The organism is Sutcliffiella horikoshii (assembly GCF_044809035.1).
Taxonomy (GTDB): domain Bacteria; phylum Bacillota; class Bacilli; order Bacillales; family Bacillaceae_I; genus Sutcliffiella_A; species Sutcliffiella_A horikoshii_G.
Map to the genome: position 1 here is coordinate 160,873 of NZ_CP085237.1, position 57,671 is coordinate 218,543.

General features: G+C 41.5%; 48 protein-coding genes, 8 tRNA genes, 3 rRNA genes and 1 riboswitch (1 of these 60 running past the window's edge). Of the genes, 43 read left to right on the forward strand and 16 right to left on the reverse strand.

The annotated features are described in order from the left end of the window. The first annotated feature begins 93 nt into the window (after positions 1-93). From LG307_RS00915 to LG307_RS00925, 3 genes are all read left to right on the forward strand, one after another. Positions 94-534 carry a YbaK family protein gene (locus tag LG307_RS00915; protein WP_010191559.1) on the forward strand — a complete coding sequence of 147 codons (441 nt, stop codon included), beginning with the start codon at positions 94-96 and terminating at the stop codon, positions 532-534. Positions 535-596: 62 nt separating this feature from the next. Beyond that, the gene (cwlD, locus tag LG307_RS00920; protein WP_404446997.1) at positions 597-1,319 is read left to right on the forward strand and encodes an N-acetylmuramoyl-L-alanine amidase CwlD; all 723 of its coding nucleotides are present in this window, start codon (positions 597-599) and stop codon (positions 1,317-1,319) included. 122 nt (positions 1,320-1,441) lie between these two features. Further along, positions 1,442-2,488: a P-loop NTPase gene (locus tag LG307_RS00925; protein ID WP_404446999.1), complete on the forward strand. Its 1,047-nt coding sequence runs from the start codon at positions 1,442-1,444 to the stop codon at positions 2,486-2,488. 44 nt (positions 2,489-2,532) lie between these two features. Here the strand turns inward: LG307_RS00925 and gerD are convergent, their stop codons facing one another. Further along, positions 2,533-3,168 (reverse strand): spore germination lipoprotein GerD, encoded by a 636-nt coding sequence (gene gerD / locus LG307_RS00930; protein ID WP_404447000.1) that lies wholly within the window; start codon positions 3,166-3,168, stop codon positions 2,533-2,535. 157 nt (positions 3,169-3,325) lie between these two features. On the opposite strand from gerD, the gene LG307_RS00935 reads away from it, so the two are divergent. Beyond that, positions 3,326-3,928: a KinB-signaling pathway activation protein gene (locus tag LG307_RS00935; RefSeq protein ID WP_404447003.1), complete on the forward strand. Its 603-nt coding sequence runs from the start codon at positions 3,326-3,328 to the stop codon at positions 3,926-3,928. A gap of 42 nt (positions 3,929-3,970) precedes the next feature. Here LG307_RS00935 and pdaB read toward each other — a convergent pair whose 3' ends face one another. Then, entirely contained in the window at positions 3,971-4,735 is a 765-nt protein-coding gene (pdaB, locus tag LG307_RS00940; protein ID WP_404447006.1) for a polysaccharide deacetylase family sporulation protein PdaB, read from the reverse strand. A gap of 141 nt (positions 4,736-4,876) precedes the next feature. Between pdaB and LG307_RS00945 the strand changes: the two genes are divergently transcribed. The 13 genes from LG307_RS00945 (at position 4,877) to rocF (ending at position 12,636) form a co-directional block, all read left to right on the forward strand. After that, on the forward strand, positions 4,877-5,113 hold the full coding sequence (locus LG307_RS00945) for a hypothetical protein (RefSeq protein ID WP_226683696.1): 237 nt from the start codon (positions 4,877-4,879) through the stop codon (positions 5,111-5,113). A gap of 373 nt (positions 5,114-5,486) precedes the next feature. Next, positions 5,487-7,038: ribosomal RNA gene (locus LG307_RS00950) — 16S ribosomal RNA — on the forward strand. Positions 7,039-7,240: 202 nt separating this feature from the next. Next, a 23S ribosomal RNA gene (locus LG307_RS00955) occupies positions 7,241-10,172 on the forward strand. A 125-nt stretch (positions 10,173-10,297) separates the two neighbouring features. Continuing rightward, positions 10,298-10,414 (forward strand): 5S ribosomal RNA (rrf, locus tag LG307_RS00960). Together the 16S, 23S and 5S rRNA genes with 8 tRNA genes alongside form the textbook arrangement of a ribosomal RNA operon. 9 nt (positions 10,415-10,423) lie before the next feature. Next, positions 10,424-10,498 (forward strand) — tRNA-Asn (locus tag LG307_RS00965). A gap of 1 nt (position 10,499) precedes the next feature. After that, positions 10,500-10,573 (forward strand) — tRNA-Thr (locus tag LG307_RS00970). 18 nt (positions 10,574-10,591) lie between these two features. Continuing rightward, a tRNA-Glu gene (locus LG307_RS00975) sits at positions 10,592-10,666 on the forward strand. Between the two features lie 51 nt (positions 10,667-10,717). After that, positions 10,718-10,793 (forward strand) — tRNA-Val (locus LG307_RS00980). A gap of 8 nt (positions 10,794-10,801) precedes the next feature. Further along, positions 10,802-10,885: transfer RNA gene (locus tag LG307_RS00985), tRNA-Tyr, on the forward strand. 157 nt (positions 10,886-11,042) lie between these two features. Beyond that, positions 11,043-11,117 (forward strand) — tRNA-Gln (locus LG307_RS00990). A gap of 2 nt (positions 11,118-11,119) precedes the next feature. Beyond that, positions 11,120-11,192 (forward strand) — tRNA-Lys (locus LG307_RS00995). Positions 11,193-11,226: 34 nt separating this feature from the next. Beyond that, positions 11,227-11,299: transfer RNA gene (locus LG307_RS01000), tRNA-Ala, on the forward strand. Positions 11,300-11,733: 434 nt separating this feature from the next. Further along, positions 11,734-12,636, forward strand: a complete 903-nt coding sequence (gene rocF / locus LG307_RS01005; protein WP_404447009.1) for an arginase — start codon at positions 11,734-11,736, stop codon at positions 12,634-12,636. A gap of 191 nt (positions 12,637-12,827) precedes the next feature. Here rocF and LG307_RS01010 read toward each other — a convergent pair whose 3' ends face one another. Next, the gene (locus LG307_RS01010; RefSeq protein WP_010194972.1) at positions 12,828-13,010 is read right to left on the reverse strand and encodes an aspartyl-phosphate phosphatase Spo0E family protein; all 183 of its coding nucleotides are present in this window, start codon (positions 13,008-13,010) and stop codon (positions 12,828-12,830) included. A gap of 182 nt (positions 13,011-13,192) precedes the next feature. Between LG307_RS01010 and sigW the strand changes: the two genes are divergently transcribed. From sigW to glmS, 6 genes are all read left to right on the forward strand, one after another. Beyond that, positions 13,193-13,756: an RNA polymerase sigma factor SigW gene (sigW, locus tag LG307_RS01015; protein ID WP_060666092.1), complete on the forward strand. Its 564-nt coding sequence runs from the start codon at positions 13,193-13,195 to the stop codon at positions 13,754-13,756. Between the two features lie 20 nt (positions 13,757-13,776). Continuing rightward, positions 13,777-14,406: a zf-HC2 domain-containing protein gene (locus LG307_RS01020; RefSeq protein ID WP_404447011.1), complete on the forward strand. Its 630-nt coding sequence runs from the start codon at positions 13,777-13,779 to the stop codon at positions 14,404-14,406. 346 nt (positions 14,407-14,752) lie between these two features. After that, entirely contained in the window at positions 14,753-15,574 is an 822-nt protein-coding gene (gene cdaA, locus LG307_RS01025; RefSeq protein ID WP_404450344.1) for a diadenylate cyclase CdaA, read from the forward strand. After that, positions 15,567-16,817, forward strand: a complete 1,251-nt coding sequence (locus tag LG307_RS01030) for a YbbR-like domain-containing protein (protein WP_404447013.1) — start codon at positions 15,567-15,569, stop codon at positions 16,815-16,817. The genes cdaA and LG307_RS01030 overlap by 8 nt, the downstream gene beginning before the upstream one ends. A 20-nt stretch (positions 16,818-16,837) precedes the next feature. Then, the gene (gene glmM / locus LG307_RS01035) at positions 16,838-18,184 is read left to right on the forward strand and encodes a phosphoglucosamine mutase (RefSeq protein ID WP_404447016.1); all 1,347 of its coding nucleotides are present in this window, start codon (positions 16,838-16,840) and stop codon (positions 18,182-18,184) included. A gap of 521 nt (positions 18,185-18,705) precedes the next feature. Then, a complete protein-coding gene (gene glmS, locus LG307_RS01040) occupies positions 18,706-20,511 on the forward strand; it encodes a glutamine--fructose-6-phosphate transaminase (isomerizing) (RefSeq protein WP_404447019.1) in 1,806 nt (601 codons plus the stop codon). Positions 20,512-20,596: 85 nt separating this feature from the next. Here glmS and LG307_RS01045 read toward each other — a convergent pair whose 3' ends face one another. Genes LG307_RS01045 through LG307_RS01055 form a run of 3 tightly spaced genes read right to left on the reverse strand, consistent with a single transcriptional unit; the run spans position 20,597 to position 24,692 of the window. Further along, positions 20,597-21,952, reverse strand: a complete 1,356-nt coding sequence (locus LG307_RS01045) for a Ger(x)C family spore germination protein (protein ID WP_404450345.1) — start codon at positions 21,950-21,952, stop codon at positions 20,597-20,599. A 5-nt stretch (positions 21,953-21,957) separates the two neighbouring features. Beyond that, positions 21,958-23,049: a GerAB/ArcD/ProY family transporter gene (locus tag LG307_RS01050; RefSeq protein WP_404447022.1), complete on the reverse strand. Its 1,092-nt coding sequence runs from the start codon at positions 23,047-23,049 to the stop codon at positions 21,958-21,960. Between the two features lie 29 nt (positions 23,050-23,078). Beyond that, complete coding sequence (locus tag LG307_RS01055) at positions 23,079-24,692, reverse strand: spore germination protein (RefSeq protein WP_404447024.1); 1,614 nt, start codon at positions 24,690-24,692, stop codon at positions 23,079-23,081. Between the two features lie 194 nt (positions 24,693-24,886). Beyond that, positions 24,887-24,986: riboswitch (purine riboswitch) on the forward strand. Positions 24,987-25,044: 58 nt separating this feature from the next. Here LG307_RS01055 and add point away from each other — a divergent pair. Continuing rightward, entirely contained in the window at positions 25,045-26,046 is a 1,002-nt protein-coding gene (gene add / locus LG307_RS01060; RefSeq protein WP_404447026.1) for an adenosine deaminase, read from the forward strand. An 818-nt stretch (positions 26,047-26,864) separates the two neighbouring features. Here add and LG307_RS01065 read toward each other — a convergent pair. Beyond that, the gene (locus tag LG307_RS01065) at positions 26,865-28,235 is read right to left on the reverse strand and encodes a sigma-54 interaction domain-containing protein (protein WP_404450346.1); all 1,371 of its coding nucleotides are present in this window, start codon (positions 28,233-28,235) and stop codon (positions 26,865-26,867) included. A 253-nt stretch (positions 28,236-28,488) separates the two neighbouring features. Here LG307_RS01065 and pruA point away from each other — a divergent pair, with 253 nt between their 5' ends. The 4 genes from pruA to LG307_RS01085 all read left to right on the forward strand — a co-directional run bounded on the left by pruA (position 28,489) and on the right by LG307_RS01085 (position 32,884). Continuing rightward, entirely contained in the window at positions 28,489-30,036 is a 1,548-nt protein-coding gene (gene pruA / locus LG307_RS01070; protein WP_404447029.1) for an L-glutamate gamma-semialdehyde dehydrogenase, read from the forward strand. Positions 30,037-30,106: 70 nt separating this feature from the next. Next, on the forward strand, positions 30,107-31,303 hold the full coding sequence (locus LG307_RS01075; RefSeq protein ID WP_404447034.1) for an ornithine--oxo-acid transaminase: 1,197 nt from the start codon (positions 30,107-30,109) through the stop codon (positions 31,301-31,303). Positions 31,304-31,321: 18 nt separating this feature from the next. Beyond that, entirely contained in the window at positions 31,322-32,590 is a 1,269-nt protein-coding gene (locus LG307_RS01080; protein ID WP_404447036.1) for a Glu/Leu/Phe/Val dehydrogenase, read from the forward strand. Positions 32,591-32,629: 39 nt separating this feature from the next. Further along, complete coding sequence (locus tag LG307_RS01085; protein WP_404447038.1) at positions 32,630-32,884, forward strand: hypothetical protein; 255 nt, start codon at positions 32,630-32,632, stop codon at positions 32,882-32,884. A 200-nt stretch (positions 32,885-33,084) separates the two neighbouring features. Here LG307_RS01085 and LG307_RS01090 read toward each other — a convergent pair whose 3' ends face one another. Together LG307_RS01090 and brnQ are read right to left on the reverse strand one after the other, a co-directional pair. Beyond that, the gene (locus LG307_RS01090; RefSeq protein WP_404450347.1) at positions 33,085-34,413 is read right to left on the reverse strand and encodes a YjiH family protein; all 1,329 of its coding nucleotides are present in this window, start codon (positions 34,411-34,413) and stop codon (positions 33,085-33,087) included. 409 nt (positions 34,414-34,822) lie between these two features. Continuing rightward, positions 34,823-36,175, reverse strand: coding sequence for a branched-chain amino acid transport system II carrier protein (gene brnQ, locus LG307_RS01095; RefSeq protein ID WP_404447041.1), 1,353 nt, complete (start codon positions 36,173-36,175; stop codon positions 34,823-34,825). A 238-nt stretch (positions 36,176-36,413) separates the two neighbouring features. On the opposite strand from brnQ, the gene LG307_RS01100 reads away from it, so the two are divergent. Next, a complete protein-coding gene (locus LG307_RS01100) occupies positions 36,414-37,085 on the forward strand; it encodes a GntR family transcriptional regulator (protein WP_404447043.1) in 672 nt (223 codons plus the stop codon). 77 nt (positions 37,086-37,162) lie between these two features. On the opposite strand, the gene LG307_RS01105 is transcribed toward LG307_RS01100, so the two are convergent. Continuing rightward, the gene (locus tag LG307_RS01105) at positions 37,163-37,768 is read right to left on the reverse strand and encodes a class I SAM-dependent methyltransferase (RefSeq protein WP_404447046.1); all 606 of its coding nucleotides are present in this window, start codon (positions 37,766-37,768) and stop codon (positions 37,163-37,165) included. Between the two features lie 150 nt (positions 37,769-37,918). Between LG307_RS01105 and LG307_RS01110 the strand changes: the two genes are divergently transcribed. The 6 genes from LG307_RS01110 to LG307_RS01135 all read left to right on the forward strand — a co-directional run bounded on the left by LG307_RS01110 (position 37,919) and on the right by LG307_RS01135 (position 42,662). Then, positions 37,919-38,863 carry an ABC transporter ATP-binding protein gene (locus LG307_RS01110; RefSeq protein WP_404447049.1) on the forward strand — a complete coding sequence of 315 codons (945 nt, stop codon included), beginning with the start codon at positions 37,919-37,921 and terminating at the stop codon, positions 38,861-38,863. 2 nt (positions 38,864-38,865) lie between these two features. Further along, positions 38,866-39,600 (forward strand): ABC transporter permease, encoded by a 735-nt coding sequence (locus tag LG307_RS01115; RefSeq protein ID WP_404447052.1) that lies wholly within the window; start codon positions 38,866-38,868, stop codon positions 39,598-39,600. Next, positions 39,597-40,283, forward strand: coding sequence for an ABC transporter permease (locus LG307_RS01120; protein ID WP_404447055.1), 687 nt, complete (start codon positions 39,597-39,599; stop codon positions 40,281-40,283). Before LG307_RS01115 ends, LG307_RS01120 begins: the two co-directional genes overlap by 4 nt. Before the next feature lie 75 nt (positions 40,284-40,358). After that, positions 40,359-41,480, forward strand: a complete 1,122-nt coding sequence (locus tag LG307_RS01125) for a histidine kinase (protein WP_404447058.1) — start codon at positions 40,359-40,361, stop codon at positions 41,478-41,480. Further along, positions 41,477-42,085, forward strand: a complete 609-nt coding sequence (locus LG307_RS01130; protein WP_404447059.1) for a response regulator — start codon at positions 41,477-41,479, stop codon at positions 42,083-42,085. Before LG307_RS01125 ends, LG307_RS01130 begins: the two co-directional genes overlap by 4 nt. A gap of 118 nt (positions 42,086-42,203) precedes the next feature. Further along, entirely contained in the window at positions 42,204-42,662 is a 459-nt protein-coding gene (locus tag LG307_RS01135; RefSeq protein ID WP_404447062.1) for a GNAT family N-acetyltransferase, read from the forward strand. Between the two features lie 47 nt (positions 42,663-42,709). Here LG307_RS01135 and katG read toward each other — a convergent pair whose 3' ends face one another. Then, positions 42,710-44,896: a catalase/peroxidase HPI gene (gene katG, locus LG307_RS01140; protein WP_404447064.1), complete on the reverse strand. Its 2,187-nt coding sequence runs from the start codon at positions 44,894-44,896 to the stop codon at positions 42,710-42,712. 284 nt (positions 44,897-45,180) lie between these two features. Next, positions 45,181-45,453, reverse strand: coding sequence for a hypothetical protein (locus LG307_RS01145; protein ID WP_404447066.1), 273 nt, complete (start codon positions 45,451-45,453; stop codon positions 45,181-45,183). Between the two features lie 670 nt (positions 45,454-46,123). Between LG307_RS01145 and LG307_RS01150 the strand changes: the two genes are divergently transcribed. Next, entirely contained in the window at positions 46,124-46,321 is a 198-nt protein-coding gene (locus LG307_RS01150; RefSeq protein WP_404447068.1) for a hypothetical protein, read from the forward strand. Positions 46,322-46,377: 56 nt separating this feature from the next. On the opposite strand, the gene LG307_RS01155 is transcribed toward LG307_RS01150, so the two are convergent. Together LG307_RS01155 and LG307_RS01160 are read right to left on the reverse strand one after the other, a co-directional pair. Then, entirely contained in the window at positions 46,378-47,337 is a 960-nt protein-coding gene (locus tag LG307_RS01155) for a nuclease-related domain-containing protein (protein ID WP_404447071.1), read from the reverse strand. Positions 47,338-47,619: 282 nt separating this feature from the next. After that, complete coding sequence (locus LG307_RS01160; protein WP_404447074.1) at positions 47,620-49,329, reverse strand: glutamine--tRNA ligase/YqeY domain fusion protein; 1,710 nt, start codon at positions 49,327-49,329, stop codon at positions 47,620-47,622. Positions 49,330-49,613: 284 nt separating this feature from the next. Between LG307_RS01160 and LG307_RS01165 the strand changes: the two genes are divergently transcribed. The 5 genes from LG307_RS01165 to LG307_RS01185 all read left to right on the forward strand — a co-directional run bounded on the left by LG307_RS01165 (position 49,614) and on the right by LG307_RS01185 (position 55,034). Continuing rightward, a complete protein-coding gene (locus LG307_RS01165) occupies positions 49,614-50,288 on the forward strand; it encodes a YdeI/OmpD-associated family protein (protein ID WP_404447076.1) in 675 nt (224 codons plus the stop codon). 114 nt (positions 50,289-50,402) lie between these two features. Next, the gene (locus LG307_RS01170; protein WP_404447079.1) at positions 50,403-51,485 is read left to right on the forward strand and encodes an endospore germination permease; all 1,083 of its coding nucleotides are present in this window, start codon (positions 50,403-50,405) and stop codon (positions 51,483-51,485) included. Then, positions 51,482-52,939 carry a spore germination protein gene (locus LG307_RS01175; protein WP_404447081.1) on the forward strand — a complete coding sequence of 486 codons (1,458 nt, stop codon included), beginning with the start codon at positions 51,482-51,484 and terminating at the stop codon, positions 52,937-52,939. The genes LG307_RS01170 and LG307_RS01175 overlap by 4 nt, the downstream gene beginning before the upstream one ends. After that, positions 52,936-54,111, forward strand: a complete 1,176-nt coding sequence (locus LG307_RS01180) for a Ger(x)C family spore germination protein (RefSeq protein WP_404447084.1) — start codon at positions 52,936-52,938, stop codon at positions 54,109-54,111. The genes LG307_RS01175 and LG307_RS01180 overlap by 4 nt, the downstream gene beginning before the upstream one ends. A gap of 98 nt (positions 54,112-54,209) precedes the next feature. Beyond that, the gene (locus LG307_RS01185) at positions 54,210-55,034 is read left to right on the forward strand and encodes a DUF2935 domain-containing protein (protein WP_404447087.1); all 825 of its coding nucleotides are present in this window, start codon (positions 54,210-54,212) and stop codon (positions 55,032-55,034) included. Positions 55,035-55,158: 124 nt separating this feature from the next. On the opposite strand, the gene LG307_RS01190 is transcribed toward LG307_RS01185, so the two are convergent. Then, positions 55,159-56,016, reverse strand: coding sequence for a manganese catalase family protein (locus LG307_RS01190; protein ID WP_404447089.1), 858 nt, complete (start codon positions 56,014-56,016; stop codon positions 55,159-55,161). Between the two features lie 276 nt (positions 56,017-56,292). Between LG307_RS01190 and LG307_RS01195 the strand changes: the two genes are divergently transcribed. Together LG307_RS01195 and LG307_RS01200 are read left to right on the forward strand one after the other, a co-directional pair. Continuing rightward, positions 56,293-56,775, forward strand: coding sequence for a DUF2243 domain-containing protein (locus LG307_RS01195; protein ID WP_404447092.1), 483 nt, complete (start codon positions 56,293-56,295; stop codon positions 56,773-56,775). After that, a complete protein-coding gene (locus tag LG307_RS01200; RefSeq protein ID WP_404447095.1) occupies positions 56,772-57,575 on the forward strand; it encodes a cytochrome c oxidase assembly protein in 804 nt (267 codons plus the stop codon). The genes LG307_RS01195 and LG307_RS01200 overlap by 4 nt, the downstream gene beginning before the upstream one ends. A 57-nt stretch (positions 57,576-57,632) precedes the next feature. Here LG307_RS01200 and LG307_RS01205 read toward each other — a convergent pair whose 3' ends face one another. After that, positions 57,633-57,671, reverse strand: partial view of a spore coat protein gene (locus LG307_RS01205; RefSeq protein WP_404447098.1) — the 3' portion only. It continues 621 nt past the right edge of the window; the window shows 39 of its 660 coding nt (coding positions 622-660); its start codon lies off the right edge, out of view; its stop codon occupies positions 57,633-57,635.

Here is a 57,671-nt window from a genome sequence, read left to right on the forward strand (position 1 = left end):
TTTCAATTCCAACTTTGGAAAAACGTACTCATTCTTTGTACGCATGAAAGCCTTCGCCCATTAGGAAACTAATCGGGAAAGGGTGTGAAAGAGATGACTGTAGTAACAACCTTCAAGGAAAAGCGCAGAGAAAAACAAATGAAATATGAGCGAAAAATGCTGCGTGAAATATCACTCGAGGTATTACGGACAAAGGTGAAGGATTTTTTCTCGCCATACTTAAAAAACAAAAAGCAGGTAACTGCCATAGAAGAGGGCTGCCTTGATGTAGCCATTGAAGCGTATCTTCTTGGTGCTTCATATAGCAAGTTTGGGTATTATGGTGAAAACGCGGAGCAAGTCAAGACGCGCTGCCATGTAGAAGAGAAATATTTGATTGATACCTTATACGATTATTTTTTGTACTGGGGTTCCATTGGTGACAATGATATGGTTCATGAATCTTTTTATATGACGTGTGATGCTTTCGTTGATTATTGGTGGCGTGAAGGTTTCCATAAAGGTGAAAAAAGGTACCGCATGAGGTTGCACTAATTATCATAAACTTCCCTCTTGTCCCATATAGTGTAAAGAGTGGACATGCGGGAGGGATACATATGCAAAGGTGGAAATTTTGGGCTTTTCTTACGGTAATCTTAACGGTGACCGCCGTTTTTCAATATCAGTTATTTTCAAAAGATACGTGGGAACAGTGGAGTCTACCGTTGAGCGGCAAAATTATCATCCTCGACCCAGGTCACGGTGGACCTGATGGAGGGGCTGTGGGCGGGGATGTTTTAGAAAAAGACGTAGCCCTTGAAGTGTCCCGTTATGTGAAGGATTACCTCCAGGAGCAAGGGGCATTGGTGCTGATGACAAGGGAAACGGACGTGGACCTTGCAGATCCTGCGACAAAAGGCTATAGCCGCCGAAAGGTAGAGGACTTGAGGAAGCGGATTAAAATGATCAATGAATCCGACGGAGACCTTTTTCTCAGCATTCACTTAAACGCCATCCCGTCACCAAGATGGAGAGGGGCGCAGACGTTCTATCATGGGACGAAACATAAAGACAATGAACGCTTGGCAAAGTTCATCCAAGAAGAGTTCAGGATCAACCTTGAAAATACAGACCGGTATGCAAAATCGATGAATACTCTTTTTATCTTGAAAAACGCTGAAATACCAGGGGCTTTAGTGGAGGTAGGTTTTTTGTCCAACCCTTCGGAACGAGCCTTGCTGAATACAGAAGAATATCAGAAATCTTTAGCTGCTTCCATCTATAATGGAGTGATGCGTCATTATACAAATGAACAAGAACTTCCAGATCCCCCTCAGTAAGAAAAAGGGGGATTTTTTTATAGGCACATAACGATAAATTAATGCGGTGTATATGTTATACTGAAATTGTAAACGAATTCAATTCTGAAAATAGACTATTATCACATAAGGGTGGGGTCACATTGCTAACAGAAGTTAAAGTTGTGCAGTTACTAAAAGATCTACATGATCCGTTTTTACATAGAACATTTGAAGAAACAAACGCGATTCAAGAAATCTCCATTAAAGAAGAGAAGAATCATGTCAGTGTGAAAGTGGCGCTTGCCAAGACTGGTACAGCAGAGCAAATGCAATTGCAAAGTACCATCGTTAATCTTTTAAAAGAAGCGGGAGCAGCAACGGTAGGCCTGCGTTTCATGGAACTGCCACAAGAAGTGGTTGCACGTTTTGGTGTCGAGGCTCCTAAAGAGGAAGAAACCCTTCTATCAAGCAACAAAACAACCTTCCTTGCCATTGCTTCTGGTAAAGGCGGCGTTGGAAAATCAACCGTATCCGTCAACTTGGCTGTTTCCCTAGCGCGTCTTGGGAAAAAAGTCGGTTTGATTGATGCAGACATTTATGGCTTTAGCGTGCCTGATATGATGGGAATCACGAAACGTCCGGTCGTGCGCGGAGAAAAAATCATTCCGGTCGAGCGTTTTGGTGTACAAGTAATTTCTATGGGCTTTTTCGTAGAGGATAATTCTCCGGTAATCTGGAGAGGACCGATGCTTGGAAAAATGTTAAACAGTTTCTTTAATGAAGTAGAGTGGGGAGACCTGGACTACTTGCTGCTTGATTTGCCTCCAGGTACAGGGGATGTGGCGCTTGATGTACACTCGATGCTGCCATCCTGTAAAGAGCTAATCGTAACGACCCCGCACCCGACAGCGGCATTCGTTGCAGCTAGAGCGGGAGCAATGGCAATCAAAACAGACCATGAAGTAATCGGTGTCATTGAAAACATGGCCTACTTTGAGAGCAAGAAGACAGGTGAAAAGGAATATGTATTTGGAAAAGGCGGGGGAGACAAGCTTGCAGAAGAGTTGCAGGCACCACTGCTTGGACAACTACCATTACAACAGCCTGACTGGAATGATGACGACTTTGCGCCATCCATTTACCAAGAAGACCATGATCTTGGAAAAATATATTTAAGCATCGCATCAAAAGTGGTGGAATTAACGTAAATCAAAACAAGCAGACCCGTTATAGAATTGGGTCTGCTTGTTTTTTATCCACCTTCTGAACCGCCACCGGATTCCTGTCCACCCTCCGAGCCGCCACTTTCTCCGCCTTGCTCTCCACCGCCTTGACCCTGCTGTTGACCGCCTTGCATTTCAGAAGCGGCTTTTAACAAAAGGTCTTGTAACTTGGCTTTAAATAATGGACTTTCGAAAGTCTCGGTGATCACTTGTTGTAGATGCTTTTTATATTCCTGTCCGCTCATCACGGTAATCATTTGCTTTTCCATTTCAGGATCTTGGAGGATCTGAACCATCATAGCCTGGTACTCAGGATCCTTCATTAGATCCTTAATAAGTTTTTCGTGTTCTTTTTGCATGCTCTTTGCAAAGGTCTCAGCAAATTTAGGATCTTCAAACGCCTTTTTCCAAAATTCCGCGCCTTTTTCACTGTCCAATGTCTGTTCAATCGATTTTGTTACCACTTCCTGATCCAAGACAAAATTAGCTTTCATCTTATCATCAGCCATGATTTCTTCAATCGCTTTTTTTCCATCGTCTGTCTTTAATATATCTACAACCATTTTTTTGGTTTCATCATAATCCATTTGTCCGCCTTTTTCACTCTCTGCACAACCCGTAAGAAGGAGGGAAAGAAGGAGAGGCGCCAAAAGGTAGCTTTTCATCGAGAAAACTCCTTCCAACATATATTTCATACATTTAATATGTGACAAAGTTAATCAAATATACAAATTTGCATAGAAGGGATGATGGATTTTTACTGGTTACATTGGTAAAATGGGAACTAGTGTCTTTAATTTGTGTTAAATGGAGGAAAAGAAAGTGAACAGTCGTAATTGGGTTCGATTATTTCTTTCCACGCTACTAGTTGGAGCGGTAACTACGGTTATTGTTGCCTTCATAGTCCGTTGGGATCAACATACAGCACAATTTGCAAATGGAGAATACCTTCAATTTCTATCCATCATTGCATGGTATATCGGAGTGGGCTTGATATTCAGCATCATAAGCCAAATGGGTTTCTTCGCTTACTTAACGATTCACCGTTTTGGATTGGGTATTTTCAAATCCCTATGGAGTGCCGTGCAAGTGGTGCTAATCATCTTCGTTTTGTTTGATCTTGTGTATTTCCGTTATATATCTTTTGCAAATGAAGGAGATTCCTTACTTCCTTATTTTGGCTTTCCGATATTTCTATTAGTGTACGGGCTGCTTGTAGCCTATGTGAAAAGTTCCCAGACCAATAAGCACGCATTTATTCCAGCGTTGTTCTTTATGGTTGTGGTAACAACTATAGAATGGTTTCCTGCACTTAGGGAAAATGAACCGGGATGGCTGTTATTTATGCTGTTTCCTTTGTTGGCATGTAACTCCTATCAAGTATTAATGTTGCACAGGCTGAATAAAGCTTCTGCCAAAAAATAAAAAACGGCGCTTCTCCGATCTAATCTGGAGAGGCGCCGTTTTTTATTGTACTTCCTTGCTTTTCGCTTTGGTGTTGTTAATTAATTCGGTGACACTGCTTATTTCGTATCCTTTATTTTTGATAAACTGGATAATTTCCGGCAAGGCGTCTTCGGTTTGTTTGGCAGAATCAGATGCGTGCAGAAGAACGATATCCCCATTGCTCAGATTCTTCGTTACATTATCCACGATAATTTCTTTGCCTGGATTGATTAGGTCATGAGAATCGACGCTCCAATGCACCACCGTAAAACCAAGGGAGTTGGCGATCTCAAGCACTCGTTTATCAAAAGCACCTTTAGGCGGGCGAAGTAAATGGACCTTCTTTACCTCCAGCTTCTCAAATACATCTAAAGATTTTAAGATGTCCCTCTTCACTTTCAGGTCTTCCAAATCGCGATAATTTTCATATGCATATCCCATGCTGCCGATTTCATGTCCATCTTCCATAATCCGTTTCACGATATCCGGATGTCTCTCCGCCCATGAAGCCGATAAGAAGAACGTCACCCCGGTTACCCCGTTTTGTTTTAACAAATCCAGAATAGGAAGCGCCTTTTCATCCCCCCAGCTAATATCAAAGGACAATGCAACCTCTTTGGTACTGCCTTCCCCCTTATAGATTGCCCGCGGTCCATCTTTGGTGGAAAACACCGGCTGATTAGAAAAGTTCTCTATATATAAAATCCCTGCTGTGAAGAATGCCGCCAAAATGATGATGGATAATTGCTTAAGCTTTCTTCCGTTAATAACATAGAAATTATTCATGCTTAGCCCCCTTGTCCACAGTATCTACTCTCATAAATATTCACTAGGACAAATCTTATGCAAAAAAAATTAGGAAAATGTTTCATAAAAACTAGTTTGGTGGAAAAAATACACTATAAAGTATTTTTTAGAGGTGAAGAAATGTTAGGGATGCTATTAAACAATAAAGAAGTGAAGGAAATGGAATATCTGCTAAAAAGAGAACTAGAAGAACTCTTACACGATTTTGATGATCATCGCATTGATAGAGTGGTTAAGCATGCCATGGAAGAACGCTATCAAATTCTCTACAAAATGTTCACCCGTATCGCTCCGCCAACAGAGTGTATGAAATATATCCGATCAAAAGCCGTCTTTAGAGAAAGGGAATCTTTATAAAACACCGCCAATCAGCCGCAGACATTGCGGCTTTTTAAGTGCAAAATAACCATTTCCGTAAAGCAAAAAGCTCGTCTGAAAAACAAATTTAAAAAACATCATAAAAACAGTTGACGATAAAAGCGAGACCGTGGTATATTATTATTCGTCGCTGCGAGATACATAAACGCTTGCAAGACGAAATTAAAAAAACATGTTGACATTAACTAGCTCAATATGTTACATTAATAAAGTCGCTTCTGAGCGGCAAGTTGATGAAAATGATCTTTGAAAACTAAACAAAACAACAGCGTCATAACGTCGGTTCTACGGAACACGACAAAATGATTTAAGTAACACAAGCTAGCAAATTTTGAGCAAATGCTCAGACTCTTTATTGGAGAGTTTGATCCTGGCTCAGGACGAACGCTGGCGGCGTGCCTAATACATGCAAGTCGAGCGGACCTTTTAAAAGCTTGCTTTTGAAAGGTCAGCGGCGGACGGGTGAGTAACACGTGGGCAACCTGCCTGTAAGACTGGGATAACTTCGGGAAACCGGAGCTAATACCGGATAATATAAAGAACCTCCTGGTTCTTTGTTGAAAGATGGTTTCGGCTATCACTTACAGATGGGCCCGCGGCGCATTAGCTAGTTGGTGAGGTAACGGCTCACCAAGGCGACGATGCGTAGCCGACCTGAGAGGGTGATCGGCCACACTGGGACTGAGACACGGCCCAGACTCCTACGGGAGGCAGCAGTAGGGAATCTTCCACAATGGACGAAAGTCTGATGGAGCAACGCCGCGTGAGCGATGAAGGCCTTCGGGTCGTAAAGCTCTGTTGTTAGGGAAGAACAAGTGCGAGAGTAACTGCTCGCACCTTGACGGTACCTAACCAGAAAGCCACGGCTAACTACGTGCCAGCAGCCGCGGTAATACGTAGGTGGCAAGCGTTGTCCGGAATTATTGGGCGTAAAGCGCGCGCAGGTGGTCCTTTAAGTCTGATGTGAAAGCCCACGGCTCAACCGTGGAGGGTCATTGGAAACTGGGGGACTTGAGTGCAGAAGAGGAAAGTGGAATTCCAAGTGTAGCGGTGAAATGCGTAGAGATTTGGAGGAACACCAGTGGCGAAGGCGACTTTCTGGTCTGTAACTGACACTGAGGCGCGAAAGCGTGGGGAGCAAACAGGATTAGATACCCTGGTAGTCCACGCCGTAAACGATGAGTGCTAAGTGTTAGAGGGTTTCCGCCCTTTAGTGCTGCAGCTAACGCATTAAGCACTCCGCCTGGGGAGTACGGTCGCAAGACTGAAACTCAAAGGAATTGACGGGGGCCCGCACAAGCGGTGGAGCATGTGGTTTAATTCGAAGCAACGCGAAGAACCTTACCAGGTCTTGACATCCTCTGACACTCCTAGAGATAGGACGTTCCCCTTCGGGGGACAGAGTGACAGGTGGTGCATGGTTGTCGTCAGCTCGTGTCGTGAGATGTTGGGTTAAGTCCCGCAACGAGCGCAACCCTTGATCTTAGTTGCCAGCATTCAGTTGGGCACTCTAAGGTGACTGCCGGTGACAAACCGGAGGAAGGTGGGGATGACGTCAAATCATCATGCCCCTTATGACCTGGGCTACACACGTGCTACAATGGACGGTACAAAGGGCAGCAAAACCGCGAGGTCGAGCCAATCCCATAAAACCGTTCTCAGTTCGGATTGCAGGCTGCAACTCGCCTGCATGAAGCCGGAATCGCTAGTAATCGCGGATCAGCATGCCGCGGTGAATACGTTCCCGGGCCTTGTACACACCGCCCGTCACACCACGAGAGTTTGTAACACCCGAAGTCGGTGGGGTAACCTTTTGGAGCCAGCCGCCTAAGGTGGGACAGATGATTGGGGTGAAGTCGTAACAAGGTAGCCGTATCGGAAGGTGCGGCTGGATCACCTCCTTTCTAAGGAATGTACGCTTGTTGTTTTGTTTAGTTTTGAGAGAGCATTCTCTCATATTTAGATAAATCATCCGATTTATCCTTGTTGTTCCTTGAAAACTAGATAATGTAACTAATATCAAGATATTCACAGAATATCGTTCATCTTAGTAATTTTCTTTATAGATATCATCGCTGATATCGACACATGACCATATTGGTCAACGGTTAAGTTATTAAGGGCGCACGGTGGATGCCTTGGCACTAGGAGCCGATGAAGGACGGGACTAACACCGATATGCTTCGGGGAGCTGTAAGTAAGCTTTGATCCGGAGATTTCCGAATGGGGAAACCCACTGTTCGTAATGGAACAGTATCCTTATCTGAATACATAGGGTATGGAAGGCAGACCCGGGGAACTGAAACATCTTAGTACCCGGAGGAAGAGAAAGCAAATGCGATTTCCTGAGTAGCGGCGAGCGAAACGGAATTAGCCCAAACCAAGAGGCTTGCCTCTTGGGGTTGTAGGACACTCAACATGGAGTTACAAAGGAACGGGGTAAATGAAGCGACCTGGAAAGGTCCGTCATAGAAGGTAAAAACCCTGTAGTTGAAACTTCGTTCCCTCCTGAGTGGATCCTGAGTACGGCGGGACACGAGAAATCCCGTCGGAAGCAGGGAGGACCATCTCCCAAGGCTAAATACTCCCTAGTGACCGATAGTGAACCAGTACCGTGAGGGAAAGGTGAAAAGCACCCCGGAAGGGGAGTGAAATAGATCCTGAAACCGTGTGCCTACAAGTAGTTAGAGCCCGTTAATGGGTGATAGCGTGCCTTTTGTAGAATGAACCGGCGAGTTACGATTACGTGCAAGGTTAAGTCGATGAGACGGAGCCGTAGCGAAAGCGAGTCTGAATAGGGCGAATGAGTACGTGGTCGTAGACCCGAAACCAGGTGATCTACCCATGTCCAGGGTGAAGTTCAGGTAACACTGAATGGAGGCCCGAACCGACTCACGTTGAAAAGTGAGCGGATGAGGTGTGGGTAGGGGTGAAATGCCAATCGAACCTGGAGATAGCTGGTTCTCTCCGAAATAGCTTTAGGGCTAGCCTCATGTGTTAGAGTCTTGGAGGTAGAGCACTGATTGGACTAGGGGTCCTCATCGGATTACCGAATTCAGTCAAACTCCGAATGCCAAAGACTTATCCATGGGAGTCAGACTGCGAGTGATAAGATCCGTAGTCAAGAGGGAAACAGCCCAGACCGCCAGCTAAGGTCCCCAAGTATACGTTAAGTGGAAAAGGATGTGGAGTTGCTTAGACAACCAGGATGTTGGCTTAGAAGCAGCCACCATTTAAAGAGTGCGTAATAGCTCACTGGTCGAGTGACTCTGCGCCGAAAATGTACCGGGGCTAAACGTATCACCGAAGCTGCGGACTGTTCTTACGAACAGTGGTAGGAGAGCGTTCTAAGGGCGTTGAAGCTAGACCGTAAGGACTGGTGGAGCGCTTAGAAGTGAGAATGCCGGTATGAGTAGCGAAAGAAGGGTGAGAATCCCTTCCACCGAATGCCTAAGGTTTCCTGAGGAAGGCTCGTCCGCTCAGGGTTAGTCGGGACCTAAGCCGAGGCCGAAAGGCGTAGGCGATGGATAACAGGTTGATATTCCTGTACCACCTCCACTCCGTTTGAGCAATGGGGGGACGCAGAAGGATAGGGTAAGCGCGCTGTTGGATATGCGCGTCTAAGCAGCAAGGCTGAGAAGTAGGCAAATCCGCTTCTTATTAAGGCTGAGCTGTGATAGCGAGGGAAATATAGTACCGAAGTTCCTGATTTCACACTGCCAAGAAAAGCCTCTAGCGAGGAGTATGGTGCCCGTACCGCAAACCGACACAGGTAGGCGAGGAGAGAATCCTAAGGTGAGCGAGAGAACTCTGGTTAAGGAACTCGGCAAAATGACCCCGTAACTTCGGGAGAAGGGGTGCTCTGTTAGGGTGTTAAAGCCCGAGAGAGCCGCAGTGAATAGGCCCAGGCGACTGTTTAGCAAAAACACAGGTCTCTGCGAAGCCGTAAGGCGAAGTATAGGGGCTGACGCCTGCCCGGTGCTGGAAGGTTAAGGGGAGAGGTTAGCGCAAGCGAAGCTTTGAACCGAAGCCCCAGTAAACGGCGGCCGTAACTATAACGGTCCTAAGGTAGCGAAATTCCTTGTCGGGTAAGTTCCGACCCGCACGAAAGGCGTAACGATCTGGGCACTGTCTCAACCAGAGACTCGGTGAAATTATAGTACCTGTGAAGATGCAGGTTACCCGCGACAGGACGGAAAGACCCCGTGGAGCTTTACTGTAGCCTGATATTGAATTTTGGTACAGCTTGTACAGGATAGGTAGGAGCCTGAGAAGCCGGAGCGCTAGCTTCGGTGGAGGCGTCGGTGGGATACTACCCTGGCTGTATTGAAATTCTAACCCGCAGCCCTTATCGGGCTGGGAGACAGTGTCAGGTGGGCAGTTTGACTGGGGCGGTCGCCTCCTAAAGAGTAACGGAGGCGCCCAAAGGTTCCCTCAGAATGGTTGGAAATCATTCGCAGAGTGTAAAGGCACAAGGGAGCTTGACTGCGAGACCTACAAGTCGAGCAGGGACGAAAGTCGGGCTTAGTGATCCGGTGGTTCCGCATGGAAGGGCCATCGCTCAACGGATAAAAGCTACCCCGGGGATAACAGGCTTATCTCCCCCAAGAGTCCACATCGACGGGGAGGTTTGGCACCTCGATGTCGGCTCATCGCATCCTGGGGCTGTAGTCGGTCCCAAGGGTTGGGCTGTTCGCCCATTAAAGCGGTACGCGAGCTGGGTTCAGAACGTCGTGAGACAGTTCGGTCCCTATCCGTCGTGGGCGCAGGAAATTTGAGAGGAGCTGTCCTTAGTACGAGAGGACCGGGATGGACGCACCGCTGGTGTACCAGTTGTCTTGCCAAAGGCATAGCTGGGTAGCTACGTGCGGACGGGATAAGTGCTGAAAGCATCTAAGCATGAAGCCCCCCTCAAGATGAGATTTCCTTTTGCTTCGGCAAGTAAGATCCCTGAAAGATGATCAGGTAGATAGGTTCGAGGTGGAAGCGTGGCGACACGTGCAGCTGACGAATACTAATCGATCGAGGACTTAACCCAAATAAGTATCGAAATAAGTGAACGATATGAATGTCTTGATATGAACACATTATCTAGTTTTGAAGGAACAAGAAATTTGTAAAAACTTCTTGATTTTCTTTCTCAATTTTGTATAATAAAATTTGTCTGGTAATGATGGCGAAGAGGTCACACCCGTTCCCATCCCGAACACGGAAGTTAAGCTCTTCAGCGCCGATGGTAGTTGGGGGATCTCCCCCTGTGAGAGTAGGACGTTGCCAGGCTAGTATTGTTCCACCATAGCTCAGCGGTAGAGCATTCGGCTGTTAACCGAAGGGTCGTAGGTTCGAATCCTACTGGTGGAGCCATGCTTCCATAGCTCAGTTAGGTAGAGCACTTCCATGGTAAGGAAGAGGTCACCGGTTCGAGCCCGGTTGGAAGCTTATACAATAAGAAAAATTGGCCCGTTGGTCAAGCGGTTAAGACACCGCCCTTTCACGGCGGTAACACGGGTTCGAATCCCGTACGGGTCACCAAAGTTTTTTCACGATAGTGAAAATAACTTTCTTTTTACATCCCAATACATTGGAGGATTAGCTCAGCTGGGAGAGCATCTGCCTTACAAGCAGAGGGTCGGCGGTTCGATCCCGTCATCCTCCACCATATCCCTTGGAGGGGTAGCGAAGTGGCTAAACGCGGCGGACTGTAAATCCGCTCCTTTGGGTTCGGCAGTTCGAATCTGCCCCCCTCCACCATTTTAACTTCGAAATGAAAATTCCGGAGTTTTTGTTTGAAGAAATGTATAAACTTCCCGATTTCAGAGATAATAAGTGAAGTTAGTTATCGACGAGGATAGGGTACAAAGTACAAAGAAATACATAAGTTTCCTATGCATTTTAGGAGCATAATCAATGGGCTATAGCCAAGCGGTAAGGCATCGCACTTTGACTGCGACATGCGTTGGTTCGAATCCAGCTAGCCCAGCCAACGTGCCATTAGCTCAGTCGGTAGAGCATCTGACTTTTAATCAGAGGGTCGAAGGTTCGAGTCCTTCATGGCACATCTTTTTTTACAAAGCTTTATTATAATTTCATAAGGGGCCTTAGCTCAGCTGGGAGAGCGCCTGCTTTGCACGCAGGAGGTCAGCGGTTCGATCCCGCTAGGCTCCACTTTCTAATAAAGTTTAAGTCATAGACCATTGGTTTATGGCTTTTTTGTATGTTTTCTGGCTTAGAGTTCCGGAAAAGTTAACGGTAACTGCCTGCTTAGAAATTATCTCTCGAAACGTAAGGCTAAGAGGGCTCCGTGAGTGAATCGGGCGATAATTATTATTTACGGGCGATAATTTGAATAATCAGGCGATAATTCAACTTTACGGGCGATTTTTAAAAAATACGGGCGAAACGCAAAGATGGCCAGTCAAGTCCTTAATATTATGGCCCCTCAGCTTCAGACTGGATCACCTACTCTGAAAGCCAACCTTGTCCTTCACTAAAAATCCGACAATTCCAAACTGCATATATATTCAAAATTATGTCGAGTTGAGTCATCCGATAGTTTCCCTATACAATAGAAGCAGATTACATAAAGGGGGACACGATTCATGAAGAAGGATATTAGCATTATTGGAGTACCAATGGACTTGGGCCAGACACGTCGAGGAGTGGATATGGGTCCTAGTGCGATAAGATATGCAGGGGTAGTGGAGAGATTAGAAAACTTAACAAACACGATAGAAGATTTAGGCGATATTGAAATCGGGAGTAGGGAAAGAACCTCAACAAGTGAAAGTAATCTCAAAAATTTGAAAGCGGTTGCGGAGGCGAGTGAAAATCTAGCTTCTAAAGTGGATGAGGTACTTTCGAATGGCAGATTCCCTCTTGTATTTGGCGGCGATCATAGTATTGCGATTGGAACGATTGCTGGCCTTGCAAAACATTACTCCAACATGGGGGTCATTTGGTATGACGCGCATGGGGACCTGAATACGGGTGAAACATCTCCGTCAGGTAATATTCATGGCATGCCGCTTGCAGTAAGCCTAGGCCTTGGTGATTCTACTTTGACGTCAATTGGCGGAGATCATGCTAAAATTAAGCCGGAAAATATTGTGATTATTGGTGCAAGGTCATTGGATGAAGGCGAGAAAATTTTAATCAAGGAAAAAGGAATTAAAGTATTCACCATGCATGAAATTGACCGCTTGGGAATGGCTGCAGTGATGGAGGAAGCCATTGCTTACCTAAAGGAGCGAGACACAGATGGTGTTCATTTATCGCTAGATCTTGATGGACTTGATCCACACGATGCACCAGGCGTGGGGACACCGGTACTTGGTGGAATCTCTTATCGGGAAAGCCATTTGGCAATGGAAATGTTAGAGGAAGCAAATATCCTGACTTCTGCTGAATTTGTGGAAGTTAACCCTATTCTGGACGAGCGCAACAAAACAGCTACGGTAGCTGTAGCGTTGATGGGATCTTTATTTGGTGAAAAACTTCTTTAAAATAAAGGATACTTTAAACACCGCTGTTGATTTCCGCAAATGGCTTCGCTTTCCGCGGGACGGTGTTTGAGGCTCCTCAGAACGCTTCAGGGGACTCAATCTACCGTTATCCCCCGCTTGAGTCTGCGCCTTTTGCTCCAATCAACAGCTAATAAATTTTTATTTACAAAAAAAACACCAGCAACTAATACTTAAGAAGTTGCTGGTTTTCTTTTTATTTGTAAGTATAGGTACTGATTAATCAATGAATCAAGCGAGGTGCTCGCATCAATTACTTCCTTAGATTGAAGATGGTTAGATGAGGAAAGTCGAATCATTTCTTCTCTTTTTCTCTCAATTGCTTCTTGTAAATGGACGGTAGCATGGACGGCCACTCAACAACACCCCTTATTCATGTAGGCTTCAAAAAAACTAATTAGTAGTTTTTACCCTCTTTTATCCTTTTTCAAACCAATTTCAGTAAATATTTGTTAGAATATATTTTATAGAGAAAAATGAAACCTTTTAGGGCGAAGGCACGTATTACTAGTCGACCGCCAGACAACGGGGGAACGGAATGGAAGAACTAATCAGAAAAAGAATAAAACAAATAAAAAAAGGCGATCAGGATGCATTTGCGGAAATTGTGGAATTGTTTAAAGACAAGATCTATCAATTGGTCTACCGAATGATTGGCAATTCGCATGAAGCAGAGGACATTGCACAAGAGGCATTTATACGTGCATACATTAACATAAACAGCTTTGATGTTAATCGGAAGTTTTCAACTTGGTTATATCGGATTGCAACAAATCTGACGATTGACCGCATACGCAAAAAGAAGCCAGATTATTATTTAGATGCAGAAGTAGCAGGTACAGAAGGACTAACAATGTATTCCCAAGTTGCCGCAGATATTGCGCTGCCTGAGGAGGAAGTGGAAACGATGGAGCTGCAAGGAGAAATCCAGCGCCAGATTTTAAAGCTTCCGGACAAATACCGTTCGGTTATTGTATTAAAATACATTGACGAGTTATCATTAATTGAAATCAGTGAAATCCTAGAAATTCCGGTCGGAACAGTTAAGACTAGAATCCATAGAGGGCGAGAAGCGCTAAGACAGCAATTACGCCATGTTTAATTCTGGAGGTGTTATAAACAATGAATAAATGCCCGGAACATATCGTCCAGTATATGCATGAGTATTTAGATGGTGATCTAGAAAAAGAACGAGAAAAAGAGCTTAAAGCACATCTCCACGACTGCAAAGAATGCTACCAGCAGTTTCATGAGCTGGAGAAGGCGATTGCCCTTGTGCAAAGCACCTCTCATATATCTGCACCAAATGATTTCACGCAAAGAGTGATGAATAGTTTACCGAAAGAAAAGAAGACAATCGGTTGGAACCGCTGGCTGCGTTCCCACCCGATGCTTGTAGCCGCCGCTATTTTCTTTATTTTAATGAGCGGAAGTTTATTTGGTGGCTGGCAGGAAGAAAAGTTTGCTTTTACCAACCAGCCGAATCTTGTAGTCGAGGATAATACCGTTATTGTCCCAGAAGGTAAGGTTGTGGAAGGGGATGTTGTCGTGAAGAACGGGAATATCCGTGTTGATGGTGAAGTTAGAGGAAATGTGACGGTCATAAATGGTGAAGTCATCGACAGAGAAAACTACCTTGCTTCTGCAGGCCAAGTAACAGGGGAAATAGAAGAAATCGATCAGGCATTTGAATGGATCTGGTACAACATGAAAGACGGCTTCAAAAAAGCGGTTGACGTATTTAACGATTGAGCAATAATCTAGGTGATCGCAGTGTAAGGCGCGAAGACTCCCGCGGGAGGAAGGGACAGGGAAGACCCCACAGGGCATATGCCCGAGGAGGCTTCCGGACCGCCCGCAGGAAAGCGAAGCGCCTGAAACGGAGATCAACTGTTATAAGTTATATCCAAATGAGATGCTTGAAACAATTCAAGCATCTTTTTATATTTCAAGGAGATTATAATAATATTGCAAAACATGAATTAAAAGGCCATTTCTACCTGATTATTAAAAATATGCTATAATAACATGGTTACGGTTTTCGTACTTGATACATAAATCTTGTACTGTTAAAGGATGTGTGAGGATGCCTTTTGAAATACCTTTTGGAGATATGCCATATTTAAGTTATCTTGCAAATATCATAGATATTTTACTCGTTTGGTTTGTTATCTATAAGCTTATCATGGTCATCCGTGGGACAAAGGCGGTCCAGTTATTAAAAGGAATAACAGTGATTGTAGTGGTAAGGATTCTTAGTAACTTTTTAGGATTCAGCACCTTACAATGGCTGATGGACCAAGCTTTGACATGGGGATTCCTGGCGATTATCATTATCTTTCAGCCAGAGCTTCGTCGCGCCTTGGAGCAATTGGGAAGAGGGAAATTGTTTTCAAGAAGCGGTGTAGATGATGAAGAAGAACATGCCAAAATGATTGAAGCAGTCGTTAAATCCGTTCAATACATGGCCAAACGCCGTATTGGAGCGTTGATTTCGATTGAAAGAGAGACCGGAATGGGAGATTACATAGAAACGGGTATTCCGTTGCATGCAAAAGTTTCATCCGAGCTCCTGATTAATATTTTTATACCCAATACACCACTTCATGATGGAGCGGTTATTTTGCAAAAGAGCCAAGTGTCTGCAGCAGCTTGTTACCTCCCCTTATCTGAGAGTCCTTTCATTTCCAAGGAGCTTGGTACAAGGCATAGAGCAGCCCTTGGGATCAGTGAAGTAACAGATAGTATCACCATTGTCGTGTCCGAGGAGACGGGTAACATATCTGTTACGAAGAACGGTGAATTGCACCGTGATTTAGAACCTGATTTATTCAGCGAGTTGTTGAAAAAGGAATTGGATACAACCGTGAAGGCCACTAGTTCGAACCGCTGGCAGTGGAGGGGGCAAAAGGATGGATAAGTTTATCAATAACCGTTGGGTGATGAAAATGATCGCGTTGCTGTTGGCTTTTATGTTATACATGTCGGTCAGCATCGAGAACAGTTCTACCCAGCAGACTGCCCCGTCCCCGTCCCCTTTTTCCGGATCTACGGATGTGCAAACTGTGACTGATGTTCCAGTTGAAGCGTTCTATGACCGGGAGAATTTAGTTGTTTCTGGTGTGCCACAAAGCGTTACGGTTACACTTGAAGGTCCTACAGCATCTGTCAAACCTACAGCGTTGCAAAAGGACTTTGAAATAATCGCAGATCTTTCAGGATTGGGGATCGGGACACATCAAGTGAAGTTAGAGTCTCGAAATCTTTCTGACAGATTGAAAGTGGCCATTGAACCGGCAGTGGCTTCCGTTACCATCCACGAAAGAATTTCAGAGGATTTCCCTGTGGACGTTGATTTTATTAACAGAGGGCAAATGGAAGAGGGCTATCAGGCCGAGCAACCAATTGTGAAGCCTAATATCGTCAAAGTTACAGGTTCGCGTGAATTGATTGAGAGCATCGCATTGGTAAAAGCACGGGTGGACCTCAAAGGAGTTAACGAATCTATCGAGCAGCAGTCTCGTGTGACCGTCTATGACAGGGAAGGAAACACATTGAATGTAGAGATAGATCCTCCTGTGGTGGATGTGAATGTTCCGATTACGAGTCCATATAAATCAGTTCCGCTGAAAATAAATCGTAAAGGTTCATTAAAAGAGAACTTGAGTATTACCAAAGTGGAAGCAGTGCCGAATGAAGTGACCGTCTATGGACCAAAAAGCGCCATTGACAAGTTGGAATTCATTGACAGTATAGAGTTGGATTTAACAGAGATTACAGAGAGCACAACCATTGAAGTGAATGTCCCTCTACCGGAAGGCGTGAAACGTGTCGTGCCGGATAAGGTGAAAATCAATGTGGAAGTGGAAAAAGAAGAACAAAAGACATTTACAAACGTCCCTATACAACTAATCGGTCTGTCAGAAGGGCTGGAATTGGAATTCATTGACCCGGAAACAGGGTTAATGGATCTTACCGTTCTAGGTGCACCGAGCACCCTTGAAGGCGTCAACAGCACCGATATGGAGATGTATATCAATGTAACGGATTTAAATCCGGGAGAGCATGAAGTGCCTCTTGAAATAAACGGTCCGCAAAATGTTTCATGGGATCTGCCAAAGAGAAATGTAAAGTTCAGATTAATAGAAGAAACTAATGAGTAGTAAAAGGAGAGATTTACGAAATGGGTAAATATTTTGGTACGGATGGAGTGCGCGGTGTAGCGAACTCGGAATTAACACCTGAATTGGCATTTAAAGTAGGACGTCTGGGAGGTTATGTATTAACAAAGGACCAAACTCGTCCGAAAGTGCTGATTGGCCGTGATACGCGTATTTCTGGACATATGCTTGAAGGGGCGCTAGTGGCAGGGTTACTTTCCATCGGTGCAGAAGTCATGCGTTTAGGTGTGATCTCCACTCCTGGCGTGGCTTACCTGACAAAAGCATTGGGAGCCCAAGCGGGTGTGATGATCTCCGCTTCTCATAATCCGGTTGCAGACAATGGAATCAAGTTTTTCGGGCCGGACGGTTTCAAACTTTCTGACGAGCAAGAAGCGGAAATCGAAGCGTTAATGGATGAAGAAACAGATAGCCTTCCTCGTCCAGTCGGTGCTGACCTGGGTCAAGTAAACGACTATTTCGAAGGCGGACAGAAATACCTTCAGTTCTTGAAACAAACAGTGGACGAGGATTTTTCTGGCATTCATATCGCTTTAGATTGTGCACATGGTGCAACATCTTCTCATGCGACACATCTTTTTGCAGACCTAGAGGCAGACATCACTACGATGGGATCCTCTCCAAATGGATTGAACATCAATGACGGTGTCGGTTCCACTCACCCAGAAACACTTGCACAACTAGTGCTTGAAAAAGGCGCGGATATCGGTCTTGCATTTGATGGCGACGGAGACCGCATCATCGCAGTTGATGAAAAAGGACAAATCGTCGACGGTGACCAAATCATGTTCATCTGTGCAAAATACTTAAGCGAAAATGGGCGCCTGCGTCATAACACGGTTGTATCCACTGTAATGAGTAACCTTGGTTTCTACAAAGCACTAGAAGCTAGCAATGTAGAAACAAAGCAAACAGCAGTTGGTGACCGTTATGTAGTAGAAGAGATGAAAAACGGCAACTACCTTCTTGGAGGAGAGCAGTCCGGACACATCATCTTCCTTGATTACAACACAACTGGTGACGGTATGCTGACAGGCCTCCAGCTTGTAAACATCATGAAAATGACGAAAAAGAGCCTATCCGAACTTGCCGGCGAAATGACAAAGTTTCCTCAACTTCTGGTGAACATAAGAGTGACGGACAAGCACCGTGTAACAGAGAATGCAAAGGTAGCAGCTATCATTGCAGAAGTAGAAGCAGAGATGAATGGCAACGGCCGCATCCTTGTGCGTCCTTCCGGTACAGAGCCACTTGTACGTGTTATGGCCGAAGCACCAACGCAAGAGCAATGCGATGAGTACGTAGAACGTATCGCAGCTGTTGTGCGCGCGGAAATGGGTACGGAATAAACGTTGGAGTGAACGAGAAAGATATGCATATACCGCACTTATGGAGCGGTGGATGCATATCTTTTTTATATGGTGTGAAAATTACGGTCAACGGGGGAATTACTACCCATGACACACCAGTAGTATGAGTCAAAATGACCCCTTCTTTGCATTAAATGGAAATAATCCACATAATTGTTGACGAATTGGGGTATGGAAGGTAAGATATTATTTGTTGCTATTCAAGAACGGAAAGGAGCATTAAAGTCAGACAACTAAAAACTAGCTACACAAAGCGCCTGAACTAAGCAACGGACGAAACAATGCTTAGTTGACGAGGAGGAGGTTTATCGATCTATCGGCGGATGCCTCCCGGTTGCCAATCACAACCGATTCAGGAACAGTTTAAAGCATAAAGGCAACTTTATGTACAAAGACTGTTACTATGATTACAAAATTATTTTATAGGTAATGTGGGGGCAAGAACGCCCCTTACTACGGTGTGCTTTCTTGTCCCTGCAATTCTAGGGAGGAAATTAATAATGTGCGGGATCGTAGGATATATCGGAACACAGGATACAAAGGAAATTCTTTTAAAAGGTCTAGAAAAGCTTGAATACCGTGGTTATGACTCTGCTGGTATTGCGGTAATGAACGAGAGCGGCGTACATGTATTCAAGGAAAAAGGCCGTATTGCAGACCTTCGCGAAGTAGTGGACAATGACGTTTCAGCATCAACTGGAATCGGTCACACTCGCTGGGCAACTCACGGTGTACCAAGCAAAGTAAACGCGCATCCACACCAAAGCACGTCTGGTCGCTTTACACTTGTACACAACGGAGTTATCGAAAACTATGCACAATTAAAACGCGAACACTTACAAGGAGTAGAACTAGTAAGTGAAACAGATACAGAAGTAGTTGTACAAATCATCGAGAAATTTGCAAACGAAGGACAGCATGTGGAAGAAGCAATGCGTCGCACTCTTTCCATCCTAAAAGGTTCTTACGCGATTGCTTTATTGGACAACGAAGATCCAGAAACAATCTATGTAGGAAAAAACAAGAGCCCGCTATTAGTTGGAGTAGGCAAAGGTCACTTCAACGTGGTGGCAAGTGACGCTATGGCGATGATCCAAGTGACGGATCAATTCGTGGAGCTGATGGACAAAGAGATGGTTATCGTAAAGAAAGAAGCGGTAACAATCAAAAAGCTGAACGGTGAAATCATCGAGCGCGCGCCATACACTGCTGAACTGGATGCAAGTGATATCGAAAAAGGCACATACCCACATTACATGTTAAAAGAAATCGATGAGCAGCCATTAGTAATCCGTAAGCTCATCCAAAAATATCAAAATGAAAGCGGCGAGTTGACGATTGACGCTGACATCATCAACGCTGTTAACCAATCTGACCGCATCTACATCGTGGCAGCAGGAACAAGCTACCATGCAGGTCTTGTTGGAGCGCAAATGATTGAAAAGCTTGCGAAGGTACCTGTAGAAGTACACGTAGCAAGTGAGTTCAACTACAACATGCCGATTCTTTCTGAAAAGCCGCTATTCATCTTCATCTCTCAGAGTGGAGAAACAGCGGACAGCCGTGCAGTACTTGTACAAGTGAAAGAGCTTGGCTACCCGGCACTAACTATTACAAACGTACAAGGATCTACATTATCCCGTGAGGCAGATTTCACATTGCTACTTCACGCAGGTCCTGAGATCGCAGTAGCTTCTACAAAAGCATACACGGCACAACTTGGCGTTCTGTCTATTTTCGCTGCAGTACTTGCAGAAGCGAAAGGCCACAACCTTGAGTTCGACCTTGTGCAAGACCTAGGAATCGTTGCAAACGCAATGGAAGTTCTTTGTAATGCAAAAGAAGAGCTAGAAGACATCGCACGCAAATTCTTGTCTACAACAAGAAACTGCTTCTTCATCGGCCGCACAATGGACTACTATGTTGGTCTTGAAGGTGCATTGAAACTAAAAGAAATCTCCTACATCCAAGCAGAAGGATTTGCTGGAGGAGAACTGAAGCACGGAACAATCGCCCTGATTGAAAATGGTACACCAGTTATCGCCATCTCCACACAAGAACAAGTGGACTTATCCATCCGCGGTAACGTGAAAGAGGTAGTAGCACGTGGTGCGAACCCTTGTATCATTTCCATGAAAGGCCTAGAAACAGAAGAAGACAGCTTCGTTGTACCACAAGTAAACGAACTGCTTTCTCCACTAGTTTCTGTCATTCCGTTGCAGTTGATCTCTTACTATGCAGCACTTCACAGAGATTGTGACGTAGATAAGCCACGTAACTTGGCAAAGAGTGTTACAGTGGAATAATTCTGTAGAGTTGCAAAAATTACTATTTTTAAGTTAAACGTGAAAAGCACCTTTACTGTAAAAAGTAAGGTGCTTTTTATATCTCTTAGTTCTGTATCCCCAAGCCAAAGTCAGTAATGGTGACCTCTACTTCATAATCAATAGGAGCCTGACTAAAAATAGAATCCCAGTCGCTTTTGTGCTCTTTCCAAAACTTTGGATACTTAATTCTTACGTAGTCATGGAAGCCAATGACATCCACTTGAAAATCCTTTTGAATTCTGTCCAAGCTGGTCTGAATCTCTTTTTTTACTTCTTCTACTATTTGCTCTTCTAATTTCTTTCTTGTTTTTTCCTTAGTCAAGTCTTCTTCATGGCTTGCTACCTCAATGATTAGACCTTTTGAGGTAACTTTTACTTGAAAAGAAAGATTGCCGTCCTTTAATTTGGGAATAATCTTACTTGTTAATATTTCTTGTTCGTAAATTATTGGTTTATCACTGTCTTCTTCGGTAACTTTTACAATAGCGCCATTTGTGGGGGCAGTAATCCAGTTTATTCCCTTTAATTCTTCTTCCTCTAAGAAACCGATTAACTTTAATGTACTTCCTTTTATTACAGCGGCACCGGACAGTTTAAGTTCACCATCCGTATGTACGATATTTTGCAGCAAAAAACTGGACTGTGCTTCCATCAAAGCGTTTATTTTCGCTAGGGGTTTCCGCTCAAGTAGTTTGTTCGATTTATCGAGATGTTCAGATATATCATATATATGCATAGATGGGATATCGTCTGTTTCCATATAATCTAATATATCTTTTGCCAGTCCGTCTGTAATCATGACAAGCAAACTCATTCGTGCTTCAGGTTCACGGATGAAAAAATCAAGAATTTCTCTAATACTTTGCTTTTTTGCGACCTCGCTGCTTATGATTACTAACCTTTGGTGTTGGCCGTTCACTGTGTTTTTCTTTAACAGTATAACCTCTCGTGCTGTTTCAATAATGGAGGCGCCGGTCTGTTCCACGTTGGTGTAGGGTTTTTCTGCTTTTGAATTTTGACTTTGCTTGCCATTTATCTTTGCCATTTGATAAGTCACAGTAAGGAGGGAATCAGTCTCATAAGAAGAAGTTATATCCTCTTCTTGAGCTGTATCCACTCCAACCCCTATCAAGAGATCCAGATTTTCAATATCCCTGGAACTCCAGCATCCGGTAAGTAGTGGAATTAATATAAGCAGTGGGAAAGAGAGTTTTAAGAGAGTCGCTCTGTTAAACTCCGCTGTTGCTTTCCGCACTAGTCTTCGCTTTCCGCGGGGCGTTTGGGGACCCTTCTCCGCTTTGCCTGCGGGGTCTCCCCGAAATGCTATCTCCTGCAGGAGTCTTCGCCTATTGCTCCAATCAACAGCTAGGTTACCTAAAAAATCAACAGTATGCTTTACGAGAGTCAAGAGAATAAACATATGCTTCAACTGTGCTTCCTCCTTAAGAAAGAGAGAACTAATAGCATAATAGGGAGTATGCCGAATAAAACAATTGCTGCATTTCCCAGCATATCACCAAGCGAAAAAGCCTGTTGCAAATTTTGGGGTAACATCGCAATAAAGAAAGCAACAGGGAGGAGAATGTACATAAAGGTTTTCATATTTTTATTAAATAGCTGAGCTAGTCCCAAAGATGCTGCATATAACGTAATAGAAATTGTCGCGAAAATTTGTAATATCCAAATCGTTAAAAAGAGGGAATCATATCTTTCAAAGAATATTCCCGGAAATTCAAAAGAGCGGATTAGCGTTATCGTAGGCCATGTTAAATTGCCTACTCCATCAAGCGATAAGGCTCCAATTACTATCATAATAGTAACAAGATAGAAAATGGTGGGCATTAATACCCCTACAAATACTATCTTTTTTCCTTTCTTGGGATCAGTTAGAAAGGCAGAGAGAATAATCAGTATTTCAATGCCGATATAAGACAAAGAGGTCGTTTTAATCCCTTTTAATATAGGACCAATACCTCCGCCAAGAACGGGTCTTAAATTTTTTAATTCAAATAAACCTAAGCTCATGAACGCCAATAATATAAAAATAAAAACAGTAAGTGGAAAAATGATCTGAAACATCCGTGCGATTGAATTAAGTCCATCTACATTCAAATAAAGGGCAAGCCATAAAAAAATAATAATTAAGATTTGGATAGGGGTACCTTCCAGTAAATATGTTTCTGTAACCTCAGCTAAAATCCTGACTTCAAAACTTGTTAAGGTAATAAAGTAAGAGACCATAAATAGACCAATTATGGTACTTAATATCCTTCCTACAATTTTGGAACTGTATTGATAGAATGTTTTTTTAGGATATCTATTATTAAGCATTAAAATAATGAACCCTACTGCCAAAGGAAAGAGGCTGCTAATTAGGATGGTAATCCATATATCAGGAGTTCCAACTTCATCAGCAAGTGTTCTAGGTAAAGTAAGTATCCCTACACCTAAAATATAGTTAATAATAATAATGATAGCTTGTGCAGGCGAAATTAGATTTTCCTGTTGTGAGTTCATTTACACTAGATCCTTCCCTGAAAAGTAATTTACCCTTTTCGGATAGTGTCGATTGGCTTTAAAATCTTTGGTCTTTTTTTCATAGCTGAAATTGGAAGTCGTATTAAAAAGTCTTTCCAATCATTAGTCTGATAAGGTACTGCAGGGCTAAGATAAGGAACTCCAAAGCTTTTTAATCGAACAAGGTGTATGCTGAAAAATATAAAGAAGACTATAACACCATACAACCCTAAAGTTGCAGCAAGGAACATAGCAATAAATCTCAATATTCTTAACGAAATGCTTATATTATATTGTGGAAGCGAGAAGGAAGAAATCGCCGTCAGAGCTACGACAATAACAGTTACTGGGCTTACTATACCAGCTTGAACGGCTGCATCTCCGATTACCAATCCACCAACGATTCCAATCGTTTGGCCAATTGGTTTCGGTAGCCTTAAACCTGCTTCTCTCAGTATCTCAATAGATACCTCCATTAAAAGAGCTTCAATAAGGATTGGAAAGGGAACCCCTTCCCTAGAACTAATAATGGAAAGGGCAAGTTTTGTAGGTATTAATCCTTGATGAAATGATACAAAAGATATGTATAATGCAGGAGTGAAAACAGCTATAAATGCAGCTATATACCTTAGGAATCTGACTAAACTGCCGGCAATCCAACGCTCATAGTAATCTTCTGGTGATTGTAAAAACATATTTATAGTAGCAGGTACAATTAATGCAAAAGGAGTCCCATCTAATATAATGGCAACTCTGCCTTCTGATAGAGCAGCAACAACCCGGTCAGGACGTTCTGTACTTTGAACCTGAGGAAACAGCGAGAAATTATTTTCTTCAATTAACTCCTCTACATATCCTGATTCAGGTAAATTATCAATATCAATAGACTCGACTTTTTGTTTCACATTTTCAACAATTTCAGGATTTGCTATACCTTCTACGTAAGTTATGACTAATTCTTTGTTGAATCGTTTGCCTAATTGAAAGGTTATAAACCTTAGTTCAGTATTAACCCCCGCTTTCCTAAGAAGGGTTATATTATCTATCAAATTCTCATTAAAGCCTATTCGCGGTCCTCTAACCTGCAACTCAGATACAGGTTCTTCCAAGTTACGACCTTTAGCATTGCTTGTTTTTAATACAAATGCATAATCGATATCTTGTAAAAATAATACCGTTTGCCCTCTAAGAATACTTGTGTTGATTACATCAATCCGGTTTTCTTCGGAAATCTCGGTAATTGGTAAAAGATTTTTAATTTGAATATTCAGAGGGTTAATATTATTTGGAAGGTTTACTAGCAATGGTTCCAGTATATTACTATTAATAATAGTTGGATCTACAAGACCTTTTGCAAAAATTATGGCAGCTCCAATCTGTTCTTTACCAAAGGTGAACTCTCTTGTAATAATGTCCTTGTTTGTCCCGAAATTTTTGTTTATTTCATTAACATTGGCAGATAAGTCATTCGAAAGTAAAGCAAGAATTTCCTTATCCTGTTTTTCAATGAATGGTTTTGCCTTATCGGCTTGAAAATAATCACTAATCTTAGACAGGGCCAAAGGAACCAAAAGAGTAATGATGGTATACACATAGATATTTGCTTCAGGAAGAAATTTTTTTATAGATTCAACTATATGCACTGGGGGGACCTCCTAAAGATAAAAGAGAGAATACCTCGAATAACTTTTCATGGATATATTATCACTCATGAACTAAAAACTATGCGTTCACTTATCTAAATATCGAATATAAAAGAAGAAGCGATTGTCCCATGAAGTTGAATGTAAGACTAGCTTCTTGACAATTGAGGTGAATTTTATTATTTTTATATAGAACTTAATAAAATGCTCAAATTCGTATAACTCCAATAATATGGTTTGGAGGTTTCTACCAGGTACCAATAATTCCTGATTACGAAGAAAATACAAGAATTTTCACTTGTGCTTTCTTCGTAATCAGGAATTTTTTTGTGAAAAAATAGGGGGTCCAACAATGAACTTTTTTAAAATGCCTAAAATTGAACTTCACTGCCATTTGGATGGAAGTGTTAGACCAGAGACCATCATTGACATCGCAAAGAAAGATGGCATCCATATACCTTCTTTTGATAAGGAAGAGATGAAAGAAGAACTTATTGCTCCACTAAACTGCGAATCCTTAAATGACTATCTTAAAAGATTTTCTATTCCAAATTTAGTAATGCAGTCAAAAGAAAATTTGAAAAGAATTACTTTTGAGCTTTTTGAAGATGCAGCAATGGAAAATGTAAAATATATGGAGGTTCGATTTGCACCATTACTTCATACGAAAATGGGGTTATCTATAGAAGAAATAATTCTAAGTGTCATAGAGGGAATGAGAGAGGCAGAAGAGAAATTTGATATTCATGGAAATATCATTTTATCTTGTATGAGAACGATGGCGGTGGAAAGTGCTTTTGAGGTCGTTGAGAAAGGGGAGAAATTCTTAGGAAAAGGGGTTGTCGCAATTGATTTGTGTGCTTCTGAGGAGGAAGGATTTTGCAGAAAATTTATTGAACCAATCACATTGGCCAGAGAATTTGGCTTTAGAGTAACGATCCACGCAGGTGAAACTGGAATAGGAAAAAACGTGCTTGAGGCTGTTGAATTGTTAGGGGCTGAAAGAATTGGACACGGTGTGTTCATTAATGATTGTATAGAAGCTTATAATATTGTAAAGCAAAAACAGGTAGTACTTGAAATGTGCCCAACAAGTAATGTCCAAACCAAAGCAGTAAACCAAATTAGTGATCATCCAATCTATGATTTCCACAGGGATGGAATAAAAGTAACCGTTAATACAGACAACAGAACGGTTTCGAACACAACCATGGCAAAGGAATGTGATTTAGTCTGTCATGAATTTGGTATAAATGATGTAGAGTATAAACAGATTTATATGGATAGCGTGCAAGCCTCTTTTGCAAATGAAAAAATAAAGGAAAAACTGAAGAAATATTTACATGACATGTAAACCTTTTAGGCTTTTTACTATTTTTACTCCCCATCACGGATACTCCGCCTGGTCGAGCGGTGTTACGCGTGTTTCAGATTTAGAATTGAATTGCGTTGTCTCTATGAGACAACGCGTTTTTAAAAAATTTACCTATAATACAAAATTAAAGCTTTTTTATTATCCTAAATGTCCACTGAAACAATTTTCTTTCCTTTTAGTTCCTTTAATTCCATGTTAACGTTTAGGCTATCAAAATTACTTCCCAATTTCTTAAGCGATGACTGTACAAGTTTAGCGTAATGAAGGCCGCGTTTTGAGTTTACTTTTAATAATTGAAGAAGACAGGAAACTCCTTATCCATGGAAGTTCCATGTCTTCTTTTCAATTTTATTGTATCTTCACCTTATCTTAAGGAAAGCGAGTAGGAAACCCAACAATACTCTTTTGAACGTAACAGCTCGCGAAAATTTGAAACACAACTTTCAAATTACTGCAATTCGTCAGGCTGCTTTCTCAGAAATTTTACGATTCTTTCTGCCTGATCCATTCACGATAACGACACCAATAAGTGCAATCATTCCTACAATAAGTGAAATCATAGTCGGGAACTCCTTTAGCCATAACCCGGCAACAAAAATAGCAATTGCTCCGCCAGAAAATGAGAGGTTTGGGCCTGCTGTTCCTAAAGTTATACAGATAATTCCAATGAATCCTATCGGGTAATGAGTGCCTTTGTGAAAGTTCTTCTATGCATTTCTTCTCTCCTTCAACCACTTCCAATTAGGAAGTACGCTTTTTTTGTTGTTTATTTAGTTTCATGAATAATACACTTCACCTTATTTCACACCATATTTCTTTAATCGATATTGTAAACTTTGACGGCTCATTCCTAACGCTTTGGCAGTTTTTGAAATGTTTGAGTCATGTTGCTCCAAAGCTTTAAGTAAATATTCCTTTTCAGCTTCCTCCATATGTGATTCAAAGGATTGAAAGTTGTCTTCCAGTTTTTGTTCAAGTAGTTGATTCTTAGTTGAAGCAAAGCCTGTTTCTTTAAAATGTGTCTTTTTTCTAAAGGGAAGGGGCAGGTGGGAAAATGTAATGGTATCCTCGTAATCTAATAGGTTCATTGCACCTTCAATAATGTGTTCAAGTTCCCTCACATTTCCAGGCCAGTCATATTCAAAAAACAATTCAAGCACATCTTTGCTAATTCCTCTTATATTCATATTGAATAGATCATTGTATTTCTTAATAAATGAGTTAACGAGTAAGAGAATATCCTCTTTTCTTTCCCGAAGAGGAGGAATAAAGATCGAAACAACGCCTAATCGATAATAGAGGTCCTTGCGCAAATTGCCATTTGCAATCGCATCTACAGGATCTTCATTAATCGTGGCAATAATACGGACATCGATTTTTTTATCTTGGATATCTCCGACTCTACGAATCGATTTTTCTTGAATCACACGTAATAGCTTTGCTTGTAAGGCGGGGTTTAACGAGTTTATCTCATCAAGTAAAAGTGTTCCACCCTGGGCTTGCTCGAATAAACCAGGTCGCTCGATTGATCCAGTAAAGGCCCCCTTTTTTGTACCAAAGAGCAATCCTTCAATTAAATTGTCTGGAAGTGCTGCGCAGTTTTGGCTGATGAATGGTTTGGAAGAGCGATGACTACCGTTATGGATACTTTGGGCAAATAATTCTTTACCTGTTCCTGTTTCTCCGATAATCAAAACAGAAGATGACGTTCTTGTAGCTCGCTTACTATTTTCAATCACTTCAAACAGAGCTTCACTTTGACCAATTATGCTATCAAACGTGTACTTCGTATCTCCTTTTAGAAGGATGTTTTCACGAATGATCCGTTCAAGCTTTGTGACATCTTTGGCAATTTCAATCGCACCAATGATTTGGTTTTCCTCGTTATAAATAGGATATGTGTCATTAATGGTCGTTATTTCTTGTCCTTTATTATTAAAATACGTTTGTTTCGTATTTTTTGTTATCGTACCGTGGAGCATGGCTTGTAAGAGTGTACTATCCTTCTCTTCTGGAAACATGAAGACTTCCAGCAACGACTTATTAATGACATCCTCCTCACTCATTTCCTCAATTTCTGTCATTTTTCGATTATATATCATGGTTTTTCCCTGTGTATCAATGGCATGTACTCCGACGTCCATAACATCTAACAATCTTTTAAACATCGGTTTGTAATACTGTTTTAGCCTATCATTTTGTTCCCACAATGTAAGCACCTCTAATCGTACAAGTTTTCTTCTAGTGTAGGATATGGAGTGATAAGGTGCAATGTATTTTTGCGGAATTGACATATTAGAATAAAACAAGTGCAAAAAATCATTGCTTTGCATTGCGTACATTCGCATAGATACACAGTTAAATAGTTGGCACGATTCTTGCTTATATAGATTTAAACAATTTTAAAAGGGGATGAGTAGTTTGGTCCAATCATATAAACATGAACCATTTTGTGATTTTACAAATCAGAGGAATGTAAAAGAATTTGAAGCAGCACTACATAAAGTAGAATCTGAATTAGGGAAGCATTATCCCCTTATTATAGGCGGAGAAAGAATTTTTACGGAAGAATCCACTGTATCTGTTAATCCTGCAAATAGGGAAGAAGTGGTTGGTCGTGTTTCAAAAGCGACACAAGAGCTTGCTGAAAAAGCGATGAAAGAGGCAGATCGTACATTTCAAACTTGGAGAAAATCCAAGGTGGAAATGAGAGCGGATATTTTATTCAAAGCTTCTGCTATTGTACGCCGTCGAAAGCATGAGTTCTCGGCCTTTTTAGTGAAAGAAGCAGGGAAGCCTTGGAATGAAGCAGATGCTGATACGGCTGAAGCTATTGATTTCATGGAGTATTATGCTCGTCAAATGTTGAAATTGAAAAATGGGGTTCCTGTTGAGAGTCGTTCAACGGAATACAATCGTTATCAATATATCCCATTGGGAGTAGGAGTCATCATTTCTCCATGGAACTTTCCATTTGCCATCATGGCCGGAATGACGACAGCCGCATTGGTTACAGGAAATACAGTGTTGCTTAAACCAGCGAGTACAACACCTGTGATAGCCGCAAAATTTATGGAAGTTTTAGAGGAAGCAGGATTACCTGCAGGTGTTGTGAACTATATTCCTGGAAGTGGTGCAGAGGTAGGAGACTATTTGGTCGATCATCCACGAACACGTTTTATCAGTTTTACTGGATCCCGTGATGTTGGATTGCGCATTTATGAGCGCGCTTCTAAATTAAATCCTGGGCAGATTTGGTTAAAACGAGTGGTTGCTGAAATGGGTGGTAAGGACACGATCGTAGTGGATAAAGAAGCAGATCTAGAGTTAGCTGCCCAATCAATCGTTGCATCTGCCTTTGGTTTCTCCGGACAGAAATGTTCAGCCTGCTCAAGGGCGGTTATCCTCGAAGATGTGTATGATCAAGTGCTAGAACGTGTTGTGGAGCTAACAAGTGAATTAACAGTAGGAGATCCTGCACAACAATCGAATAAAATGGGTCCTGTAAATGACCAAGGTGCATTTGATAAAATCATGAGCTATATTGCCATTGGAAAAGAAGAAGGTAAGTTAATGTTCGGTGGGGAAGGTGAAGATAAAAAAGGCTGGTTTATCCAACCAACCATTTTTGCTGATGTAGACGAAGACGCAAGAATAATGAAAGAAGAAATTTTCGGACCTGTTGTTGCATTTTGTAAAGCGAAAGATTTTGACCATGCCATTGATATTGCAAACAACACAGAATATGGGTTAACAGGTGCGGTGATTACCAATAATCGAGAAAACATAGAGAAGGCACGTGAGGATTTCCACGTTGGTAACCTTTACTTTAACCGTGGCTGCACAGGGGCAATTGTAGGATATCAACCATTTGGGGGATTCAACATGTCTGGAACAGATTCTAAAGCCGGAGGACCGGACTACTTATTACTTCATTTACAAGGGAAAACAACGTCTGAAACGCTTTGAAGATGATAGGCGATGTGTTTATTCTAGGCAGGGATAAAGAAAAAATTAATAAATTCAGGAGGCGTATTTTATGCCAACAATGACAGAAGATTTAATTCAGCAAACAGAGAAGTATGGTGCAAAGAACTATCATCCGCTTCCAATAGTCATTTCCAAAGCGGAAGGTGTATGGGTGGAAGATCCTGAAGGAAACAAATACATGGATATGTTAAGTGCATATTCCGCAGTGAACCAAGGTCATAGACATCCCAAGATCATCCAGGCTTTAAAAGATCAAGCGGATCGGGTAACTCTTACATCAAGAGCATTTCATAACGACCAGTTAGGACCATGGTATGAAAAGTTAGCAAAGCTAACTAAAAAGGAAATGGCGCTACCGATGAACACAGGGGCAGAGGCGGTGGAAACAGCGATAAAAGCGGTTAGACGCTGGGGCTACCAAGTAAAGGGGATTGCTGAAAATCAAGCCGAAATAATCGCATGTACCGGAAACTTCCATGGCAGAACAATGTCAGCGGTATCCCTTTCTTCAGAATCAGAATATAAGAAAGGGTTTGGCCCGATGTTACCGGGAATTAAATTAATTCCCTATGGTGATATAGATGCACTTCGTGAAGCCCTTACTCCTAATACTGCCGCATTTTTGATAGAGCCTATTCAAGGTGAGGCAGGGATTGTTATTCCTCCGGCTGGTTTTCTAAAGGAAGCCTATAACTTATGTAAAGAACAGAATGTATTATTCGTGGCAGATGAGATCCAATCAGGACTTGGACGATCAGGTAAAATGTTTGCTTGTGATTGGGAAAATGTCGTACCCGATATGTATATTTTAGGGAAAGCACTTGGCGGAGGAGTATTCCCAATATCATGTGTTGTTGCAGACAAAGAGATTTTAGGTGTATTTAATCCTGGGTCCCATGGCTCCACTTTTGGAGGAAACCCAATGGCATGTGCTGTTTCCATCGCATCTCTTGAAGTACTAGAAGAAGAAAAACTTACGGAACGTTCAATGGAACTAGGAAACTACTTCATGAAACGTTTAAAAGAGATTAAAAACCCAATTATCAAGGATATTCGTGGAAGAGGTTTATTTATTGGTGTCGAACTTCATGAAGAGGCGAGACCATTTTGTGAAGCTTTGAAAGAAACGGGTCTTTTATGTAAAGAAACCCATGAGACAGTCATTCGCTTTGCACCGCCACTCATTATCAGCAATGATGAGCTGGATTGGGCGATTGAACGTATTCAACGCGTGTTAACTAAATAATAATCTAGGGGGCCAATCATGAGTACAGTTGTTAAAAATGTCCAAGAAGAATCTTTAAATTTATTTACTTCCACTCAAGTTGTAATTAAAGAAGCATTAGAAAAACTAGGATATTCGCATCAACTTTTTGAACTATTGAAAGAACCTCTTAGAATGTTGACAGTGCGTATCCCTGTCAGAATGGATGATGGATCGACAAAAGTATTTACTGGATATCGTGCACAACATAATGACTCGGTTGGTCCCACAAAAGGGGGAATTCGCTTCCATCCTGAGGTGGACGAGGAGGAAGTGAAGGCACTTTCCATGTGGATGAGCCTAAAATGTGGCATTGCGAATTTACCATATGGAGGAGGGAAGGGTGGAATCATCTGCGACCCAAGGAAGATGTCTGCTACTGAGTTAGAGCGGCTCAGTAGAGGGTATGTCAGGGCAATCAGTCAAATTGTCGGCCCTACCAAGGATATCCCTGCCCCTGACGTATATACCAATTCACAAATCATGGCTTGGATGATGGATGAGTACAGTCGACTGCGTGAATTTGATTCCCCTGGCTTTATTACAGGTAAACCCCTCGTACTTGGTGGGTCCCACGGGAGAGAAAAAGCGACTGCGCTTGGTGTCACCATTTGTATAGAGGAAGCAGCTGCGAAAAAGGGAATTCCTTTGAAAGGTGCCCGCATGGTCATTCAGGGATTTGGAAACGCCGGGAGCTTTTTAGCAAAATTTATGCATGATGCAGGGGCAAAAGTGATTGGGATATCTGACGCTTATGGTGCTTTGTATGATCCAGCTGGATTAGATATCGACTATTTACTTGATAGAAGAGATAGCTTTGGTACTGTGACGACTCTCTTTGAACACACGATAACAAATGAACAATTATTAGAACTTGATTGTGATATCTTGGTTCCTGCGGCAATCTCCAATCAAATTACCGCTCACAATTGCCATAAAATTAAAGCGGCAATTGTGGTGGAAGCAGCAAATGGTCCAACCACACTAGAAGCAACCAAGGTTTTAACAGAACGTGGCGTACTTCTGATTCCAGATGTGCTTGCAAGTGCTGGCGGGGTCACCGTTTCTTATTTTGAATGGGTGCAAAATAATCAAGGTTTTTATTGGCCGGAAGAAGAAGTCATTGATAAGCTTAATAAAGTTATCGTAGAATCGTTTAATCAAGTTTATCGTGTTTCCCAAGACAGAGAAGTCAACATGCGTTTGGCAGCTTATATGGTCGGTGTTCGCAAAATGGCAGAAGCATCACAATTCCGAGGTTGGATTTAATTAATCCAGTGGTCAACGAATTTACAAGGAGTGAAGAATGTGATCCAACGCTATCATTCAATTAAATGTCCGTATGATGGAATAATCGAAAAAGTGTACATTAGCGAAAACTGCCATGTATATGAATGGGAAAACCTTTTCTTAATTAAAACAACAGAAGGAAAGATAGAGGGCATCTCAGTAGGTGCAAGTGGACACATCACCTCCCTCGTAGTAAACCAAGGGGATCAGGTAAGACGGAATATGCGATTAGCTTCTTTACAAGATGATTTTATTATCACAGGTTCTGATTGATAGTAAATTTTTTGAAAGGTTTGGGATTACCCAAGCCTTTTTTTCGTATTTGTAAACAAAAAATATATCGAGGAATATTACCAGAGCCAAAACCTAAAAAAAAGGCTGCTAGATAATCAGCTTTCACTGACTTTCTGGACAGCCATTTGTATGTAAAGCTCTTTGTTTGTGAACAGTAACACTTAATATTCAGGGTAGACTTAAAAAATAATGTGAGCCATTAAGACGATTATAGGTAACGTAATAATTGTGCGCTGAAGGAAAATGATAACTAATTCAAAAAAACGAACAGGTAGTTTGGATCCTAATAACAGTCCACCTACTTCTGACATATAGATTAATTGTGTGACAGATACACAGCCAATAACAAAGCGGGTTAGTTCGCTTTCAATCGAACTACCAATAATAGCTGGTAGAAACATATCTGCAAAACCTACAACCATTGTTTGAGAAGCAGCCGCTGCTTCCGGCACTTGCATGAGAGTGAGGAGCGGGATAAACGGCATTCCTAGGTACTTAAAGACAGGGGTGTATTCGGCAATGATTAGTGCTGCTGTTCCGATTGCCATGACGATAGGAATAACCCCCATCCACATATCTAGTACGTTTTGGATTCCTCCTTTAATTACAGTAGCATAACTTTTATTTTTCTTCGCTTGTTGAATAGCTTGATTCAACCCCCATTTAAAGTGTGTCGTGTTTTTTGGTAGACTTTCATCTATCATTTTTTCAGCGTGTTCATAGTAAGTATCTGGTTTTCTAGATAATGGTGGGATTCTTGGACATATAAATGCTGCTACAAGGCCGGCTATCACAATCGTAAGATAGAATGGTCCAAAAACATTTTGAAGATTTAAGTACGTAATGACAACGATTGTAAACGTAATCGATACAACAGAAAAGGTTGTCCCTATAATAACAGCTTCTCTTTTTGTATAATATCCATCTTCATATTGTTTATTGGTTAATAGGACACCAATTGTACCGTCACCCAACCAAGATGCTAAACAGTCAATGGAAGAACGACCAGGCAATTTAAAGAGTGGTCGCATGACTTTTGTTAATAAGGCACCACATAATTCAAGAAGACCAAAGTTCAGTAATAGCGGTAAAAATAACCCTGCGAAGAGGAAAACTGAAAATAGTACGGGAATTAAGTCGTAAAGTAACAATCCACCAGTATTTTCTGACCAAATCCAACTTGGACCAAACTGAAATAAAGTCATAATTGCAAAGATCATCCCTAATACTCTAGCAATAAGCCAGGTGGTTGAGACATCAAATAACTTTGAAAGAAACGGAGACCTTTCAATCAGAAACGGTTTAGAAAACTTCACCAATAAAGTGATTATTGTTGTCAGCACAATTACACCTGTCATAACAAAAGGTAGAATACTTGTAAAACTGTTTTGCACTAATTTAGCTAATATTGCAACAGGAATCGTAATTTCACCATTAAATGGAAAAGGAATAATAAATAGAACAATACCAATAAAACTAGGAAGGATAAACTGTAAATATTCTTGCATGCTATAAGAATTTTTTGGTATCGGTTGCCCAGTTTCTTGAATCTTTTCTTGTTGAAGCTGATTTTCCAAAGAATTCACCTCAATTAATATATTTTCAGATTACTGAAAGCGCTTTCTAAATTTGATAACGTTTTGTGTAGGCTCCTCTCTTTCTTATTTTAAATAGACTAATAATAGTACATATTTCTTTTAATGCAATTTTTGTGCCAACAAAAAAATCATAGAGTTCTTGTATTATCACACTAAATAGCAGTTTTTTTGCAAAGAGATTTTGCACTACATGCAAATAAATAAATCATATGAATGCAAATAAAGGCTCCAAAAGAAAAAATGGTGGAACTTTTAATTCCACCATTTAAACAGTACATTTATCCTTTTTCGAGAACAATTTCTCTTTTATAACGAGTAATTAATTTGCTTCCCTCTCAAGTTGTACACGTTGCTGCTTTTCTTTCATTATACTGCTCCAAACAATCCCTAAGACACCACCAATAATCGCCGGGAAAATCCATCCTAAACCTACTTCATATAAAGGAAGAATGGTAGAAAAAAGGTCTTCAACGGGCGCAATGCTCATACCTGCGGCCTTTAACGCATCAGAAAACGCCACAATGGATGTGAAAATCATACTTCCCTGATACACTTCTTTTTTTCCATTAAAGAAAGAATGCAAGAACGTTAAGGCCATCAAGCAGACAACAAATGGATAGATCGCAACTAACACCGGTACGGATACGGCAATCAATTGAGTTAAGCCCACGTTCGCAAAAATTGCACTAATCATAGATAACAAGATAACAAAGGTCTTGTAAGAAATGTTTGGCAATAGTTTATGGAAATAGGAAGAACATGAAATGATAAGACCGATACTTGTTGTTAAACAAGCGCCAATCACGATCAGGCTTAGTAAGAGTCCACCGTAAGCTCCAAAGAAGTGATTAGATGCACCCGATAGCACCGCGCCTCCATTTTCTAATTGTCCAAGTGCTTCCACACTTGAAGCCCCAATAAAGGATAGGGAGGTATAGATAATGGCAAGAAGTCCTGCCGCAATACTGCCTGCTTTTGTGACAGCAATCATGATTTCCTTTTTCGTTGTCGCACCTTTCTCTTTCACGGCGTTAATGACAACAATCCCGAATACAAAGGCTGCAAGGGCATCCATTGTCAGATATCCTTCTTGGAATCCTTTAAAGAAGGAGCCGTCTACATAACTCTCTGTAGGAGCTTGGAAGCTCCCAATTGGGAAAATAAACGCTGTGGCAATTAAAATTCCTATGAAAATCAGTAATAGCGGAGTTAATACTTTCCCGACAATATCAACTATTTTAGTAGATTTCAAAGAAAAGAATACGGTAACGCCAAAAAATAGAATGGTGTAGATTAGTAAACCAAAGCTACTGCTTTCTTCTGATAAGAACGGTCTGATTCCCATCTCAAAGGACGCCGTTCCTGTTCTTGGGATGGCAAATAAAGGTCCAATCGCTAGATATAAGATAACCGTAAAAGCAAGTCCGAAAACAGGATGTACCCTGCTCGCTAAGGACTGGAGATCACTTTTCCCCGAATATCCTAACGCTAAAACGCCAAGTAAAGGCAACCCAACCCCGGTTACGATAAAACCCGCATTAGCAGACCAAATATTCGTCCCTGCAGATTGACCGAGCATGGCGGGGAAAATTAGATTCCCTGCACCAAAGAATAAAGCGAAAAGCATAAAACCAATGGCTAGTACGAATGAAAATGGCATTTTGTTATTCATCTTAAGTCCCCCTGGTAGTTAAGTGATCTGGTTGTTCCCATATAAATAGAAAATTATTTTAGTAACGTAATATATTGCATACAACAAGATAACACATGCAAAATGTTTATGCAATATATTACCTAGAATTGTTCCGTGTAATATATTGTATTTAAAAGCAGAATACTATACACTTTTAACATATCTAACTCGAATTCATAATCGTTTTTTGTGAAATTTATAAAGGTGGTTGATCATCATGCCCATACCTTCTAACTATTCATCACCCACTCGTGTGTCTGCCAAAAAGCGCGCCTTTGCTCAAATTCAAGAGTGGATCATTGATGGAACGCTTCAACCGAAAGAAAAGCTGAATGATGCGGAGCTTGCACAAGCTCTAGGTGTGAGCAGAACGCCTATACGGGAAGCTCTGCAACTACTCAATGTTCAAGGTTTAGTGGAAATGTTTCCAGGAGTAGGGACTCAAGTCACCTCTGTGAATAAAGAAGACATAACTAAAATCCTACCTCCATTGGGGGCTTTAGAGGCCTTAGCGGCTGAACTGGCAACACCCTTAATAACCCAAGATACAATCGATACTTTGCGTGAGATAAATACTAAATTCGCTCATGCCATTAAAAAAGGGGACTTTTATTCCGCTTTAAAGCAGGATGAACAGTTCCATAATATTATTGTAGAAAATGCACAGAATCCGTATCTCGCGAATTCAGTGTCCAATCTTCAGGCACATGTTCTGCGTCTCTATTTTCATCAGTCCATTATCCTGACAGGTGCTTCTATAGAAGAACACGAGTCCATGCTAAAAGCATTTGAAAATCGGGATAAAGAAACGGCAGCTAAGATCGCTCGCACTAACTGGCTGAGAGCAATTGATGAGTTCTATGCGGAGCAAAAAGATAGTGGTGAATAGTTATATATTTATAATAAGTAAAAGCGCCCCTACTTTAAGTGGAGGCGCTTTTGAAATTCAAATCAAACCGTTTCAAATTAGCCCCTACACTTTATACTACTAGAAATAAACATTGAAGCATCCTCTTTCATAAATATCCCTTTTCCATGATAAAAAGTCTTCACATTAATGGAAGTAAACCCGATTTCTGAAAGTAACTGTTCCAGCTCTTCATGAGAAAATCCGTTATGTACGGTTTGATGATGAATGTTATCGTTTTTGTCAAAGTCGAATAGGATGAGTTTTCCGCCAGGAGTTAAGGTGTTGTAAAGTTCTTGTAGTATTTGCTTGGTATCTGGGATGTGGAGGAGCACCATGGATAGTAAAAGGATGTCTGCTTTAATTTTTGGTCTTTCCTTTGTGAAATCGTAATAGAGCACACTAGCGTTGGTAATGCCTTTTTGTGCAATTTTAGCCGCCCCGACCTCCAACATTTGCTTAGAGGAATCCACTAGCAGAATAGATTCAACATAATCGGCTAGCTCTAAACTTACGAGACCGGTTCCACTGCCGTAGTCAATCAAAGATTTTGATTGGCTGTCTTGGATTTCCGGTTTTACTTCCGTTGAAATTATGTTAGCTAACTTGATTCTTTCTTCTGTATCATATCTTTTTGCCATCTGTTCAAACACATTTTGTTCCATAATCCACACTCCTTCTATATGTCCTTCCAAATATAATTGCAAAACCATGCATTCAAGCACTTAAAACTCAATCATTACATTTGTAACTACTCCATAAATACCTTAGCCAATTAAGATAATAATAAGAACAGGATTCAAGGAGGGTATTTTATGGCAGTTGTCCGTATGAAAAATATAATTAAAAGATATGGCTCGCAGTTGGTCCTCGATAATGTAGACCTAGAAATTGCAGAAGGAGAGGTCCTCGGGTTATTGGGACCAAACGGTGCAGGGAAAACAACTTTGATTCACGCCTTGGCAGGGATTATTGGATTCGATTCCGGGGAGATAGACGTATTTGGCAAGGAACAGCATTCCAAATTGTTGGAAATCAAGCGTCAGATCGGACTTGTACCACAAGAAATTTCTTTAATTTCTGATCTAAGTGCGAAGGAAAACCTAGAGTTTTTTGGTGGGATATATGGCATTAAGGGGGAGAAATTAAAAAAACGGGTAGAGGAAACATTGGAGTTTGTTGGTCTCACAGAGCATGCACGAAAGCTCCCTATCAAATTTTCAGGTGGGATGCAAAGACGACTAAACATTGCATGCGCTCTTGTTCACAAACCTAGGTTTCTTATTATGGATGAACCGACAGTAGGGATTGATCCACGATCCAGAAATCACATTTTAGAAACTATTCGCAAACTAAACAGGCAAGGGACGACGATTCTATATACGACACACTATATGGAAGAGTTACAAACTCTCGCGCAACGTGTGGTTATTATGGATCAGGGGCATGTCATTGCCGAGGGTACCATCAACGAACTAGTGAAAAAAATTCAGCATGAAGAAAAAATAAAGCTGGAGGTAGGAAGTCCGACTGACCTCCTTTTAGAAAGGCTCCGTAAGCTGGACGGGATAAAACAAGTGACACGAACCCACAAGGAAATAACAATTATTTCACAAGTTGGAACGGGAAATCTCGATCGTGCCCTTTCCATTGCGAAAGACTTTGGTGGAATTCTTTCCGTCACTGCGGAAGAACCGACCTTGGAGGATGTGTTTTTAACTCTCACCGGTAAAAGCCTCCGTGACGGAGGGGAGGAATAACCATGTTAGTAAGATCAAGTTATTTTATCCTTCGCCGTATGCTCAGAAACTATATAGGTATGGTGATTTTACTAGTTACCCCTGTTGCATTAATAACTGTTTTGGGAATGATAGCGGACGATGCGGTGAATGAATCTCTCGGTATTCCCATTAAGGATGAAGTTGCGGTCACCATGGTTTTCGCCTTTCTCATGTTCGGTGGCTTTTACACAATGGAGTATATTAGAGGAGACTTGATGTCTTCCATGAGATGGAGAATGTACTCCCTGCCATACCAAGCTCATAAGCATGCATATTCCATTTTGATTTCCAGTTCACTCTTTAATGTGCTGCAGAGCTTTATCATTGTAGTTTACACATTCTTTGTCTACGACGTCCATTGGGGGAATTTGGCGTTCGTGTTGATAATCCTTTTGGCCGTATCCACTCTTATACAATTTGTGTTCATCAATTTGGTTTTAGGGGTGAATAATTATAAAACAGCTGAGCGGCTGGGGACAGGGTTCGGACTTGTATGTTTAATGCTGGCAGAAGTTTGGTTTCCATTGCCGGAAGGTCGTCTTTTTCAACTACTTTCAACCTATAGCAATCCCTTTTCGCTTGGAAAGAATATGATATTTGCAAACATGACAGGGGAAAATATAGATAAAGCACTAATCAGCTTTGTTATTCTGATTGCTTCATCTATCCTATTGGCCATAACAGCCACATATTTTGGAAGGCGGAAGCTTCTATGACCGTTTTTACTTTTGTATTTAAGCGTTTTTTTCGAAAGAAATCCAATATAATTTTCTTACTGGCTTTGCCGATAGGGGCCGTATTTCTTCCGTCTGGAGAATGGCCGAAAATCCCAATAGGCTTCCAATATTATAGTATTATCCTGTTATTCTTGGCTGCCAGGCTAGGGGGTATCATTTTGGAGGATAGGGAAGATAAGACGTTATTGAGAATAAGTGTAGCTCCTATCACCCATTTTCAGTACTTGTGGCAAAACTTGTTGGCATATTCGTTGATTTTGACTTTAATTAATGTGGTGTTTGTTATTCTTGGAGTTCTTGTTCATGGACCTGATCTGCCCGAACCGATTTTACTTTTTATCATTTATACGGTTTTCTCCATGACTGCTTTAGGTTTCTCCTTAGCATGGTATTCCTTGTTTCATAATAAGGAGGTAGCCTTTAGTATATTAGGAGGCTTCATCATTCTCATGGCTATGCTTGGTGGAGTGATGTGGCCAGTGGTAATAATGCCTGACTATTTTCAGAGAGCTGTAATGTTACTGCCTACCTATTGGGTAGCGGAAGGGACCATCCTCGTTTCCTACGGTGCTCCAGTAGAAGAACTGGGTGTACCGATTGTCGTTATGTTCCTCTTTTGTATCGCCTTTCTATTATTAGGAAGCAAAAGAAGATTAAGTTAGCATGATATATATGGAGAAGCGGGCTAACTGGAATTTGCTATAATAAAAGTAGTATCAGTGAGGGCGGGTTTATGCATGATAAATAAATGGGATAATTGGACTTCCGAATCGGCCACCAACCTTTGGCGTCTTTTAGGGTTACTTTTTCTTAGTCTGCTCTGGCTGCATAATGCCGGCGACGAGGGAGGGGTAATCCTTCTGCTGTTTCTGATCGTAATGACATTGGCTCGATGGAGGTTCCGGCTACCAGGCTGGACGGTCCTTTTGGATCAGGTTGCATGTTTTATAGCTCTCCTTTATTGGCCATTTGCCGCATTGGCATTGGCCCTGCCGATTTTTGAAAGTATGTATAAAAGGCAACCAGTGTACATTCTCCCGACATTGTTGTTTATTTTCGCCTTTCCTGACTCGTCCGTTCTGGTAATAGCCGTTTTCCTCCAAGCAGCATTATCCGGGGCAATCCTTGGAAGGTGGGCGAAAGATACGGAAAGGAATCAAAGGGAGTCCGACCGACAACGAAGGGACCGATACGAATTGGAAAATCTAAAAGAGGAACTCCTATTGGCTAATGCTCAAGGTGCACGCCTGGCTGAGCTGTCAGAAAGAAACCGAATTGCCCAGCAGCTTCATGATGAGGTAGGGCATGAAATAACCGCCTCCGTTCTTGCCTTGCAGGCCTTTGAGCACCTTTGGAAGGAAGGTGACCCGGCAGCAAGTGAAATGTTCACCCTAGCTCAGCAGCGCCTCTCCAATAGTGCAGTCTATTTAAGAGAAACAGTCCATAATTTAAAGCCGGTAAAAGAACTGGGATTAGAGGGAATGTATGATATTTGCGACAAATTCTCACTATGTCCAGTGAACTTCCATGTATTTGGGGACACCTCCAAGGTTCCTGCAAATCTCTGGACTATTCTCTATCCCACTCTTAAGGAAGCCTTAACGAATACTATTCGCCATGCCAAACCGACACAAGTGGAAATATCCTTGGACATAAGTCCTCACATTTTGAGATTATCCGTTCATAACGATGGAGTCGTGAAGGATAATGGTGTTCAAGAAACTGGTATGGGTCTTAGAAATCTTCGCCACAGAGCCAAGGCTGTGGGAGGCAGTATATCCACTGACACCACTAAAGGGTTCCTGTTAATTTGTGTCCTTCCAGTTGAGAATTCGGAACAATGGAGGCACCATCTATGAAAATCTTGATTGTAGATGACGATGATCTTGTTTGCAAAAGCCTCAAAGTCCTCCTATCCCGCGAAAGGGACATGGAAGTAATCGGCACAGCCCATAATGGTGCCGAAGCCATAACATCCTGTCGGTTGGAACTGCCGAATGTTGTACTGATGGATATCCAAATGCCTATCATGGATGGCATTCAGGCTACACGGCAAATTAAAACGGAATGGCCTCTGGTTCATATCATGATGTTAACAACCTTTAAGGATGAAAAGAACATCCGACTTGCCATACTCGCCGGAGCGGAGGGCTATTTAATTAAATCTACAGAAGTTTCCAGTATGGCCCAGCAGCTTCGAGCACTTATGGCAGGTGTTAGCGTAATAGATGCTGATGTATTGAGGCAATTGACGCTTCCTAGTGAACAGAGTGGACTGGATGGATTGACTCCTCGTGAAAAAGACATCGCAGGACTAGTAGCAAATGGGCTTTCTAATCGAGAAATCGCTGAACAGCTCTATATTGGTGAAGGCACCGTACGAAATACACTATCCATCATTTTAGAGAAGCTCCAACTCCGTGACCGCACCCAGCTGGCCATATACTACTTAAAAAAGAATTAAGAGTGACATGCAAGAATATTTTTTGAGTTTGTACGTTTTTTAATAAAGAGGCAGGATATCGTTTCCTCTAAAGCGAAATTTGGTATATCAAAAAGTATAAAGGGAACGGAGCATAACAATGGAAATTATCGAACTAAGAAGTAAAAATCAACTATTGGAAAAGGCAATCCAAGTTTTTTGGCAACAGTGGGGAAGTGAGTCAAACTTCAAATTTTACGAAGATGCGATTCTCCATTCTGCAACAACTTCTTCTGATATACCACGGTTTTATGTGGCAGTTGAAGAAGGTAAGATTATTGGTACATATGCAATTTTAAGAAATGATATAAATAGCCGTCAGGACTTGTGTCCATGGTTGGCATGCCTTTATGTGGCGGATGAGCATAGAGGGAAGGGGATAGGTGCCCAGCTTTTGGATCACGGGTTAAGCGTGGCGGCAAAAGAAGGGTATGAGAACCTTTACTTAACGACAGATTTAGAAAACTATTATGAGAGATACGGCTGGGAAAATAGCGGGATTGTTTATGGACCGGATGGTGGCTCGATTAAGCTTTATGAAAAAAAGACCGCTAAATAAAAGAAAAGCCAGTTGAAGGGGTTAATCCTCATCTGGCTTTTTTTGTATTATTTTTTCACTTTTACATCATAACGGTCTGCATCCATCACTTTCACCCAGGCAGCCACAAAGTCTTTCACAAACTTTTCTTGGCTGTCGTCTTGGGCGTACACTTCAACAAGCGCACGAAGGACGGAGTGGGAACCAAATACTAAGTCTACTCTTGTAGCAGTACGTACAAGTTCACCTGTTTGGCGATCACGTGCCTCGTAGTAGCCTTCACCTTCTACCGGCTTCCACTCGACACCCATATCAAGCAGGGTCAAGAAGAAATCGTTCGTGAGCGTACCGACTTTCTCCGTGAATACGCCATGCTTGGTATCACCATGGTTCGCACCAAGGACACGTAAGCCTCCGATAAGAACAGTCAATTCCTTCGCAGATAGATCCATAAGCTGAGCTTTGTCTACCATGAACTCTTCAGGTTTTAAGGAGTAGTCCTTCTTATGGTAATTGCGGAATGCATCGGATACAGGCTCCAGCACTTCGAAGTTTTCTTCGTCGGTTTGATCCTGAGTGGCATCACCGCGACCTGGTGTGAACGGAACTTTTACATCAAAGCCGGCATCCTTGGCAGCTTTTTCAACGGCTGCACTACCACCAAGTACGATTAAATCGGCAAGGCTGACGTTCTTGTCCAGGTTATGCTGCAGGTCTTCTAATACATTTAAGGCTTTTGCAAGCTGTTCTGGCTCGTTAGCTTCCCAGTCCTTTTGAGGGGAGAGGCGAACGCGCGCTCCATTTGCGCCCCCACGCTTGTCCGAATGACGGTATGTGCTGGCAGATGCCCACGCAGTCTTCACAAGCTCACTGACAGAGAGACCGCAATTTAATAGTTTAGCTTTGAGATCCTCAATCTCTGCATCAGTTAATGAATATTCAACTTTAGGAACCGGATCCTGCCAAATGAATTCTTCTTCAGGCACTTCAGGTCCTAAATATCTGTCGCGAGGTCCCATATCACGGTGGAGCAGCTTGAACCATGCGCGTGCGAAGGCATCGGCAAACTCATCCGGATTTTGATGGAAGCGGCGAGAAATCTTTTCATATTCTGGGTCCATGCGCATCGCCATGTCCGCAGTGGTCATCATCGTTTTAACTTTTTTAGATGGATCGTGAGCGTCTGGAGCTAAATGCTCTTCATCTGGATCAATTGGTGCCCATTGGTAGGCGCCAGCTGGACTTTTCGTCAGCTCCCACTCATACCCGAATAATAAATCGAAATAGCTCATATCCCATTTAGTAGGCGTTGGCGTCCAAGCTCCTTCGATTCCACTAGTGATCGTGAATGCCCCGTGACCGGTTTCATGGCTGCTCTTCCAACCGAAACCTTGGTGTTCAAGGCCCGCCCCTTCTGGTTCTTCCGTTACATGAGAAGGGTCACCCGCGCCATGGGCTTTTCCGAATGTATGTCCACCGGCAGTCAATGCCACGGTTTCCTCATCATTCATGCCCATCCGTTTGAATGTATCTCGGATATCGAATGCACTTTTCTTCGGATCCGGTTCGCCGTTTGGTCCTTCTGGATTAACGTAGATCAAGCCCATTTGCACGGCAGCAAGTGGATTTTCCAGGTCACGCTCACCGGAATAACGGTTGTCGCCAAGCCATTCCTTCTCCGGACCCCAGTTTACGTCTTCTTCAGGGTGCCAAATATCTTCACGGCCTCCCCCGAACCCAATTGTTTTACCGCCCATGGATTCAATCGCCACATTTCCTGCAAACACAAGCAAGTCTGCCCATGAAAGCTTGTTGCCATATTTCTTTTTAATCGGCCAAAGCAGACGACGTGCCTTGTCCAAGTTTCCGTTATCAGGCCAACTGTTCAACGGTGCAAAACGCTGAGAACCACTTCCGCCGCCTCCGCGTCCATCTACTTGACGATATGTACCTGCTGCATGCCAGCTCATACGGATGAAGAACGGTCCATAATGACCATAGTCCGCCGGCCACCAGTCTTGGCTGTCTGTCATAAGATTATGTAAGTCCTCTTTCAGGCCTGCATAATCGATTTTTTGAAATTCTTCTGCATAATTAAAATCTTCCCCTAGTGGGTTTGTCTTCATGTCATGCTGGTGAAGCACATTCAAATCTAGTTGATTCGGCCACCAGTCCTTGTTTTTTGTTCCTCTAATTGGTTTTTCTGAACTACTTTCCCCCGTAAACGGGCACTTTCCAACGTTCTCATTGTCCATACATCTTTTCCCCTTTCTGTTTTGAGAAGAGTAAATAGCATTCTACCTTGCCTTACAACGTACGAAACCACAAAATGAGACAACATCAATTCTTACATTATAATTATAATAAATAATCAACAGAATAAAAAGAAATATGCTGGTATTTTTGAAAATATTCTGAAATTAAAAGTGTAGTAGCATGTTGCCAATTATTAAGATTCCATTTTATTGGAATTTAATACCTATATTTCATTAGAAAAAGCCAATCGCTATTGCAAGATTGGCTTTCCGTTTAGAAATATTTAATTTTCAGAAGGGTCTCTGAACCTGTATATATATTCGTAAAAATAAGTTTGGTACTCTGTTTCAAAGGTAGATTTACTCCAGATACTTGTTTTATCGTTGGTTTCCTCTGTTTCCACTAGTCTCAGTTCTCCTGCAGCAAGGGTCATGATGTTAGAATCGACAACTTTTAGATCTTCCTTATCTGCATTCAGTGCACGTATCCTGACCTGTACCTCTTTTACTTCCTCTAAGTAATTTTTTACGAAAAAAATATACCAGCAAAGGCCCATACCGCTTTGGGGTCATGAAAAGATTTTGGTGCTCCTTTATGAATGATGCTAACAATAATATTGATGATCGCAATGATGAATACAATAGCCCCAGTAATGGTAAGCCCAACTATGCCTTTAAAAAAGTTTGGCCAAAAGGGAAGTTGATAGGTGTGGTAAAAGTAATAATTCATCGCACCAACTAGAGCTATTATGATGAATAGCAGAATACTAGGTTTCTTCCAATCTATCTTTTCTCTTTTTTCATTCCCTACATCTTTTATTATTGTTTTCTTCTTGCATAACTTTGTCCTTGTCCTCTCTTAAAATCTAATACTATGTACCGAGATTCCCTTTTGTTTTACACCTTAATTTGGAATAAATTAAACTGAAAAAATGTGAAATAATGTATTTTATCAGTATAGCGCATAGTGGGGGCTTGCTGAATGGGAGTTTAGGACTAGTGAGGGAGGAATAGAAATTACGTTTATCACAATAATCCGTCGAAAAGTTACAATAACCTCTGAAAAGTCACTATCATCGCCGAAATAGTTACAATAACTCTATCAAAAGTTACAATCCACCGATATGGCGCGATGATTAATTGAAAAATAAGCTAGTTTAGTTGAAAAAACTTTATTTTTAGGCTACCGTTCAATATATATAGAAGTTCCGAATGGAGAGAGAGCATATGATGTTAGTGTTAGGTGTTTTAGGAGTGCTAGTTTTGGTTGGCGGGCTGTTTGCAACACTTCAGGTAGCAGGAAAAGGGGATCAGGACTATCAGAAGAAATCGGAGGGGAATGTAAGACGACTCACGTATATTTATATCGCGTTGTTTGTCGTTATCATAGTTGGATTTATAGTTTATTTGAGATGGTTTGTGTAGCATGCAATGTTAAAAGACCCCCGGGAGGTTATCTCCACGGGGGTTTTTCGTATTTTCTATTTGATAAAGTAAATGCGGGCTTTTTTGTTGCCTTTATGAGGGAGGTTTAATACCTGAAGCTCTTTGGAAGCAATACTCGTTGAGTTAAGACATACAAACTCTCTAAATGATTTATTCGTTATATTGTTGCCGAGCCCAAGCAAAGGATAGTCCTTAATCGTATGCTGCAGTGGCTTCTTTTCTGTACTCCCACATTTAAAACAATACCACTTTTGATAAGATTTCTGCATAGGGGCATGGGAGCAATTACGGCAAATCACTCCTCTAATAAACTCAGAAGAAGAAAGTCCATAGTAATCCATCAAGTTGAAATCCTCATCTTTATGGATTTTCAATAGTGTTTTCACAAGTTTGTTAGTTTCCTTATTTGAAAAGTATGTGTGTGTTTGAATGTTATCAATGTCTTTTATTCTTGTTGGGAGATTTGTGTGGAAGACTACATTCTTCAAGATGATGGGAGATTTTTTTAATAAGGTAGCATTTTTATGTGTTATGACGATTTGAGTATAGATAGGTAATCGGGGCAATTTAAGGTCTTGGATGATAGAGGAGAGTTGAATTTTGTGACGGGCTAGCTGTGCAAAGGGGTCTCCAAGTCTTTCTTGTCCTGTTTCATTGTGACGGATCAGACTTCCGGTATCTTCATCAAACTCCATTTTTCCTGAAACATACTTGGAATCTAATATGAGGCAATGAGTAGGGGAGATAAGGAGTGAGTCCATCTGGAAGTGTCGCCCTTTAGTGTCCGGAATCCTGAGGCCGTGCAACACTTTATAGTCTTCATGGGGCAGGAAGGATGAAAAGTAATCCATTGCTTGTTCACCTTTGTATCCATAGTGTAAACGGTAGAATTCTTGTTCAATTTGAGGGTGTTTTGGATGGGTTTTGGGGACTCTTCGCATTGCTGCTTCATGTGCGAGCAACCTGAGTGGCTTTTCTCTGTCTTTTTTTATCATTGTAGGCTCCTTTTCGTTAATATTCTCTCCTTACTTCGATTTTCGGGCGATGATTTCCTGCAAGGGACAGGTAAGTTGTTAATTTATTGTCCAAGTTTTGATTTTATAAGCCAACTTTTAAATTTATGAGCGACTTTTTCGTTTTATAAGCGACTTTAGGCCATATAAATGCCATTCGACAAACTTCGTCAAATTTTGCGCCGTGATAGTGGCCACGCCACCCAACCAATAAAAAAACCCCCGTTCACACAACGGGGGCCATCAACCTTCAACCAAACAACTCTATAACTTAAACGAACTCTTCAACGACACAATCTCATTAAACACAAGCTTATCAGCAGTCGTATGCTTTGGATCCACATTAAAGTAACCGTGGCGGAAGAATTGGAATTTCTCCTGAGGCTCCACACCCTTCATGTTATCTTCCACAAATCCATTCAACACTTTCATGGAATTCGGGTTTACATGATCAAGGAAGGATTTCTCCACTACAGCAGTTTCTTCTTCCGTGCCAGCAACATCTGCCACTTCAGCTTCCACTTCAGACTCAGGCTCCTCATCTAAAAGTAAAGGTTCGAACAAACGGAACTCAGCAGGAACCGCTTGCGTTGCTTCTACCCAGTGCAAGGTACCCTTTACTTTACGGCCAGTGAAACCAGAGCCGCTCTTCGTTTCCGGATCATACGTACAGTGAATTTCCACCACATTGCCGTCCGCATCCTTAACAAAATCCTCACACTTAATGAAGTAAGCATGCTTCAGGCGAACTTCATTGCCAGGGAAGAGGCGGAAGTATTTTTTCGGTGGATCTTCCATGAAATCCTCTTGCTCGATATAGATCTCGCGGGAGAATGGAATTTGCCTTGTTCCCATTTCCGGATTTTCTGGGTTAATTTCCGCATCCAGCATTTCCACTTGTCCTTCTGGGTAGTTCGTGATAACCACCTTCAATGGACGAACAACACCCATCGTACGAGGGGACTTCAATTTCAGATCTTCACGCACAAAGTGATCTAGCATTTGCGAGTCAACGAAACCGGAACCTTTGGATACACCTGTTTCACGAACGAATGAGCGGATTGCCTCTGGTGTGTAACCTTTACGGCGCAGTCCGGAAATCGTCGGCATACGAGGGTCGTCCCAGCCGTCAACAATTCCTTCTTCCACAAGCTTGCGCAGCTTACGCTTACTCATTACGGCATTGGTGATGTTCAAACGGCCAAACTCGATTTGCTGCGGAGTTCCAGTCATTTCGGTTTCCTCTACAACCCAGTTATATAATGGACGTTGGTCCTCAAACTCCACTGTACAGATAGAATGAGTTACATCTTCAATCGCATCCTCGATCGGGTGTGCGAAGGCATACATTGGGTAGATGCACCATTTTTCTCCTGTGTTGTGATGGGTTGCATGAGAAATGCGGTAGATGACAGGGTCGCGCAGGTTAATGTTCGGTGACTTCATGTCAATTTTTGCACGAAGCACTTTTTCTCCGTTGCCGAATTCGCCTTTGCGCATGCGCTCGAATAGGTCAAGGTTCTCTTCCACAGAACGCTCGCGGTATGGGCTGTCTTTACCTGGCTCTTTCAGAGTCCCACGGTAAGCACGGATTTCATCAGCAGAAAGGTCATCCACATACGCTTTGCCTTTTTTGATTAAAAGAACTGCGCGATTGTACATCTCTTCAAAGTAATCAGAAGCAAAGAATAGTCCGTCCCAATCATAGCCAAGCCATTTTACGTCCTCTTTAATGGAGTTAACATATTCAACGTCTTCTTTTAAAGGGTTGGTGTCGTCAAAGCGCAGGTTCGTTTTTCCGTTGAACTCGTCAGCCAGATCAAAGTTGATGACGATGGATTTTGCGTGTCCGATATGTAGGTAACCGTTTGGCTCTGGAGGGAAGCGGGTGATGACATGGTTGCGCTTGCCTGATTCCAGGTCCTCTTTTATGATATTTCGAATAAAATTCGAGTTTGCTGGGTTATGTTCCAAGTTTTTCAACCTTCCTTATATAAGAATGCCGGGGGAGAGCGGGCTGTTTGAGCTTTTTTCCCCACATTTATGATAGTCAATATTGTAACACAAGAAATGGCAAGCGCAAAAGCTTATAAGAGGGGAAGGGGGAGATTAAACAAGTGCAAAGTTAATATTCATAAGTAAGAAGAACAGGTGGAGTGAAAAGAAACGTCAACCTTTTACAAACACGGTTTGCCAATGCACGATATTGTTATAATAGTAGTAAGAAATGTAAAAAAACAGAGGGGGATGCAAGAGGGATGAATGCTGAAAAAACCATTGTTGATAAATTGAATCTGCAAAAGTATAAGAACCGTTTATTTTTACAGTTGCCTGAAGGTGTAGGGGAGTTTGAAGGGTTGGACTTTGATACTTCTATAAAAAAGGACAAGTATGATGTGATTTTCTTATTCATGTTCTCCATGGATGATTTCAACCAATACGTTCAGATCATTAATGAAAAGCAGTTGCTTTCTGATAACGGCTATATGTATGTCGCCTATCCGAAAAAAGGGAATTCAGTTTACCCGGAATATATGGAGCGGGACAAATTTTACGCCGACCTGAATCTTGACGAGGAAAAGTATCTGCCAAACAGCGCCCTTAAATTTTCAAGAATGGTCAGCCTGAACGAGGTCTTTACGGTAGTGGGGCTAAAATCTGCCCCTAAGAAATTAACCAAGAAGACAAGCACAAAGAGCCAATGTGTAGATGATTATATCGCTCACATTGATGACATCAAAAGCTTCTTGAAAAATAATGAAGCGGTATTGGAAAAATACAATGATCTGACATATGGCTACCAAAAGGATTGGGCCCGTTATGTCTATAGTGCCAAAAGAGCGGAGACGCAAGAGAAGAGACTGCACGAGATGGTGGCAATCATTGATGAGGGCCATAAATCGATGGATTTATATAGGAGAAGTAAGAAGTAATAGGAAGCCGCATTCTACATGGAGAATGCGGTTTTTACTTTGAGTTTTTGAATAATTAAGGTGTTTCCACTCATACTACTAAATACTAACATTCGTTGAAAGAGAGGAAACACCATGACTTTTTCCCGGCTACAACTATCCTTTGTCATCATTCTGTTTATCGGGATTTCTAATCATGTGCTTATGTTGCCTCATCTATTATTTGTAGCAAAGCGCGATGCGTGGGTATGTGTGTTGGCGGGGTATGGCATCCTGCTGATTTGGGGAATGGTTCTATTTTTCATCATGTCTCGAAATAAACAAAATATGAAGCTTTCTACCTGGATTACTAAAAGAGCGGGAAGAGTTGTTTCCGCCAGTATCATGTTCATCTATTTCTTACATATTTCCATCATTGCTTTTATATCATTTTATGATTTTATTACATCCATTAAGATATACTTTCTTCCTCTAACCCCACAATGGATCGTAGTTCTTCCTTTCCTTCTATTATGTGTATGGGGGGCTAGTTCAAATTTAAAGACAATTGTATACAGTGCTACATTCTTATTGCCAATTGTATGGATTCTTGGCTACTTTGTCGCATTTTCAACCATTGTAAATAAGGATTACTCTTATATGTTTCCGATCCTTGTGAACGGAAGTTCTCCGATAATTAGCGGTATTACTGTTGTGCTTGGAGGCAGTGTGGATATTCTGCTGATACTGCTTTTGCAACAATATTTAAGTAAGAGGTTTGTGCTCTGGCAACTTCTGCTTTTGGTTACCATTTTAATTGGACTTATTCTTGGGCCTTTACTTGGGGCAATTGCTTCGTTTGGCCCAAATGTTGCAGCGGTTTTACGCTTTCCTGCATTGGAACAATGGCGTCTGGTAGAGCTTGGGGAACATGTTTCCCATTTAGATTTTTTTGCGGTTTTTCAGCTAATATCCGGTTCGGTAATTAGGGTTGCTTTATGTTTGTATTTCCTTAAAGATATCGGTTTTACATCAAAGAAGGTGAAGTCTATCGTATTCTGGACAGCTTCCTCGTGTTTATTTTTTGTAGGAATATTGCCAATAAGTGATCTTTGGATGCAAAAAGCGATTGGTAATTATTTTTACCCCGGGCTACTGCTGGTTGGAATAATCCTGACCTTAGGGTTGCTTGTAATAAGCGTTATTCCGCAAAAAATGAAAGGAACAGAGACTATATGAAGCATGCATCATCAAGCTTGGAAACTTTGGATACCAATCTAATAGAACACAACCTTCTAAATGAGGAATTGAAAGTATATTTTAAGAATTATGCCGACGTTTACTTCATTTCGTTGGAAGAAAAATATAGAAATCTTTCCGCTTTTTATTGTGTTGGAATGGTGGATATAAGCCAAGTGAATAAGTATTTTCATTCTATAATCCAATATGTTCAAGATGGGGAGGAAGCTGTTGCTGAGAACGAATTGCCGCCAATGGAAAAAGTCAATTCCATGAGTGGATTAATCGATAAAGTTTTCTCCGGGTATTTTATTGTATATCTTCATCCCAGTAATTACTTTCTAGCTTTCGAACTTGCTGATGTGCCCAAAAGGGAACCCTCCGAATCTAATACAGAGATTTCCATTAAAGGGCCAAAGGACGGCTTTACTGAAGAGTTGTTCATCAACATAGCCCTTATCCGTAAAAGATTGAAATCTCCTTATTTATTTAATGAGAACTTTGAAATTGGGAAGCTAAGTAAAACAGCAGTTTCTCTACTGTATCTGGATGATAGAGTGAATAAGGAGATGTTGAGTGAGGTAAGAAGTAGGCTCGAACAAATGGAAACAGAAAGCTTGGTCAGCAGTGGGCAGCTGGAGCAATGGTTATCAAATCGTACCTTTTCTTTATTTCCGTTATTTGATTATATCGGGCGCCCTGACTTTGCGGTGGAGTGTATATTGAGGGGAAGGTTTATTGTCATAGTAGATGGTTCACCGATGATATTGATTGGACCAAATAATGTTTTTGTTTTGTTAAAATCACCTGAGGATATTCACTTTCCTTATCATACTGTGGCCTTTCAACGGATATTTCGAATTATAGGTTTTTTTATAGCGGTTATGCTACCAGGTTTTTGGATTGCCATATCTGCTGTAAACGTGGATCAGCTCCCTTTTCAACTCTTAAATACCGTTTCCTTATCAAGAGAAGGGCTACCGATACCATTAGGCTTGGAAGCGTTCTTTATACTTGGGCTGTTTGAACTTCTGAGAGAGGCTGGAATCAGAATGCCAAAAGCAGTGGGACAGACGGTTGCAATAGTAGGGGGATTGATTATAGGGGACGCTGCTATACGGGCTGGTTTGGCATCTGCCACAATGATTGTGGTGGTTGCTTTGACGGCTGTAGCGACCTTCACATTGGTGAACCAATCACTGACTGGGACCGTAAGTGTTTTGCGAATTTACATTATGCTGTTAGGCGTGTTTTTGGGTATCTATGGGGTATTTATAGGGTTGTTTAGTATCTTGTTTTACTTAGCTCGATTGGAGTCCTTTAAGGTGGGTTATCTAGAACCCATTTCCACGTTAAGTTTCAAGGATATTTTATCAGCTTTGCTTGTTAACCCGTTTAAGAATCGTCAGTTTGACGCACCAATGTTACAGCAGAAAGAGAGTCAAAAAGAATGAGAGCAATTCTTCAAATCATACTGAAAGGATTTCTGGTAATGACCCTTTTTTTTCTAACAAGCTGCTCTGATATCAAAGAGGTTCAGAATCTAAACTATGTCACTGCTATAGGAGTAGATTTCAAAGATGATGAGTATATAGGCTATATTCAATTGATTAGTTTCAGTTCCCAAGGAGGGAATGGTAGCAGTAGTAGTGAGCCTTCTGTATGGGTCTCAGAAACAAAAGGCAAAACATTCGATGAAGCACTCTCCCTTGCATATAATACTTCACAGGAAAGGCTCCTTTGGGCACATGTTAATACGATACTAGTAAGTGAAACCGCATTGGAAGAAGGGTTTCATCATATTTTTGATGTATTGACAAGATATTATGAGCTTCGGTTAACTACGTGGATTTTTGGAACTAGCGCACCCATCAAGGAGGTCTTTTCCACCACAAGCTTCTTCGATCAATCAGCTTTAGCAACTGTTTTACATCGCCCTTTAGGTACCTATGAACAGAATTCCAATATCCGTCCAATAAAACTTCAACAATTTGTACGAGAATTATATGAACCGGCCCTTACCACATATCTACCATCAATCAGTATTAATGAGAAACACTGGTTCCATAATATGAAACCTGATGCAAAACTTGAAATAGACGGGGCCTTTTTTTTGAAAAACAAAGAATTCAAAGGATTCTATACCCTTGAAGTCCTTAAAGGGCTTCGTTGGCTTTCCACAGAGACGGAGAGAGCTGGAATACAAGTAAGGGATAATGAAGGAGAGCCAGATTTTAACATTGTGTTCGAAAAAAATGAGGTTGATATTAAACCACTTGAAGGTATGGGACCCCCGCGCTTTGACGTAAAGGTTTCTCTGGAGGGAGTCATAGCAAATAGAGATGCGAATAAAATTTTAAATTTAAAAGAAATGGAAGCAAATTTGAAGGAAGACATACATAAGGAAATTAAGGAGTTATACAAACTAGGAGTAAAGGATAATACGGATTTTTTCCGCTTGGAGCATATCCTGTTTAGGAACAAGAACAAGAAGTGGAAGTCTAGTATGGAGGATGGAGGATCTATTTTATCAGAAGGGTTATTGGACGAGATCGATTTAAATGTCAAAGTCATTCATTCTGGTGCGCTCAAAAACCGTACCATTAATATGGAAGATATAAATTGAATCCTAAAAAAGCGCTGTTTATTTCAAGTAGGCTGCGCTTTTATTTATCATGAAAACCTCTTCCAATAAATAAGTTGTATTAAGAGGAGGGGGACAGAATGAGCTATGAACCGATTACCCCATGGGAAGAACATGAATTCTGGCTTGGTATCTTAAAAGACCACGCCTATTTTATAAGAGATTATCTATCACCGGAAGAAAAGAAGTGGGTCAAGCAGGCTGAAACATTTATTGAAACTTTTGGAAAAGTGGAGCAGGAGCTGAGGAAGGTTCCAAAAGATGCCCCTGTGGATTCGAGGCCGATGATCAGGCTTTCAGAAATGGCAAATGAGGTGGCGTACAAATACTACTTGTTTGAAGGGAACCTATTAAACTTAAGACTCTTCAATAAGGTAAATTTGAATTTGACCCCAACCTACCTGAACGGGACGCTTTTGGAAAACAGGGAGTACTTAAGGGTCTTGGAAAGTTATGTCCAAGGCAAAGACTATCCAGCACTCACTCTCGTAGAGTTATTAAGCATGTGGCTGGATGACCAACTGGGGCATGCCTCTTTGTTATTGAGGATGTTGGATGGCGTGGAGTTCGCACTGGTGGAACGGGCCAATCATGTGAGAGGGAAGTTCTCGCAGTTCATTGTGAAAAATGACATGATGGAAGGCTATCTCCATTTCGCAGAACCGGGCTTTCCTGCACAGATGAGGTTTGCAAAGGAAGTGTCGGTAGAAGTGGTGAAGTTTAATAATTTGGTAGCGGAAGTGCTGGAGCTTTATTTAAATGACGAGCTCATTAATCAAAGTACACTGCGATTTCTCGAACACCATTTTCCGGAATCCTGCTATTTTATGAGAAAGTTGTCCTATTACGCACCTTCCATCAGCTATCCGGCTTGTAAGTTGACGAAGCCTACTTTGAGGAACTGATTGGTGATGGTAACTTGTAAATGGTTTTGGCACGAACTTTTTATAAAAGCTACTTTTCATACCTGAAGCTACAGAATAACAAACGCGACCAAGAATAGACTAGGTCGCGTTGTTCTTCTATGGTTCAATTTTTGAGATCAAAAAGGCCTGGTGCATGTTCATTTGGCATATCGGGCATTTCAGGAACCGGATAGCCTTGTGGAGGAGCTATTATGGAAAGCTCTCCGCCATTTCTGCTTGGGGATGTGCCTTGAAATACTTCTCCAATCCGCGTATCGTCAAGGCGGAAGTTGAATTGGGCATTATGGAACCCCATCTCAACATATTTTCGGCACTCCGGGTATTTGTTAATATCATAATTTGGAATTGGGAAAATTTTACCCCAATCAACGCCAAGGGTTTCTAATGCTTTAGCGAATGCATTTTGGTGGGCATTATCCCGTACAATCAAGAATGCGATTGTTTCCCTAAGTGTTTTATTGTTGCTCATTTCGTAAATTCTGGATTTCTGCAACACACCAGTAGATTCTAATGCCACATTATTAAGTAGGTTTGCTACAAGGTTTCCGTGATCATATACCCACGATCCGTTCCATGGATTGCCACCTGCGTCTACTGGCAGAGAAGCTTTTGCACCCATAATATAATGGTGAGGGTTTGCGCCAGATTGTATGACATCATCTAATGGAGCTCCGTCAGAAGCTTGATTCCCGGGTAGCTCTCCACCGGATTCGTTTAAAAGTTGATTAATGGTTGATTGGACAAGCTCAACATGACTAAGCTCTTCAAGAAAAACCCCTCTTATTAAGTCACGGTATTGTTTCGCTTTTCCCCTGAAATTGGCACTTTGGAATGAGAATTGCATCATGGTTCTCATTTCCCCAAATTGTCCTCCAAGTGCTTCTTGAAGAACCTTTGCCGCATGTGGATCAGGTTTATCCGGTACAATCATATTAATTAAGTCTTCTTTATAAAAATACATATACACATCACCTTCCAAGTAAGTTCTCATTTATATTGCCAAGTTGGTATGATTATTATTCCAACGTTTTCCTATATTTGTGATATAAGTAATTTTAAAGAATAGGGAATAAATTATAATGTTAATACCCCCTAGAAAAGCCGATGGGATTCCATTCTCACCGTTTTTTTGCCCTAATTTCCTACACTGAAATATAGATAGAAAAGAGTAAGAATTTGATTATACGTCTTCTTTTAGGGAAATTATGAAAGAAGGTCTATTTTTAAGGGATGGGAGTTGAGAGTTGACGTGAATGGGGAAACATCAAATTATAATAAACGAAATTTATGGTCTGGGATTCTCTTTGGTTTAGGGATGGTTGCCTTTATAGATGAAACAATCTTTCACCAATTGCTTCACTGGCATCATTTTTATGACAAGTCGACCACAAGTATTGGTTTAGTATCTGATGGTTTATTTCATGCACTCAGTTGGTTTGCAACGATTGGTGGTTTATTTTTATTTGCTGATTTAAGGAGGAGGAACTCGCTTTTATGGAAAAGGTGGATAGGTGGGATTTATTTAGGGGCGGGTGTTTTTCAATTATATGATGGAATCATTCAACACAAAATCATGCGAATTCACCAAATTCGATATGTAGATAATGTAATAATCTATGACGTCATTTGGAACTTGATTGCTGTGGCCATGATAGTGGTAGGTGTAATTTTAACTATTAAAACGAATAATAGGCATTGTTCCAAAGAGGTTACATCATGAACGTACTCACCCATATCCACCATCAAGCAGAGCTAGGTGATTGGACTAGTCAGCTCCTAGTGTTTCCTTTTTTATTGGCTCTACTTTTATATACAGTAGCAGTGAAACTATCCAATCAAATTTATACAAAATGGCCGCTCAAGCGGACTTTGCTGTTTATTGGTGGGATTATCTTTGCGGTAAGTGCTTTGGTAGGTCCGATTGCAGAAAGGGCACATGTGGACTTCTCCTATCATATGTATGCACATCTCTTATTAGGTATGTTGGCGCCGCTATTGATCGCTTTGTCGGCACCTATGACCCTGCTAATGAGGACTCTCAGCGTCAATGCTTCCAGAAAGTTAACAAGGTTCCTAAAGAGTAAACCTATCTCGGTCGTTACAAATCCGGTTGTTGCAACTGTTTTGAATGTCGGAGGATTATGGGTTATATATACAACCTCGTTGTATGAAAACATGCATCAACATGTAGGGCTGTATCTCTTTGTGCATCTTCATGTGTTCCTGGCAGGGTATTTATTTACTATTTCGATGATTTATATTGACCCCACAGCACATAGAAGAAGCTACCGTTATCGTGCCATCATTTTCATTCTAGCACTTGCAGGACACGGAATTCTATCGAAATTCATCTATTCCCGGCCACCTTTTGGGGTGCCGATAGACCAAGCGGAAAGAGGCAGCATGATTATGTATTATGGAGGCGATTTGATTGATGGTATCATCCTTTTCATCCTGTGCCTTCAATGGTATAAAGCTACACGTCCTAAAGCACTTGGCGAGGTAGCTTTAAAAGGGTAAGAAGTAATGATTGGAAAAAGAAGCCATGGAGAACTTTCCTCCTTGGCTTCTTTGAGTTTAGTGAGGCATATTCCCCTGATTCGGTACGGTTGTATA

Coding starts and splice junctions, on each gene's coding strand:
- LG307_RS01105 (WP_404447046.1), bottom strand. CDS start 37,768: ATGGAACAAAATGTGTTTGAACAGATGGCAAAAAGATATGATACAGAA.
- pdaB (WP_404447006.1), bottom strand. CDS start 4,735: ATGAATAATTTCTATGTTATTAACGGAAGAAAGCTTAAGCAATTATCC.
- LG307_RS00915 (WP_010191559.1), top strand. CDS start 94: ATGACTGTAGTAACAACCTTCAAGGAAAAGCGCAGAGAAAAACAAATG.
- LG307_RS01020 (WP_404447011.1), top strand. CDS start 13,777: ATGAATAAATGCCCGGAACATATCGTCCAGTATATGCATGAGTATTTA.
- LG307_RS01180 (WP_404447084.1), top strand. CDS start 52,936: ATGAGAGCAATTCTTCAAATCATACTGAAAGGATTTCTGGTAATGACC.
- add (WP_404447026.1), top strand. CDS start 25,045: ATGAACTTTTTTAAAATGCCTAAAATTGAACTTCACTGCCATTTGGAT.
- LG307_RS01200 (WP_404447095.1), top strand. CDS start 56,772: ATGAACGTACTCACCCATATCCACCATCAAGCAGAGCTAGGTGATTGG.
- brnQ (WP_404447041.1), bottom strand. CDS start 36,175: ATGAATAACAAAATGCCATTTTCATTCGTACTAGCCATTGGTTTTATG.
- LG307_RS01030 (WP_404447013.1), top strand. CDS start 15,567: ATGGATAAGTTTATCAATAACCGTTGGGTGATGAAAATGATCGCGTTG.
- LG307_RS01145 (WP_404447066.1), bottom strand. CDS start 45,453: ATGGGCCTTTGCTGGTATATTTTTTTCGTAAAAAATTACTTAGAGGAA.
- LG307_RS01165 (WP_404447076.1), top strand. CDS start 49,614: ATGAATGCTGAAAAAACCATTGTTGATAAATTGAATCTGCAAAAGTAT.
- LG307_RS01120 (WP_404447055.1), top strand. CDS start 39,597: ATGACCGTTTTTACTTTTGTATTTAAGCGTTTTTTTCGAAAGAAATCC.
- LG307_RS01185 (WP_404447087.1), top strand. CDS start 54,210: ATGAGCTATGAACCGATTACCCCATGGGAAGAACATGAATTCTGGCTT.
- LG307_RS01170 (WP_404447079.1), top strand. CDS start 50,403: ATGACTTTTTCCCGGCTACAACTATCCTTTGTCATCATTCTGTTTATC.
- LG307_RS01080 (WP_404447036.1), top strand. CDS start 31,322: ATGAGTACAGTTGTTAAAAATGTCCAAGAAGAATCTTTAAATTTATTT.
- LG307_RS01125 (WP_404447058.1), top strand. CDS start 40,359: ATGATAAATAAATGGGATAATTGGACTTCCGAATCGGCCACCAACCTT.
- LG307_RS01150 (WP_404447068.1), top strand. CDS start 46,124: ATGATGTTAGTGTTAGGTGTTTTAGGAGTGCTAGTTTTGGTTGGCGGG.
- LG307_RS00945 (WP_226683696.1), top strand. CDS start 4,877: ATGTTAGGGATGCTATTAAACAATAAAGAAGTGAAGGAAATGGAATAT.
- LG307_RS01175 (WP_404447081.1), top strand. CDS start 51,482: ATGAAGCATGCATCATCAAGCTTGGAAACTTTGGATACCAATCTAATA.
- katG (WP_404447064.1), bottom strand. CDS start 44,896: ATGGACAATGAGAACGTTGGAAAGTGCCCGTTTACGGGGGAAAGTAGT.
- glmS (WP_404447019.1), top strand. CDS start 18,706: ATGTGCGGGATCGTAGGATATATCGGAACACAGGATACAAAGGAAATT.
- LG307_RS01155 (WP_404447071.1), bottom strand. CDS start 47,337: ATGATAAAAAAAGACAGAGAAAAGCCACTCAGGTTGCTCGCACATGAA.
- glmM (WP_404447016.1), top strand. CDS start 16,838: ATGGGTAAATATTTTGGTACGGATGGAGTGCGCGGTGTAGCGAACTCG.
- LG307_RS01130 (WP_404447059.1), top strand. CDS start 41,477: ATGAAAATCTTGATTGTAGATGACGATGATCTTGTTTGCAAAAGCCTC.
- LG307_RS01065 (WP_404450346.1), bottom strand. CDS start 28,235: ATGTTTAAAAGATTGTTAGATGTTATGGACGTCGGAGTACATGCCATT.
- LG307_RS01075 (WP_404447034.1), top strand. CDS start 30,107: ATGCCAACAATGACAGAAGATTTAATTCAGCAAACAGAGAAGTATGGT.
- LG307_RS01190 (WP_404447089.1), bottom strand. CDS start 56,016: ATGTATTTTTATAAAGAAGACTTAATTAATATGATTGTACCGGATAAA.
- rocF (WP_404447009.1), top strand. CDS start 11,734: ATGAAGAAGGATATTAGCATTATTGGAGTACCAATGGACTTGGGCCAG.
- LG307_RS01050 (WP_404447022.1), bottom strand. CDS start 23,049: ATGAACTCACAACAGGAAAATCTAATTTCGCCTGCACAAGCTATCATT.
- LG307_RS01045 (WP_404450345.1), bottom strand. CDS start 21,952: ATGTTTATTCTCTTGACTCTCGTAAAGCATACTGTTGATTTTTTAGGT.
- cwlD (WP_404446997.1), top strand. CDS start 597: ATGCAAAGGTGGAAATTTTGGGCTTTTCTTACGGTAATCTTAACGGTG.
- gerD (WP_404447000.1), bottom strand. CDS start 3,168: ATGAAAAGCTACCTTTTGGCGCCTCTCCTTCTTTCCCTCCTTCTTACG.
- sigW (WP_060666092.1), top strand. CDS start 13,193: ATGGAAGAACTAATCAGAAAAAGAATAAAACAAATAAAAAAAGGCGAT.
- LG307_RS01135 (WP_404447062.1), top strand. CDS start 42,204: ATGGAAATTATCGAACTAAGAAGTAAAAATCAACTATTGGAAAAGGCA.
- LG307_RS01100 (WP_404447043.1), top strand. CDS start 36,414: ATGCCCATACCTTCTAACTATTCATCACCCACTCGTGTGTCTGCCAAA.
- LG307_RS01115 (WP_404447052.1), top strand. CDS start 38,866: ATGTTAGTAAGATCAAGTTATTTTATCCTTCGCCGTATGCTCAGAAAC.
- LG307_RS01110 (WP_404447049.1), top strand. CDS start 37,919: ATGGCAGTTGTCCGTATGAAAAATATAATTAAAAGATATGGCTCGCAG.
- LG307_RS01090 (WP_404450347.1), bottom strand. CDS start 34,413: ATGCAAGAATATTTACAGTTTATCCTTCCTAGTTTTATTGGTATTGTT.